Here is a 49,014-nt window from a genome sequence, read left to right on the forward strand (position 1 = left end):
ACGGTATTCGCACTCTTTACACATATGGCATGCGGTGCAACGTATGCACTCGTACCATTCATTGACCGTGATGCTTTGGGTGGTGTCGCAGGCATTATTGGTGCAGGAGGAAATGTTGGTGCAGTGGCAGCAGGTTTCCTACTCAAAGGGATGTTAGACATTCAAACGACCTTGATGGTACTCGGTGGTTTAGTGGTAATCGCTGCAAGTTGTGTGCTGATGATTCGCTTCTCAGTGGAACATAAAGAAAAAGAACAAAAATTGTTTGAAGAAGCGCTATTGGAGCGTAGTCGGATGGAACAAGCTTCCGCAACCATGAAACAAAACAGTGCAGCTTAATAGATAAATAATGATAAAAATTGAGGAGAATTGAGATGAAATTAGTGATGATTGGTCATGGCATGGTGGGTCACAAATTCATTGAATCTGTGTTGGAACATGCAAGTGATGACGTAGAAATGACCATTTTGGCAGAAGAGCCACGTTTGGCGTATGACCGTGTACATTTAACTGAGTATTTCACAGGTAAATCAGCAAAAGATTTAACCCTTTGCCGTTCAGATTTTGCGGATGCTTATGGTATTGATTTACGTCTAAGCACCAAAGCTACAGCGATTGATACCGCTAATAAAACCGTGACCACTAATCATGGTGATGTAATTAGCTATGACAAACTTGTTCTTGCCACAGGTTCTTATGCTTTTGTTCCACCTATTCAAGGCAATGATCGTGAAAATTGTTTTGTTTACCGTACTATTGACGATTTGGATGCAATTCGTGCTGCAAGTTTAAATGCAAAATCAGGTGTGGTGATTGGCGGTGGTTTACTTGGCTTAGAAGCTGCAAAAGCCTTACGTGATTTAGATTTAGAGACGCATGTCGTCGAGTTTGCACCACGTTTAATGGCGGTGCAAATTGATGATTTGGGCGGTAAAGTTTTACGTTCTAAAATTGAAAATTTAGGGGTGAACGTTCATACGCAAAAAGCAACATCATCTATTGAACAGGGGGTAAATGCCACCCATGTGATGAAATTTGGTGATGGTTCTGAACTTGAAACTGACATTGTTTTATTCTCAGCAGGGATTCGTCCCCGTGATGAATTGGCACGGATCAGTGGTTTAGCCATCGGTGAGCGTGGCGGTATTGTCATTAATGATTATTGTCAAACCTCTGATGCTGATATTTATGCAATCGGTGAATGTGCGCTGTGGCAAAATAAAATTTACGGTTTAGTTGCACCTGGTTATGACATGGCGCGTATTGCTGCAAAACATGTCATGGCGCAAAGCTGTACTGAGTTTGCAGGTGCAGACATGAGTACCAAGTTAAAACTGATGGGGGTAGATGTAGCCTCTGTGGGTGATGCACATGCGATGACACCAAATTCACTTAGCTATTTTTATGCTGATGAAGAATCCATGACCTATAAAAAGATCGTGGTGAATGCTGAAAAAACCAAACTGCTTGGTGCAGTTTTGGTGGGTTGCGCCAAAGAATATAATGACTTGTTGCAAATGATGTTAAACGGGTTGGCATTACCTGAAAATCCTGAAAGTTTAATCATGCCAGGTTATGCACAATCAGGTGCAAAATCAGGCGGTAGCGGTGTTGATCTACTGCCTGATAGTGCAACGATTTGCTCATGTAATAACGTGTCTAAAGCGGATATTTGTAGTGCTATTGCGGATGGTTCGACTTCTTTAGGTGCACTAAAAAAATGTACCAAAGCAGCAACGGCTTGTGGTGGTTGTGCGCCATTGGTCACACAGGTTCTAAAATCTGAGTTACAACGTCAAGGTGTAACCGTCAATAATCATCTCTGTGAACATTTTGCATACTCACGTCAAGAGTTGTATCACTTGGTACGTGTCAATGAAATTAAGACTTTTGATGATTTGATTCAACAACATGGGCATGGTTTGGGTTGCGATATTTGCAAACCAACGGCAGCCAATATTCTTGCATCGTGTTGGAATGACTTTGTCCTTAAATCGAGCCATGCAGGTTTGCAAGACAGTAATGACTATTATCTAGGGAATATCCAAAAAGATGGTTCGTATTCTGTTGTGCCACGTATGGCAGGCGGTGAAGTCACACCCGATGGCTTAATTGCGATCGGTCAAATTGCCAAAGAATATGGTTTATATACCAAACTGACAGGTGGACAACGGGTTGATATGTTTGGTGCGCAAGTGCATCAACTACCTGAAATTTGGCAAAAACTGATTGATGCAGGTTTTGAATCGGGTCATGCCTACGGTAAATCATTGCGTACCGTGAAATCCTGTGTGGGTAGTACGTGGTGTCGTTATGGGGTGGATGATTCTGTGGGTTTAGCCATTTTCCTAGAAAATCGTTATAAAGGTCTACGTTCTCCGCATAAATTAAAAATGGCAGTTTCAGGATGTACTCGTGAATGTGCCGAAGCGCAAAGTAAAGATGTGGGTGTGATTGCCACTGAAAAAGGTTGGAACTTATACGTGTGCGGTAATGGTGGGATGAAACCACGTCATGCAGAACTTTTAGCCTCTGATTTGGATACGCAAACTTTAATCAAATATATCGACCGTTTCTTTATGTTCTATATCCAAACGGCGGATCGTTTACAACGGACTTCGGTATGGCGTGACAATATGGAAGGTGGTTTAGATTACCTCAAAGATGTCGTTATTCACGATTCTTTAGGTTTAGCGGATGAACTCGAACGCCGTATGAGCCATGTCGTCGGTACTTATCAAGATGAATGGCGTACTGCAATTGAAGACCCTGAGGTGCGTAAACGCTTTGTGACCTTCGTCAATGCCAAAGCAGAACAACAGCAAGATCCACACATCCAATTTGCAGAAGTGCGTGGGCAAATTCGTCCAAAAACTGACGCAGAACGTGATGTAACTCGTATTCCTGTGGTTGAGGCTTAATTTATAAAAGTAAAAACTTTTAGTTAGTTTTAAGCCCTCTTTCTAATTTTCCCCAGACGGGGAAAGGATATAGAGCTTAAATAAAAGGATAATAAAATGACGATTTTAAAAGATATGAATGAATTAGATTGGGTCGATATTTGCGCTTTGGATGATATCACTGCGAATACAGGTGTAGGTGCTTTGATTGGCGAACAGCAAATTGCCATTTTTCGTGTTGCAAATGAAAAACGTGTCTATGCCCTAAGTAATCAAGACCCGTTCAGTAAAGCCTTTGTCATGGCTCGAGGCATTATTGGTGATCTACAAGGCGAGCGGGTGGTGGCGTCACCGATTTACAAACAGCATTTTAGCTTGGCGACAGGACGTTGCTTGGAAGATAAAGATCAAAAACTCTTGGTTTTCCCCAGCAAAATTGAAAATGGTCGTGTCATGATCAGTCCGACACCACAAAAAACTTATATTACCAACAATGTATCCTCACAAGAAAAAATGAAGTTGGTTTTAGTGGGGAATGGTTTGGCAGGGATGCGTTGTTTAGAAGATTTACTCGATATGGCACCTGATCGCTATGAAGTGACGGTGATCGGTGAAGAACCATGGGGTAACTATAACCGTATCATGTTATCACCTGTGTTATCGGGGGATAAAACCATTGATGACATTATGTTGCATCCTCATGCATGGTACAGCGATAAAAATATTCGCTTTATTGCAGGTGATCCTGCGGTCAAAATCGACCGTCCACGGAAACAGGTTTATACCGAAAAAGGCTTAATGGTCGATTACGACCGTCTGATTTTAGCGACAGGTTCTAAACCTTTTGTTCCACCGATTTCAGGTGCAGATTTAAAAGGTGTGATCAGTTTCCGTGATGTCTATGATGTCAATACCATGCTGGATTATTGCAAAGAGAAAAAAAATGCCGTGGTTATTGGAGGTGGATTATTAGGGCTAGAAGCTGCATACGGTCTAAAACAACGTGGTATGAATGTTACGGTATTGCATTTGATGGATCGCATTATGGAGCGTCAATTAGATGCTAAAGCAAGCCAAATGTTGCGTCATAGCATTGAAGCAAAAGGCATTCAGATTATTACCGAAGCCAATACTGAAGCTTTATTGGGTGAAAATGGGCACGTCGAACAAGTCCGTTTAAAAGATGGCACAGTATTAGAAGCCGATTTAGTGGTTTTTGCGGTGGGTATTCGTCCGAATATGGCGTTGGCACAAAGTGCAGGTTTACGCTGTAATCGTGGTGTATTGGTCAATGACACCATGCAAACCTATGACCCAAGTATTTATGCGGTTGGGGAATGTATTGAACATCGTAATCAAACTTTTGGCTTGGTTGAGCCACTTTGGGGACAGGCGTTTATTTGTGCATCACACTTGGCAGAGCATGGTAGTTTAACCTTTAAAGCGCCAACTGTGCCAACGCAGTTAAAAGTCAGTGGTTGTGATGTGTTCTCAGCAGGCAACTTTGAACCTAAAGATGATTTTGAAGACATTATTCTAAATGATGAAAAACGTCAGATTTATAAACGTATTATTATTCAAAAAGATAAAGTCATCGGTGCGGTGTTGTTCGGTGATACTGAAGACGGTGCATGGTATGCAGAACTGATTTCTGATCAAACACCAATTTCTTCGATTCGTAATAAATTGCTCTTTGGTAAGGATTTTGCTTTAAAGAAAGCAGGGTGATTCATTACTTATTAGCTAAATCCCTCCCAACCTCCCTTTAGAAAAGGGAGGAGTATCGTGTATCTACTTTTTTGTAGTGATGCAATTACTCCCTCCTTTATTAAAGGAGGGATGGGGAGGATTAAAGCTTATGTACAAAAAATTATTTTTGCATTGATCGCAGTGGACTGAACCAAAGATACCCAATTTAGGAGCATCGCAGAAAATGAATAGTATCCCTGTAATGGAACTGCATAGCTCCACAGAAAATATAATCAAAACAACAGATACAACTTGTCCTTATTGTGGCGTTGGATGTGGTGTCACCGCAACAGTACAGGAAACTGCTCTAGGACAAAAAGTATCAGTGGTTGGGGATCAAAAGCATCCATCGAATTACGGAAAACTGTGTATCAAAGGCAGTAATCTAGCCGACACGTTAGGTTTAGAAACTCGTGTCTTACATCCAATGTTAGGGCGTAAACTTCAACGTGAGGTAAGTTCATGGGATACCGCAACGGATTTAATTGCAGATAAAATTCAACATTATATTGATCAATATGGACGTGACAGTATTGCTTTCTATGTGTCAGGACAGTTGCTGACGGAAGACTATTATGTGGTCAATAAATTTGTCAAAGGCTATCTCGGCACAGCCAATATCGATACCAATTCAAGACTATGTATGTCATCTGCTGTAGCAGCACATAAACGTGCATTTGGGGAAGACCTCGTTCCTGCAAGTTATCGAGATTTTGAACATACCGATATGGTGGTGCTTGTAGGTTCAAATACAGCGTGGTGTCATCCTGTTCTATATCAACGAATTATGAAAGCCAAAGAAGAGCGAGATTTATTCGTTGTGGTGATTGATCCACGTTTTACAGCGACTTGTGAAGCTGCTGATTTACATTTACCGATTTTAATTGGTCAAGATGTGGCGCTTTTTAATGGTTTATTGCAATATCTTGTAGAAAATGGTTATGAAGATCATGAATTTATTGCAAATCATACACAAAGTTTAAATGCAGCTTTAGACAGTAGTTTAGCTGAAAAAAATATTGAAGATGTTGCTGTTAAAACAGGGATTTCCCTTGAAAAATTACAATTATTCTTTGAGAAATTTGCCCAAACTGAAAAGGTGATGACCTTATTTTCTATGGGTGTAAATCAGTCTTCTCGTGGGGTAGATAAAACCAATAGTATTATTAATTGTCATTTATTAACAGGGAAAATTGGTAAATTAGGCGCAGCACCTTTTTCCATGACAGGACAGCCCAATGCGATGGGAGGTCGTGAAGTCGGTGGCTTGGCGAATATGTTAGCGGCTCACTTGGAACTTGAAAATCCTGCGCATCAACAATTAGTACAAGAATTTTGGCAGAGTCCTTATATTGCCAAGCAAGCGGGGTTAAAAGCGGTCGACCTATTTGAAGCTGTTGAAAGCGGTAAAATTAAAGCCATTTGGATTATGGCGACCAATCCTGTGGTGAGTTTACCTGATGCAGATCAAGTCAAGCGTGCTTTGGAAAAATGTGAATTTGTGGTGGTGTCTGATATTTGCCAAGATACAGATACGACCCAATATGCAGATGTGCTATTGCCTGCACTTGGTTGGGGGGAAAAAGACGGTACAGTCACCAATTCAGAACGCCGTATTTCCCGTCAAAAAGCATTTTTAGATGCACCGATGCAAGCCAAAGCCGATTGGTGGGCAGTATCACAAGTAGCGAAAAAATTAGGTTTTAGTGGTTTTGATTTTGAAAATAGTCATGAGATTTTTATCGAACATGCCCAACTTTCTGCTTATCAAAATGCTGAAATTTCAAAGCGTTCGGAGATCAAACATTTCCGTTATTTTAATTTACAAGGATTGAAAGATCTTTCTTTTGAGGAATATAACCAACTTAAACCTGTTCAATGGCCCATAGTTCGACCTGATCAATCGAATGATGATTATGCACAATTATTTTCCAATGGTCAGTTTAGCCATGTCGATAATAGGGCAAAATTTATTGGCACTGTGGCGATTGATCCTGTGCATCAAACAGATTCTGAATATCCGCTGATTCTCAATACAGGAAGAATTCGGGATCAATGGCACACGATGACACGTACAGGTTTATCTGCCAATTTAAGTACGCATAAAGCCGAGCCTTTTTGTGAAATCCACCCTCAAGATGCCTTAAAGTTTGGGATTCAAGATGGGGAGTTGGTGGAGATTCAATCCGCATGGGGTAACTGTGTATTACGTGCAACTGTAAGTGATCATATTCGCCGTGGACAGGTTTTTGCACCGATTCATTGGAATGATCAATTCGCTTCCGATGCACGGATTGGTAAAGTGGTGAATCCTGTAGTAGATGCCATTTCAGGAGAACCTGAATTTAAACATACGCCTGTGATCATTCATCCATTTTATACGCAGTGGCAAGGCGTATTTTATGTCAGAGATAATTTTGCTCATTTAGTCAAAAATAGCATTGAAAATGTCGTGTGGTGGACAAAGATTCAGACGGCAAAAGCGGTACGTTATGAACTCGCAGATCGTCACCGTTTTAGTCAAACTACAGAACGTTTAAAAGAATTATTGCCTTTTGAAGATGAGAGTTTTGAATGGCTCAATCTTGAAGATCAAACAGCACATATTAGCCACACGGTGGTGTTGCAAAATGGACAATTGGTGGCAAGTTTATATATTGCACCGAAAGCACTTTTACCTGATCGGGATTGGGTGGCGAGCTTATTTAAACGTGAACGTTTAAGTGCGATGCATCGTAAGGCTTTACTTGCAGGACAAGCTATGTCGATGGGCAATAAGGAAGGTGCTTTGGTCTGTAGTTGTTTTAAAGTCGGCAAAAATCGCATTATTCAGACCATTAAAGAAAATAATATTTCCAATGAAAAACAAGTCACTGCCTGTTTAAAAGCAGGTGGCAACTGTGGTTCATGCTTACCTGAAATTAGTGGTTTGATTAAAGCGTGTCAAGCGGAGGCGACTGAATGAAAACAATTCTGAAAAATATCAGCATGGGAAAAGATTATCCACCAACGGAATTGGTCATTTTGGCAGGTGGTCAGGCACGGCGCATGAATGGCTTAAATAAATTATTGCAAAAATTTGATGATCAAATCCAACTGATTAAAATTCATCAACAGCTTAAAAGTAAAGTCACTCAGGTGTGGGTCAATAGTCATCGGGATGATGCTATTTATCAAAAATTGATTCCCAATATTCATTGTTATCAAGATGATGAGCAAGGTTTTCATGGTGCTTTGATGGGAATGAAAAGTGCATGGTCACATGTGCAAAGTGATTATGTGTTATTTGTCCCATGTGATGTGACATTTATTCCCAAACGTGTGCTTGAAAAACTGCATCAGGCTTTAGCACGTAATGCTTTGGCAGAAGTGGCGTATGTAGAAATCAATGGAACAGCACTCTATCCATTTTGTTTGGTAAAGCGCAGTGCTGTACAGGTAATCGCTATGCATCTTGCACAACAGCAGCGCAGTTTAAAACAGTGTTTTGCTGATTTGCACGCTCAAGTTGCAACTTTTAAAAATCACGCACTGTTTTTTCACAGCATTAATTCTTTGGATGAATTACAACAATATCGACTCTTGAAATCTCTTTAGATTTTAACCATCAGTATTTTATTTTCAGTAAAAACTCTCTTTTGCGTAATGTTGGAACACTTTTTGCAATTTTATTGTCAATAAAATGACGCAGTTTTTAAGTTTTAAAAATTGAACTTAAACAGTGCGAAAGAGTCTGTGTATGAACGCAATATCACATCGCAATATACAAAATGGCACAAGTCCCTTTGAGGATCAATTTGGTCGCCAAAAGCGCAAACTGAGAATTTCAGTGACAGATCGCTGTAATTTTAAATGTGTTTATTGCATGCCTGAACATCCACAGTGGATGAGAAAACAGGATTTACTCAGTTTCGAAGAACTCTATCAATTTTGTGATTTTATGGTACGCCGTGGTATTGAACATATTCGCATTACAGGGGGCGAGCCTTTAATGCGCCAAGGTGTGGTGCATTTTATTACCGAGTTACAACAGCTTAAAAAAAATGGACTCAAAAAAGTTTCGATGACGACCAATGCGCATTATTTAGCGCAATATGCTACGGCATTAAAACAAGCGGGACTTGATGATTTAAATATCAGTTTAGACAGTTTAGATGCAGAGCAATTTCTAAAACTGACCCAAAAGCAACTACAAGCTGTACTTGATGGCATTCAACAGGCTCAAGAGGTTGGATTACCGATTAAAATCAATGCTGTACTGATTAAAGGCATGAATGAAGATCAAATTCTACCTTTGGCGCATTGGTCAATCCAAAATCACTGTGTTGTCCGTTTTATCGAATTTATGCCCTTGGATGGTGATGCGCAATGGTCAAAAGCGCATGTCGTGACTGAACAAGAGATTTTAAATACATTGAAACAAGATTTTGAGGTCACAACCCAACAGGGAAAATCTTCAGAACCTGCTCGGCAATATTTAATTAATGGTCATCCGATAGGGATTATTTCCACGATTTCCAATTCTTTTTGTGGGACATGTGATCGTTTACGTTTAACTGCAAAAGGAGAGTTTTATAACTGCTTATTTGCACCGAAAGGCATGGATCTAAAAGCACAAATTCAAGGATTAAATACACAGCAGAGTGATGCAGAATTTAGGCTACATCACACTTTGTTGGAATATATTTGGCATAAAAAACAAGGTTTTGATGTGATTCAGCAGGAAGAATCAGCATTTAAAATATCTGCGAAAAATAGCGAATCTCGCAAAATTAGTATGTATATGATTGGAGGTTAAGATGACAGATCAATGCAGTAGTAGCAAAGCGATTACAGTTAAAGTGCAGTGTTTTGGAGCAATAGAACGACAACTACCACAGGATTTAAATCTGCAATTTTCATCTCAAGTGATGATTCGTGATGTACTCGCTGATGTGGTACGGATATATCCTGAATCTTCTGCGCTGTTGGAACGCTGTGCTTGTGCGGTAGGCGAGGACATTATTCCACGTCAAAGCCTATTGAATACAGATACAACCTTAGTTTTATTGTCCCCTGTTGCAGGAGGTTAAGTTGATGAATATTCAAGTTAAAACACCCATCAAAGATTTTAAACGGATTCAGGACGTACCTTTAAGTCTAGAGAGTTTCGATACGATTCAGGCTTTTCCTGAATGTGGTGGTATTGGCATATTTATTGGAACGGTACGCAATCATCATGAGGGCAAAGCGGTTCAGGCATTGAAATATACCTCCTATGCACCTGTGTCAGAAAAAATGATTCGTCAAATTGAACAAGAGATTCAAGACAAGTATAGCGTGTCTTATGTGCGGGTAATTCATCGGGTTGGGGCATTAGGGATTGGTGAAAAAGCCATTATTGCGATTGCCTATGCAGCACATCGCCGTGAAGCCTTTGCTGCCTGTGAGGAAGCGGTAGAACGAGTAAAACATGAAGTGCCTGTATGGAAAGAGGAGTTTTATGTGGATGGCACAAGTCAATATGTTGCAGGCTGTTGTATTCGTAAAGATTATGCTGATTCAGAACAGATGAAATCACATTCCCATCATCATTGTGAGCATGATTTTGAATATAGTCATCAACATATAGATAACACTGATATAGATTTTACTGAACAAGAATGGATGTAATTCCAAAGGTATTCTTTATCATTTAAAGCATGATTTTTAAAATTAGAAATAGAGGAATGTGCAATGAAAAATGTGGGCATGAAAGCAGATAGTTACCGTACCGCAGTGGCAACAGGGATTTTACATGCACCGTCACATTGCATCGAACTGTTACGCAATGGTAATACTGAAAAAGGCGATGCACTCAAAACAGCACGTATTGCAGGGATTTTGGGGGCGAAAAAAACCGATGAACTCATTCCTTTATGTCATCCCTTACCGATTTATCGAGCTGATGTCGACTATGAACTGTTTGAAAAGCATGTCGAAATTATTGCTACCGTAGAAACCATTGGTCCAACGGGTGTGGAAATGGAGGCTTTGACAGCAGTCAGTTTGGCAGGATTAACCCTTTACGATATGTTGAAGCCACATTGTGAACCTGAAGATTTATTACTCGATGGTATCCAATTACAAAAGAAAAAAGGTGGGAAGTCACATTTTACGCAAGTGTTAAAAGACAGTTTATCTGCATCGGTGATTGTGTTGTCCGATACTGTTGCCGCAGGTAAAAAGCCGGATACCGCAGGACAAAATGTTTTAGAAATTTTACAGGAAGCCAATTTTAGCAATATTGCCTATCAGGTCATTGCTGATTCACCTGAGCAACTTTTAGCGTTAATCGAACAACAAAAAAATCACTATCCCTTGATTTTAACTGTGGGTGGTACAGGGCTTGGACCGAAAGATCTGACAGTAGAAACCATTCAACCTTTATTAAAACGTGAAATTCCCGGTTTGATGGAAGCTTCTCGCAGTTTTGGGCAACGCCGTACACCCTATGCTGCGTTGAGTCGTGGCGTGGCAGGTTATATTGCAAATAGTTTGGTAATGACTTTGCCAGGGAGTCGTCAGGGTGCATTGGAATCCTTAACTGCGGTTTTACCTGCTTTAGTTCATCTATTTGATGTACAAAAGAATATTCCACATCAAGGGGGATATTTATAATGTCAGGATGTGGTGCAGAACACGGCTTAATTTCTGTTGATCAAGCTTTGAATTTAATTGTAGAAAAAACCCAAGCTTTATCAGTGGAAAGCATTCCACTACAACAAGCTTTAAATCGTTATTTGGCTGAAAATGTCTACTCTCCGATCAATTTACCCTTATTTTCACAAAGTGCGGTGGATGGTTATGCAATTTGTGCAAAGGATGAGATTGAAGCAGAAACCGTATTTGATCTGATTGGAGAAATTCGGGCAGGGCAAACAACCGATCTATTTTTGCAGCAAGGTCAAGCCATGCGAATTTTTACAGGTGCAAAAATTCCTGTAGGAACAACTACGATTGCACGGCAGGAAATCGTAGATTTACTTGATTCAAATCAAATTAAAATTACAGAACAATTAAAACAACATGCTGATCTGAGAGATGTTGGTGAAGAAATTGCCATTGGACAAAGTCTGGCCGAGCAAGGTCAACAACTTTCAGTTGGGGCAATTGCAGCTTTGAGTATGGCAGGCATTCAACAGGTACAAGTTTATCAATATCCTAAAATCGCTGTGGTGATTACAGGCGATGAAGTGGCTGAATCGATAGAGGACTTTGCATCAGGTCAAATTTTTGATGCCAATGCGCCGTTGATTCGAGCATGGTTTGCACAGCGTAACCAACAGGTCGATATTTTCCATGTGCAAGATACAGCGGAAGCTGTAAAGACCTTACTGCATGATTTAACTGAAAATTATCAACTGATTTTGACCACAGGCGGAATTTCTGTTGGTGATTATGATTTTATTCGTCCTGTGGCTTTAGATTTAGGCTTTGAACAGATCTTCTGGAAAATCAAACAGAAACCCGGCAAGCCTATGTTTTTTGCCGAACTATCCAAAGTTGATCAAACACATTGTTATTTGTTGGGTTTACCGGGCAATCCTGCTGCGGTCTATGTGGGTATGCAGATTTATACGGCAACATTATTAAATGCGTTACAAGGTCAAAAACAGCTCCCGCAATGGTTTCAGGCAAGGCTCAGTCATGATTTAAAAGCGGATACACGGGAGCGTTTTCTGAGAATGTCAGCCCATTTTGAACAGGCAAATTTAACAGTAAAAAGTTTAGGCAAACAACAATCTCACATGTTGAGTAATTTGATGCACGCCAATAGTCTCGTACGCATTCCAGCACATGAACAGATGCAAGCAGGGCAAATCGTGCAGGGTATTTTTATTTAATACAAATTTATTGATGATGAACAATAAAAGAGGAAATTCAATGATTAACAAAATGCTCTTAGCGAGTGGATTGATCTCTTTTGTGAGCTTCGGTCATGCTGAAACCGTTAAAGTCTATGCCGCTGCAAGTTTAACCAATGCACTGACGGATATTGTCCGGATCTATGAAAAACAACATCCTCAAACCGATATTATCCCTGTTTTTGGTGCATCTTCAGCGCTCGCTAAACAAATTGAAGCAGGTGCAAAAAGTGATGTATTTTTCTCTGCCGATGTGGACTGGATGACTTATTTAATCAAAAAGCAAATGATTCATGAGCAACAGGTCAAACCATTATTAAGCAATCAATTGGTGGTGATCAGTCCAGAAAATTTAAATATTTTATTTAAAGCACAACCAAATTTTAACTTTGCTCAAGCCTTTAAAGGGCGTTTATGTACAGGGCAAATGGAATCCGTGCCTGTTGGAAAATATGCCAAACAAAGTCTGATTAAACTCAATTGGTTGGACAATTTAAAGGGTCGTATTGTTGGAACTGACGATGTACGTTCAGCTTTGGCATTTGTAGAAAGAGGTGAGTGTGAAGTAGGAATCGTCTATAAAACCGATGCTTTAATCAGTCAAAAAGTTAAAATTATCGGGACATTTCCACAAAATAGTCATCATCCGATTATTTATCCAATGGCTTTGACCAAACAAGGTGAAAACAATGCTGATGCACAGCAATTTAATCAATTTGTGCATCGCAATCCGCAGGCAAAAGCAATTTTTGTGAAATATGGTTTTGTTGTAAATCCATAAATCAATAGAATTGATCGATGAGCCTATTTAGCCCCGAAGAACTCAGCGCACTATATCTGTCTGCGAAAGTTGCGCTGTTTGCAACCGCATTTAGTTTGCCTTTCGCTATTGGATTGGCATGGGTTCTGGCACGTTATGATTTTAAATTTAAAGTCATTGTCGAAGCTTTTTTACAACTCCCGATGGTTCTACCACCTGTGGTCTTGGGTTATCTCTTATTGATTCTATTTGGTAATCAAGGGTTTATTGGACAATATTTATCTGCGATAGGCTTTGAGTTAGCATTTAATTGGAAAGGGGCAGTACTGACTTCAATGATTGTTGGTTTTCCTTTACTTGTGCAACCAATTCGCTTGGCATTTCAACTTTCAGATCGGCACTTGGAAGAAGTTGCACAAACTTTAGGTGCAAGTTTCAGGCAAATATTTTTTAAAATATATTTACCTTTGGCATATCCGGGTATTTTAATGGGCTGTATTTTAGGTTTTAGTCGTAGTCTTGGAGAATTTGGTGCAACGATAACATTCATTGGTAATATTCCCGATGAAACCCGTACTATTCCCATCGCGATTTATTCATTTTTACAACAACCAGAGGGAGAAATCATGGCAATGCGTTTGGTTGTATTGTCATTGATTTTGGCATTTGGAGCTTTGATAAGCAATTTTTACTTGATGAGGAAATATCAGAGAACTGTAGAATAATAACAACCATCTCAGTTTATTCATTACTAAAATAAAAAACTAAAATAGCGATAGTGAAATTATTTATGGTGTTTAATACATAATTTATTTATATAAATCAAATACATGAATAATTTCGCATAATGTTGATGCGTGATTATGTTACTTGCACTGCACCTGCTAAAAATGCCTTTTTCCCGACCAGAAAAGGGCATTTTTGTTTATGACAATTGCAGTGCATTTAACATAGTCCGCATTATGGGAAAGCAAGCTACACAATAAAAAAGGGCGAATAAATCGCCCTATATTTAGTAATCAGGATCAACATAGATTATTAGTCTTTTTTTAGTATTTCTTCACGATATTTTAATACATCAGATGTCTTAATATCTTTAAGGTGTTTTCTAATAAGTGCATGAAGAACATCAGATTCTTTTATACGCATTTTGGTTTCAATCATCATATTTAATGTGATTTCTTGAAGCATTTCTTCCTCTTCATCTCGAATTCTTACAGTTGTGGACATTCATTTGCTCCAATGTGATTTGTAATTTATATCGTATTACATATTGGCAAGCAACATATAACATGTTATTTTCCTGTTAAATGTAACTTGTGACAAATTACAAAATGGAAAAACAACAGGCTTTAGCAAAGATAGAAGAGTTGATCACTTATTTTCACAGTGATCCTTTTTTGCGCTCAGAACGATTCGATGCTTGGTCAGAAGCATACGACTTGATGTACGACTTACATCAGGCACGTCACATTGATGCATTGGAGCTTTTAGAGCTGCAACAACGTCTATCGACATTTCCTGAATTACAAACACAAAAATCATTTGAATCTGTTGCCAAAGTTGTTTTTGACCGTGCTTGCCAATTGATCATTGGGGGGAATCCTGCATTTGAATCTGAAAAGGTTCTTTTTCATCTTGAGATGGTGATGCAGGAGTGGGGCTATAAGTCTGCTGTTGTCGCTGAATACTGCGATTCAGTCAAAGAAGAAAACGATGTTATGCGTGAAATGGGGATTGAATAATGTTGGCTAAAAAACAATCAATACCGCAAGTTTGCTCGTGGGGAATGGGATTTTTAGAGACCCCCATTAATAAGATGCCAGTAACCATTTCTCACTGGAGATATTTATGAAGTTTTTAATTTTAGCTTTAATTTTCATTGTTTTTATTGCGTGGCTTTTCTTTCCTAAGCCTCGATAAATAGAGCGCAGATTTCGCATAATGTATATTATGTTAAATGGGATATCAGAGATTGCACCCGATCAACAGCAAGTGTTGGCGCAACTTTTACTATAAATAAATCGCCGTTCGTTAATCAGAAGATCTTTATTCTCCACAAAAAATAATATGCCGCCTTTATTCATTGTGAATTTTAACTAGATTAGGGATTACTCTTAGTATCAGACTATAGTAGCTTAAACACAATTGGACCAATAAAAACCATCATGATGCCTGAAATAATCATTGCTAAACTAGCAATTACCCCCTCTTCAGCATGACGTTGTTTTGCCCTTGCAACACCCATTGCATGTGCACCATTACCTAAAGCAGTACCATTGGCGATTTTGTTATGACCACTACTACAGAGTTGCAGGATCAAATCACCAAACAACATACCAACCAAACCTGTAATGACTGTAAATAATGGAATTAAACTTACAGATGCATTAATTTTTTCAGTGAGAATGAGTGCAAAAGGAATAGAAATTGAACGAGCAAATAAACTATTTTTCACGATGCTATCTAATTGAAAAATTGAAGCTAAATACCAACTACTGAGCATACCTATGCTCATGGAAATACATGAACTCAGGATTAAAACTTTAAAATTTTTACAGATCATCTCTCGATAATGAAATACAGGCACTGCAAAAGAAATGGTAATTGGAGCTAACATCCATACTAAAAATTGCGTATAGTGATAATAATCTATGAAATTTTTATTGCTGAGATAAATGAGAATAATACATAAAATAGGAACTGTAATAATTGGAGAAAAATAAATTTTTTGTGTTTTTAGAAAAAATGTCTTAGCACAAAAATAACCAATAATTGTGATAATAAGAAAAAATATTGACCAAATATTCATTAACAACCTAAGATTTCATCAATAAACGGACAGTAAATATTGAGCTCAACATCACCAAACATGTACTAATAAAAACGACGATCAGAATTTTCACACCATCTTTGATTAATAGGTCTTGATATTGAATAATACCGACAACAGGTGGAATAAAAAATAACAAAAGCTCTGCCAGTAAAATATTTGCACCGTGTTCAACATATTCAACTTTCAAAAAATTTTTCTGTAGTAAAAACAGTAATAAAAAAAATCCTAATATACTACTCGAGATTTGAATATTAAAAATGGACTGCAATTGATCCGCTACTGCCCAAATCAAAAAAATAATGAAAATCTGAGAGGCATTTATTGAAAATTTTGCAAATAAATTTGAATCTAATCGCTTTTTTTTACTCATGATGCCGTAGACAACTGCTTAGCATTAAAGATACGAGTTGTCATGTATTCACTATAAACTGATAATTTTTCAAAAACATGTTCAGAATAAAACATATCATCAACTAGATGTGTTGCCTGATCCAGTGTCAATGTAACCAATGGCACTAAAATTTGAGCATTCATTTCTGCAAAATCAGCACATAGTTCTACGTATTGTACATCTTTATTTTTAAATAATAATTTACGCATATCTAAATCTAAAATATCTAATTTTTTATGCGTTGAAGAAATCATAAAAATACGTACACCAAATTGTATCTCTAAGCTTTTTAATTGATTTGAATGAGTTTTAATCTCTGAGAGAATAAAAATATTTTTGACTTTTTTATTACATAAAGCTGCAAATAGGTATTGATATAAAAATACAGTATTGTCCTGTTCTATATCACTAAACTGAATGGAGAAATTCAAATCCTGCAAAATTTCAGTATTTTTTGCTAATTCCATCTCACTAGTATCAAAATATTGATTGAAAATATTAGATACCGTTTTGGTTTTCGGTGTCGTATAAATTGTTTTCTGATTTAAATTAGACAAAATAAAAGGCGAAAATAAATAAGCAATGTCATAACTTTGTAAATGAATCGCACTTTGAATAATTGCAGTACAGTTAGCCTGTGCTTGTATTCTACATTGAGCAGCATGCAATAACCGTGTTGTAAGCTCATGTAAATCGAGATCTAGGCATTTTAAAATATCGTCAAAACATATTTCACTGTTAAAAACTTCACTGAGTTGTTGAAGTATTTCTGTTTTAAACATACATGATTCCAATGCATTTATTTTACGCTGTTATAGTATAGAAAGCTTATTCTCTTTCATCTATACACAAATTTTGGCTAATTTTTTATAACAGATTAATTTTTTGTTTCCTCCTTAAGCGTGTGTCAAACTCTCCCAAACCAATTGTAAATTAGGATTTACATTTATTTTACTTTTTAAAATGTGAATTTCTTGCCTTGAATAATAAGACTCGTTCCCAACTATTTTTAATTTTTTTTGTTTAATTTCATTATTTACAACATTTTTAGGCAGCCATGCTACACCTAAACCCTGTAAAACGAGTTCTTTTAAATCAAGTGCATTATCTGTTTCATATAAAATTTTATAATCAAGCATTTGAATTTTTTGATCTACATATTTCCTCAAATAGGCTTTAGAGCCATACATTAATAATGGAATATTCTCATCTTTTTCAAAATCATAATTTTGCTCAACTGTACATACAGGAATAATATCCATTTCTCCTAATCTACAATGCGCAATTAAGTCCTCATCCAAGGAATTTAATAAAGTAGTATCAGCATAGCAAATTAAAAAATGACAACCGCCCTCTTTTAGATTTTTTAGTCCCTCACCCACGTTATTAGTAATAATTTCAAGATGGAAATCCTTTAATTTTTCAGGTAAAAATTTCACGACTTGCGAAAAATAGTTCGACATTAAAGAATGTGAAACTGAAAATTTAATAATTTTATCTTGTGTATTCAGTTTATTCAGTAAGCCCAATGTCAGATCAAGTTGATCTTTAATATTTTTCGCAGTAGATAAAAGCACTTGTCCAACTTCATTAAATTCGATATTTTTCCCATTTCTAATCAGAATTTCTTGCCCTAAATCCATCTCAATTTGTTGGATTCTTCTTGTAAATGCGGACTGTGTGACAAAACGGATTTCTGCAGCTTTAGAAATAGACTTCATCTTATCAAGTGCCAAAATATCTTCAATCCATCGAATATCTAAACTCATTGGGCATTCTTCCTCTGATTAAAACATCTACATTGTATGCAAAAAATGCATGCATTTTACATTTTTTGCATTGGTCAGGCTGATTTTTTACTTTTATGCTTTTATTAAATCTTCATTGGACAATATTCATGTCTCAGCACCGTTTAGAATCAGATTTATTAGGTCAAAAAGAAATTCCTGCTCAAGCTTATTATGGCGTACAAACATTAAGAGCTCTTGAAAACTTTAATTTAAGTGCAACAAAATTATATCACTTTCCTTTATTTATCAAGGCACTTGCGATGGTGAAATTGGCTTGTGCAGAAGCGAACCATCGTACTGATCTACTATCTAGTGAAAAGTTAAAAGCGATTCAATTTGCATGCAATGAATTAATACAAGACAACTACCATGATCAATTTCAAATTGATATGTTACAAGGTGGTGCGGGTACTTCGACCAATATGAATGCGAATGAAGTTATTGCAAATATTGCTTTAGAGTTTATGGGGCATGCAAAAGGTGAATACAAAAATTTACATCCAAATAATGATGTCAACATGTCTCAATCCACCAATGATGTATATCCGACTTCAATTAAACTAGGCTTATTACTCAGTTTAGAAAAATTAACTCAGCCATTCAATGAGTTAATCGAAAGTTTTGCGCAAAAAGGCATTGAATTTGCCAATGTTGTTAAAATGGGACGCACTCAGTTGCAAGATGCTGTACCGATGACTTTAGGACAAGAGTTTTCAGGTTTTTCAGTCACGTTAAAGAAAGACATCGAAAAAATATTAGATATTTCTTCTGAAACGCTGTGTTATGTCAACCTTGGTGGTACTGCGATTGGGACAGGGATCAATGCTTCTGAACAGTATAAAAAAGAGGCACTAGCAGCACTATCAGATATTACGCAAAGACCGATGATGACTGCGCCACACTTGATCGAAGCCAGCTCTGATATGGGTGATTTTGTATTATTGTCAGGTTTACTGAAACGTACTGCAACTAAATTATCAAAGATTGCCAATGACTTACGCTTACTTTCAAGCGGTCCTCGTACAGGTATTAATGAGATCAATTTAGAACCTCGCCAACCAGGCAGCTCGATTATGCCAGGCAAAGTGAACCCTGTTATTCCTGAAGCAGTAAACATCGCATGTTATCAAATCATTGCGAATGATTTAGCGATTACTTTAGCAGCAGAATCAGGGCAATTACAACTCAATGCTATGGAACCTTTGATTGCACTTAAATTATTTGAGTCGATTGATCTGTTAGAAAAAACAGTCAAAATGTTTAAAAATTACTGTATTGATAGCGTAACTGCGAATGCATCACACTGCAAAAATTTAGTCGATAATTCAATCGGTATTATCACTGCACTGAATCCATACCTTGGTTATGAAACAACAACACGTATTGCCAAAGCTGCCAATGAAACAGGTAAAAGTATTCTCAGTATTATCGAAGATGAAAACTTACTGAGTAAACAATCTTTGGATGATATTTTTTCCATTAAAAATTTAGTCAATTTCTAAACAGTATAGAATAATTTATGGATAGGGAAATGTAATCGCATTTCCCTATTTTACTTAAATATTGATTTAATTATAAATTTATAAAAAACCAACCTCTTTAAATAAGTTTTGATACGCTTCAGCTTTCAGATCTAAAGCCAATGGATAAGCCCGAGACGATGAAGGCATTCGATATAAAGTAATAGCTCGCTGATCAAAAGTCGTCTGTACGGCATGCCCCATCTGCGGTTTGTTAGTTCCCTCAGGCATGGACAACATCAAGGTATCAGTGGCTTTGTCCCCTGTGGTCATGATATTTGTGCATTCAGGCATTTGATCCAACAATAATTTTAAATCAGTCGGTGTTTCAATCTGTAGGAATTTATCTGAAGCATTACCTTTTAAACGGATGACCTGATACGCCGTGTCAAAAATCGCAATGCCCTTTTCATTTAAAAAATCACGTATTTTTTGTTCTTTGAAGTTCTTATTAGGTAAATCCAAAAAATAGTCTTTATCCTGAAAAAAGATCAAACCAAAAATCCGCCACATGTCATTGTGGTAATTCGGATAATAGAAATCCATTTTCCAGCGCGTTTTTGGTGGTGGAAAACTACCGAGCATTAAAAGCTTGGCATTTTTAGGTAAAAATGGTTGTAATGGATGAGTTTCGATGATGGATTCAGTCATTGATCAAATATTCATGATTTAATATTTACCCATAAATCATAACATTCAATCCAAAGTTTGGAATGAAATTAGAACTGTATCCAAGTCTTGTTTTCCAATCTATTTTAAAATTATTAAATGCATTTGGTTTGGATTTGATTGTTACAAGAAAATAAGTTTCAATAAAACAAAGGAAACATGACGTTTCCTTTTGCTAAAACATTAATCTAAATTTTTTAGTCGAAAATATTGATGTTTTCTTTTTGATTGATGCTTCCAATTTTTCCCGCCATAGCAAGAAAATGGAGCATAACCAGCCGTCCAAGAATCCATCAATGGTCGACCGCGTTTACATCTGAGTTTAAGAAAATAATATCTATACTCAATCTCATGCAAGAAAAAATTACTTTTTTCTTGTTTTACACTGTATTTGCGGTCTATTCTGTCTTGACGATTAGGAAAAAATTCATCGTCATAATCACCAGTTAGCCCTTTTTTAACAACTTTTACATATTGCGGTTTAAGATGTTTAAGTTTATCCATATTGCTCTCATTAGGTAGTTAAAACCTAATAGAGTGTTTTTGCAAAATAATTCATTATTTTCTCATTGTTGGATTTTCAATTATTCTAACATCAAAATTTATTCAAAATATATTGAGAAATTTGATGCGCCCAAAGCTGATAAATCTCTTTACTTGGATGGAAACCATCTTCAGCCATATCAAGGTTGAGTGCTTTGAAATGTGCCAAATCAAACTGAATGAATTCAAAACTTGATTTTTGAGCCACAAAATTTGCTAATTTCTGATTCATCGCCGTGGAATATTGCCCAAATAACCATGCCAAAGGATTCGGCAACGCAGGAAATAAATGCATGGGCGGGACACCTGTGACAAGGACTAAATCAGGCGAAAATTTATGTTCTATTTCATGATAAAAAGCCTGTTGTTGCCCAATCCATTTTTGCGGTGAAATCAACTTGGTGACATCATTGACACCCACTGAAGTGATGACAACATCAAAGTGCTGATTGTTTAATAATTTTGTTCGTTCCAATACCTGTAAAGTCGTATCCCCCGTTTTGGCTTCAAGTTGGTAGGTAATAGCAAAGTCATTTTTTAACTCAAACAATAATGCGCCTAATAAGGCATTTTCTTGTTGCTCTACGCCTACACCTGCCGCAGCCGAATCACCTAAAATCAAAATGGATAAAGCTTCGCCCTGTCCAATCACACCTTGGCGATCACCCAAGGCTTCGGCTAAACGTGGGGTATTTTTCTTGACTTGGTAGCCTTGTAATATTAATGAAGGAAGCAAGCCGAATGTGAGCAATTTAAGTCGTAACATGAAATTTTCAGAAATAGAATTATTCAAGGCGTGTTATTGTTAATTATACGGTTAAAGCTTAGAATAATCAGGTATTTTATATTGACTAAATTATAATCCTATCATCTTTTCGCAATGTTCAAGGGGTATGTCTTGGCTAAAAAACTTGAGCATCAGATGCAGGAAAATGAAGTCAACACATTTATTCATTCACTTGAAAAATTGATTGAACTTAAACCATGCATAGAAAAATTAAAAAAATTTATTCACCATACCAATGCAATACCGAGCATCCATTTACAAGTGAATGATATTTTAAAAAATATCGAAAAAATTCAGACACAGCCTTTTCTTTTACTACAGTTACAACGTCTAGCTGAAACTGAAAAATTATCTTCAGATCCGTTCAAGCATCAGCAGCAGCAGTTTAAAGAAATTTTGGCGGATTATGATCTCCAAGTAAGTACAGCATCAAAACTCAGTATAGATCCTCATTTTAAAATGGATCGCTATAATTCTGCGATTGCAAAATATCAACAATGGTTATTGGATCTACTTTTTCTGTTGTATTGTTTTAATTTCAACAAATCAGCATTAACAACGTATTTTATTGAATCTTATGTTATTTTTATGCATGATATTTATCAGGCACATGTGACTACCAAGATTTCATTGCGTGATCAGGCTTCTATAAATGGCATAGTATTGGCAGAAATTCCACGTAATACGATGGTCAATGTTTATGGCAATACGATCAATGACTATTGGTTAAAAGTTTCTGTTGATCTTGATGGCATAGAAACTGAAGGTTATGTACAAGCGATATATTTAAAGAAAAAATAATCAAGCAAATAAAAAGGAAAGCTTTAAAACTCTCCTTTTATTCAATTTTTGGACATTGAAAAGATTAATTTTCTAAATCATTAACCTAATTTATTCACAATTTTCAGTGGCAATACTTTCATTGCAAGTCCTAATGGCAACCATGGCCATTGCGGAACATAGGCTTTCACAGGTTGTTTTTCAATGGCTTTGACCAATAAATGCGAGCCTGTTTCCACATCCACTTCAAATGGTAATTTTTTCGCACCTTCATTAATTTCAGTACGGATATAACCCGGGAAAATCGTTGAAACTTTGATTTTGGTATCAATCAGTTCCGCACGAATGCCTTCTGCCAATGCAGCCACACCTGCTTTACTTGCACCATACGCCGTTAAGTGTTTTGGCATACCACGAATGGCACTCATGGATGAGATCACCACGAGATGACCAAACTTTTGTTCACGGAATATTTCGACAGCCGCTTCGCATTGCGCCAAAGCAGAAATGAAGTTGGTTTCAACCGTTGCTCGGTTAATTTCAAATTTACCATTGCCAATACGACGTCCATCACCCACACCTGCATTGACAATAATTCGATCAATCGAGCCAAAGTCTTGTTTAAATTCACGAAAGACTTGAAATACTTGATCGTAAGCAGTTACATCCAATGTTTTTGCAATGACTTTTACGCCGTATTTTGATTCAAGTTCTTGTTTCAGCATTTCAAGACGCTCTAAACGTCTTGCACAAATCGCTAAGTTATAGCCTTTTTGGGCAAATTCTCGTGCCATGCCTGCACCGATCCCCGAACTTGCACCTGTAATCAAAATCGTTTTTGCCATATTGTATTCCTTAATTTTCTAAAAATTTTAATAAATCTATATCAAATAATTCAGTAGATTGAATATTTAAATCTTATCCACTCTGCGGAGTCATACATCTAAAATTTTAATTAGGCGAATAGCCTTCGGCTCGACCTACTTTTCTTTCGGGAAAAGTAGGCAAAACCATTGTCATCCGCAAAACTCGTCAAATACCATCTGTTGATATTAGCAATCGCAGAAACATTATTCATCGAATCTAGTCTTGCCTCAAACAGTTGCGGACGACATCTCCGAGTATCAAAAAACTATCTAGAATCCAAATTTTTTAAATACTGTGAATTTGAATCAATTATAAAAAATGCTATATCAAATCCACGTTAGAAGTTGCGGATCTGCTGCTTTAATAAAATGGTGTTCATTTAAACTGAGTAATTGTGGTTCATTTCCCACCAAACGCAACGTGGTTAAACTTGCATTGGCAATCGCCCAATTTAACGCAAAGGTTTTATTTGGACTGAGTTCCAACAATTTCCCCGCTGCAACCGAGATCACACCACCCGAAGTAAACACCACTGCATAGCGAGGCTTCGTCTTTGCCAATTCATCACAGAGATTTTGTAACGCCGTTTCAACACGATTTTTAAAGTTTGGCCAAGACTCGTCATATTCATGATGATGATCTCCCCCTGTCCAACGTCCAATTGCCCCTTCAAAAATTTTGGCTAAATAGGCTCTTGGACTTTCTTCTTTGGCAACGTCTTCACGCAGTAAATGCGGTTCATTAAAGCGTGGATCATACTGTGCAAATACTTGCTGATGATTAAACTCATTCCAAGCACTGTCTGTCACGATTTGAACTTCAGGAAAACATTCCGCCAAAGCAAAATTGGCCGTTTGTTGATGGCGTTGCATCGAACCCGCAACAACATAAGGCGCTTCTTTCAAAATTTTTTCGAAATACTGTCCTAAAATTTTTCCCTGTAACTCACCATTGGGAGAGAGTTTGTCATAACTTGCTGCACCAAAAGACGCTTGTCCATGACGAACCAAATAAATCGTGGTCATTTTGCTAAAATTTCCTTCATTTTTGTCATATATTTATGTGCAATTTCATTGGCTTCAATTTTCTGCATACCAATCAATTTTAATGCACGAATATGTAAGGCATGAATCACGATCCAAAAATCTTTAAAGGCAGGATTATTGGTCTGTTTGTGGTAATAACGATAGTAAATTTGTTGGGCAATGACCGCCAAACGGAAAATGCCGAAAACTTCGTAAAACGTCCAATTCTCAGGTTGTAAGCCTGTTTTTTCCAAGTAATATTCCACCACTTCTTTACGGGTAAACATACCTTTTAAATGGGTTGGTTGACGACGGGTCGATTTAAAAATTTGATTGTCGGTATCTTCGACCCAATATGCCAATGCTGAACCCAAATCCATCAATGGATCACCAATGGTCGCCATTTCCCAATCCAATACACCGATGACTTGGGTTGGATTTTTTGGATCGAGAATCACATTATCAAAGCGCCAATCATTATGAATCACACAACTTGTGGAGTCCGCAGGAATATTTTCATTCAGCCATTTACGGACAAATTTAAAACTTGGTACATTGATGGTATGGGCTTTCTCGTAACGATTGTCCCAACCTTCCACTTGACGACGACAATAACCATCACCTTTGCCAAGCTGTTCCAACTTGGTGCCTTGAAACGGAACTTGATGTAATTCGATCAATTTATCTAAAACATTGATGCACAATTCACGGACTTGCTCTTCTTGAAAATTGAGCTCATACGGCAGTTTGGCACGTGGGATAATCCCTTCAATGCGTTTCATGACATAAAAATCGCAACCAATCACCGATTCATCCTGACATAGCGCAACCATTTCAGGCAATACAGGATAATACGGTGCAAGCCAATTTTGCACGTTAAATTCTCGTGCCATGTCATGAGCAGATTTGGCTTTGGTACCTTTGGGTGGACGCCGTAAAATTAAATCAGCATTGGCATATTTTAAGCGATAAGTCCAATTTGAAGCACCACCTGAATATTGCGTGACTTCGACAGGTCCTGAAATTTCTGAACCATTTTCAATCAGCCAATTACCGACTGCCCGAATATCGAGTTCTTCACCTTCACGTACATTTCCACCAATATCAATCACTGACATGCGTTTTCCCTGATTTTTGATTTTCAATTGTGTATTTCCCCATGTCCATCATTACATAGGGAAATGACTTTTCAAATAATTAAAGTTTACTTTTGACGTGCACCACCATAACCACGTTTTTTCAGCTCCAATTTTGCGATCATGCCTTTATGCACTTCATCAGGTCCATCCGCCAAACGTAAAGCACGCGCCTGCGCAAAGAATCCTGTCAGTGGTGTATCTCTTGACACGCCTGCACCACCATGAATTTGTATTGCCATATCGACCACTTTTTCAAGTACAGATGGCGCAACGACTTTAATCGCAGAGATTTCGGTTAAAGCTGCCATATTGCCTAAAGTATCCATTTTATACGCTGCATACAAGGTCAACAGCCGTGCTTGATCAATGGCAACCCGAGCTTCAGCAACACGTTCAAGATTGCCACCAAGTTTAAGAATTTCTTTACCAAAGGCTTGGCGACTCATGCCACGATCAATCATCAATTCTAAGGATTTTTCAGCAGCACCAATACAACGCATACAATGATGAATTCGCCCCGGTCCTAAACGCCCTTGCGCAATGGCAAAACCTTGCCCTGCACCGCCAATAAAATTGGACACAGGTACACGAACATTATCAAAGCTGACTTCACCGTGACCGTGTGGTGCATCATAATCACCAAATACAGGCAGCATCCGTTCAATGGTCACGCCTTTTGTATCAACAGGAACGAGAACCATCGAATGTTGATGATGACGGTCTTTGCTTTCATCAGGGGTATGTGCCATAAAAATAATGATTTTTGCATTGGGATCACCCAAACCTGAAGACCACCATTTACGTCCATTCAAGACAATTTCATCACCATCGACCACCGCCGTTGCTTGCATATTGGTGGCATCGGATGAGGCAACCTCAGGTTCAGTCATACAAAAGACGGAACGGATTTTTCCATCCAATAAAGGTTTCAACCATTGTTCTTTTTGCGCTTCTGAACCATAACGCCAAAGCACTTCCATATTGCCGCTGTCAGGCGCATTACAGTTAAATACGGTTGGTGCAATTAAACTGCGCCCTGAAAGTTCAGCAATATGGGCATATTCCTGTACCGATAAACCTTGACCCAATTCAGCATCAGGCAGGAACATATTCCAAAGACCTGCTTGTTTTGCTTTATCTTTTAAAATTTCAAGTTGAGTCGGCCATTGCCATTTTGTCCAATCGCCACCTTGGTTTAAATGATGAACCGCATGCCAAAATTCTGTTTCTACAGGTTCAATTTCATTTTGAATAAAAGCTTGGGTACGTTTTACAAAATCCTGCGCACGTACTGAAAGTTCAAACATTTTTATATCCTTGAAAATGTGTGTGGTGCTTTACAACAGCATACGATCAACTTTACTATGAATAAAATGATTTTATTAAATACTGCTCTATGAATACTATTCATAATAAAACTGACTTGGATTTATCGGTTTTCCACCGTATTGATATTAATTTATATCCACTTTTTATTGCGATTTATGAACAAAGCAGTATTACCCAAGCCGCACAAATCCTATGTGTCAGTCAATCTGCGGTCAGTCATGCACTGCAACGTTTACGCTTACTGTTAAAAGATGACCTTTTTATCCGTCATCAACAAAAAATGCGCCCAACCCCTTTTGCAGAGCAGATTTATCCGCAAATCGTGCACGCATTGGCACTGCTGCAACAACTCTCCAATACGCAGCAAGACTTTAATCCAAGCATGGTAAAAACCTTAAAAATTGCCATACATGATGAAATCGAACCGCTGATATTTCCAAGACTTTTCCAACATTTCCAAACTTTAAATTTGGATATTCAATTTCTCAGCACGAAACTTGACCGTAAAAATATTCAAGCTGAACTTGCGACACAACAAATTGATTTTGCAATTGATCTGCAACAAAATTATGGCAATAACATTGAGTTTCAAACCCTGATTCAAGATAAATTTGTGGTCTGTAGCCAACAAAAAATGATGAATAAACAACACTATTTTTCAGCAAAACATATAGGTGTTTCATCAAGGCGTACAGGTATTTTATTGGAAGATTCTTTTATTCAACAACACAATGTTTCACGGCAAATTTTACTGCGTTGTCAGCACTATTCTACGGCTTTACAAATTTTAGCCCGTGATCAAGATGCAGTGTTGACCATTCCACAAGAAGTTCTGAGTCATTTGTCGGTTGCACAAAATATTGAAGTTTTTGATCACCCTTTGAATTTGCCTTTGATCAATATTGGAATGTTTTGGTCTAAAGATTTATTGAAGAATTCGAGGCATGTGTTTTTGCGTGAGCAATTTATTTCTATTTTTGCTTAGGCTATTTTGATCGGTATAAATGGATCTGATTATGGAGAAAGTTGCTCAAAATCAAATGATTTGAAAATTAACAAAAAAATTTCCATTCATCATAATTTCCCACCGTAATCGAATCAATCACGGCATGATCAGGCAGTTCTAAAACAGTGTCATATAACTCGTCATTGGGTGAAGCCAACCAAAGTACCATGCCAAAATTTTGATTTAAAATCAAAGCGCCATTTGCCATAACGAGATCTAAACTGATCTCTTTCAACTGCTGCAAGGTCATGCCTGCATAGACCTGCCCCGCATATTTTCCTTGATATTCAGTTTCAGCCGTTATCCCAATGATCACGCCATCACGAGATGCCACGCTCAGTACACCCTGTAAATGAAAATACTCAATGCTTTGATTTGAAAATATATTTTCCTTATGTTCACATCCCATCATCAGCAATTCATCTCGATATACTTCAATATTTGCACCGAGTTGGATCTGTGCAATCGCTTGATAAGGAATAATATCTGCTGTTAAATCAACCATTTCCTCTGCCCTGTCTTAAGATGTTCTGATTCATTTTAGATATTATTTAGATTAAATATAGTCATTGCTAAAAGTTGCATTGGACATTTCTATAGAAAATTTAAGCCCTTGCATCTGTTTTAGAAATTTAGCTTCAGGATTTTGCAATTTTCCACCATTTTCAATGGTGAATTCTTTGAGTTGACGCAATCGTTGTAAAGGCAATAAACAGTCAAAATTCCCCATTTCACTTAAATAAATCGTTTCAAGCTGTGGTAATTCAGCCAAGTTCTGCATCACCTGCTTTGCATTTTTACAACGGCTCAGCTCAATATCCTGTAGATTTTTTAGGTGTTTCAACCAACTGATGTCTTGTAAACTTTTGATATTCACCAAATATAAAGCGATTAGATTCGGAAAATTGCGCAGTGTTACCCATTCACACGGCGCACTTTTTTCAAGCGCTAAAGTCTTGATTTGGTTATTTTGTGGGAATTGGAATCCCTCCACCGTAAAATTTTCAAGAAAAAGACAATTCAGCTGTGGATGATCAAATAAATGCTCAAATCGAGGGCTGTATCGTGTAAAAAGTTCCTGTAATTGGGGCAGTCGTTGCCAATCAATCGGCTCTCGTCCTGTAAATTTGCAATGCTTAATTTCAAGTCTGCATGCCTTTTGAAATTGGTATAAAAATGCACTGTTTTTAATACTCAAATTGGCTAAATGCACAATCTCCATATCGTTAAATATTTCAATAAAGTCATTGCTTTGTGAATTAAAAATATCACAGTGCTGCCCATCGAGAATCAAATTTTTAATTTGATGATTCTGTATATATTGCTGTACTTCTTTGGGGGGATCAGATTGTTGCAATACCAAAAAACGCGCTGCCCTTTCAGGTGCTGTACTGCCGATATACATGCAATGCCCTTATATGATTTAAATGAAATATGATTTTAGAATACAACCCATAACATAGAAAAAGAGAGTTATTTTTCTATTATATTGCCAATTTTATATTTGAATGCAATAAAAAGCCTGAGCAAAATGCCACTTGCTCAGGCTGATCACAACATAATCAATTCAGCTCTTTTTAATAAGCGAGCTGAATCAACATCCTAAAAAATCCTGCGATCACAGCAAGTGTTAGAAAACCACCTAGCCATAAAATGATAAACCATTGAGTTTGAGATAATTTCAATGTCGTCACCTCTATTTCTATGTTCGATATGCCAATGAAGTATCTAAATTGCTTAGGCTATTTACACCACCTAAGCAAACCGATTGCACTAAACTTAATGATAACCTTCATCACCCACACGGACTTTGTCACGGAATACCCAATATGACAGCCCTGTATAAATCAAGATGATTGGAATCAAAATCAATGCACCAATTAAAGCAAATAATTGACTGCTTTGTGGTGCTGCTGCATCCCAAATCGTAATGGATGGCGGAATGATATATGGCCATAGACTGATCATAAAGCCTGTATAAGCAAGGAAAACCAAAGCCAAAGTATAGATAAATGGGCTCAATTCAGCACGATTCTTACATGCACGTAGAACGAGCCATGTAAATATCACCACCAAAATTGGTACAGGGCTAAAATACATCAACTGCGGTTGGCTAAACCAACGTGCTGCAATTTCAGGATGCGCCATCGGTGTATAGATACTCACTGCCCCAAAGATTACAAATAAAGCAATAATCATTTTCGGCATCAGTTTATACATACGATCTTGCAAGTCATGGTCGGTTTTAAAGATTAACCAACCACATCCCAAAGCGGCATAAAGTACAACCACCCCAATCCCTGTAAATACAGTAAATGGAGTCAGCCAATCTAGCCCTCCACCCGCATACATGTGATTTTCAACTTTAATGCCTTGGATATACGCACCCAAGATCATGCCTTGGAAAAAACTCGCAAGAATAGAACCACCAATAAAAGCTTTATCCCACAAATGCTTGGTACGATTGGCTTTAAAGCGGAATTCAAAAGCCACGCCACGGAAGATTAAAGCGATGACCATGAAAATAATCGGTAAATATAAAGCGGATAATACAGTGGCATAGACCATCGGGAATGCCGCATATAATGCAGCACCACCAAGTACCATCCACGTTTCATTCCCATCCCACACAGGTGCGACAGTATTCATCATCACATCACGTTCGTGTTGATCTTTGAAGAATGGAAATAAAATCCCGATTCCCAAATCAAAACCATCCAACACCACGTAGATAAATACGCCAATGGCAATAATAACAATCCAAATCAGAGATAAATCAATCATTATTTACGCTCCTGTTCATTGCTATTTTGAGTATTTGCATCAACATCTAGGCTTTCTTCCACTGTACTGAGTGGACGTTTAGAAGCAAGAATCACCGCTTCTTCGCTATGTACTATGCCCTCAGGGCTTGCATGGATAAACTCAGGACCTTTATGCATCAGTTTCAGCATGTAATAAATCCCGATTCCGAATACCACGCAGTACACCACCACGAAAATAATCAAAGTTAAACCAACTTGTTCAGCAGATACTGGCGACAAGGCATCTTTAGTGCGCATTACGCCATAAACCACCCATGGTTGACGACCGACTTCAGTGGTAAACCAACCTGCAAGTAAGGCAATGAAACCTGAAGGTCCCATCACAAAGGCAAAACGGTGTAACCATTTATTTTCATACAGCTTGCCACCTTTGCGTAATACCAATGCAAATAGTGCCAAGAGAATCATCAATACGCCTAATCCGACCATGATGCGGAAACTCCAAAACACCACCAATGAGTTTGGACGATCTTCTTTGGCAAATTCCTTTAAACCGTTCACCTCTCCATCCATACTGTGGGTCATGATCAAGCTGCCCAAGTTTGGAATACCAATCGCATATTTCGTCTCTTCTGCTTCCATATCAGGAATACCGAATAAATATAACGGCATACCTTCGCCTTTATTGGTTTCCCAATGCCCTTCAATGGCAGCCAATTTGGCAGGTTGATGTTTCAAAGTATTTAAACCGTGATTATCACCAATGATCACTTGTAAAGGTGCAAGGATGAGAATCATCCACATTGCCATGGAAAATGACTTTTTCACCAAAGCATCACGGCGACCCTTGAGCAAATGCCATCCTGCTGTTGATGCAACTAAAAGTGCTGAAACAAGGAATGCTGCTGCAGCCATGTGGGCTAAACGATATGGAAATGATGGGTTGAATACGATTGCAAACCAATCTTGCGGCACGATGATGCCATTTTCAATGCTAAAGCCTTGCGGGGTTTGCATCCAACTGTTAGAGGACAAAATCCAAAACATCGAAATACAAGTTCCGACTGCTACCATGGCTGTGGCAAAGAAATGCGCTCGAGGTCCTACACGCCCCCAACCAAACAGCATGATACCGAGGAAGCCTGCCTCTAAGAAAAAGGCGCTTAAAACTTCATAAGTCAGCAATGGACCTGTCACAGAACCTGCTACACGGGAAAATTCACTCCAATTGGTACCGAACTGATAACTCATTACCACACCGGATACCACGCCCATACCAAAAGCCACGGCGAAGATTTTGACCCAAAACTTAAATAAGTCTTGATATACAGGGTCTTTGGTTTTTAGCCAACGCCATTCCAACACAGCAAGAAAGCTCGCTAAACCAATGGAAATTGCAGGGAAAATAATATGAAAAGACACAGTGAAAGCAAACTGAATGCGTGCCAATTCAAGTGCTGTAAGTCCTAACATAACACCACCTCAACCTTTTCAAGCCATTCATTCTTTAATACGGCATTGTGCAGTTTTTGTTTTACGCCTTTAGCATAAACACAATGCGGTACAACCGTCTGTTGATTTATGATTGCAGTTTTTTTAACCAACTCGGTCAATTTACAACCCAACAAACAAAACAATAGGCGGAACAAATCTCTTCCCCGATTTATTGGGAATAATTGCATTTGCATAATAAATCTCTACATAAAATTCGAAAATTGAGCTGTTGTTTTTATCGCTGAAATATATGGATAAAACACAACAATTCACGACATAAAATTATGCAAAGAGGCTTGGTGGGGCTCGACCTTGCGGCAGGAGATACAGTCGCTGTAAAGCGAAGTAAACATGTTGATGGGTTTTGCTATAGGCAATCAAACGGACTTGTATACGATCCAAAATCTCTTTGACCCCCAACTCAGGAGGTAATACCAAATTGCCATAGACCACACAATACTGACACTGATGGTTACTATCGTGATGGTGACTGTTTTGATGATGAGTCAGTTGGTGTACATCTTGCCAATCGTCTTGAATCTGATCGAGATGTAAAAAATGATGGATGAAACTGTTGTCACGCGCATCTGTATGCTGACGCTGAGAATGTAACAATGAACGGGTAATATGCTCACAGACCGGAGCAATTTGATATTGCTCAGGGAGTAACGGTTGTAAAAAAACCGCAAGCTGTAACAATACTGTTGCAAATGCAAGCAACAGCCCACTACGTCTTAGCACAATTGATTGCCCATTATTGGATCAAAGGTAAGAGTGAAGATTCACTTAAAATTTAAATCATCATGAGACAAACCATAATGGCTTTCGCATTGATTAAAAACCAAGCGCATCACTCAACTTTACATTTCTACTATAGTCTATATTTCAATATTTTTAAAGCATCTTTATTCACTTTACAGCAATACTTATATATTTTTATGCTAAGGAATTGTGCTAGCTTTTATTTAAAGTAATGTTTATATTCTGGATAAAAGAGCACAACAAATATCGTCATAACAAAAATAGCCCAAAATAAGATATTTGACCATTTAATAATCAATAACCGTCTTTCATTTAGTTGAAAACTTTCCATATTAAAAGCGCTTTTATACCAAGATCCTGTATCAATACGTGCACTCGGATTTTTAATCTGTAATTGTTGTAAAAAAGCACTATACATTTGATATTTATTTTTGAGAAAAAACACTTTCTTGAACGTAAAATCCAACTCAAACATTCGAGGATAATCTTGTAATTCCTTCTTATGTGTTAATGTATAGCGTATTTCCATATGATGTGTTTTTCCTACTGAGACCATATGAACAGAATCAATATCACAATAATGGATCTGCTCAGTTGAACCATCTGTAAAAAGAATCGCGACAGTATCAGGGTAAATCTGAAAGTTTTGGATGATTACTTTGGATTGAGATGTATATATCGTTCGATGAAGTAGAATAAAAATAGGCAATATCAATATAACACTGCCCAATATTCGCCAATATTTTTCAATAAAAGCATCATCAAAACCAATCAATATGCTCAATGATACAACCGTATAAACAATAAAAACTAAGATCAGATATTTAATGATGCTACTCATCACATAAGCAGGCTTACCTTTCAGTGGCAATGGAAACTGCTGTTTGTATTGTGTTTTAAACATGTGATCCATACGTTCTTGCTTTTCTACAGCAACCTGTTCCATCCATTGTTGTCTTAAATGATGCAAATAAATCTTATTGGGATCAAATTTTTTCTTTTTTGCTCGTTGTCTATATTTGGTCATATTTTATATTTCACTTAATTCATCATACAAAATTTGCATATTTTATCTTTAAAATCCAATGTCACTCTTACATGGTTTGAGTGTATGAAAGCCCCTTTTAAAATGCAAATGTGATGCACTTGAATATTGATAATCCGAAGCGTATAGTGACATTAATTTAGTTACCCTAGTTAACTATTATGCCACAACAACAAACCTTGCGTGCTTTGATTTTAAAATGTGCCCGTATGCTCAGTGATGCAATTAACCAAATTCTAGAACCTCTAGGGCTCAATTATTCACTGTGGCAAGTGATTTATGTGATTCATTTAAAAAAACATTGTACTTCACTGGATATTGCTGAATATCTCAATGTCTCCAAACCCTCGATCACCAAACGTGTGCAAATCTTGCAACAGATGAATCTACTGACACAATTGGAGACTGAAGATAAGCGTCAAAAAATGCTTGCCCTTTCTGAGCAAGGTTTGCAGCTTTATCAAAGCTGTTCTATACGCATAGATGCCTTTGAACAGCAACTTTTAACGGATGTTTCACCGCAACAACAGCATGATGCAAAATCCACCATGGAATCGGTTATGCAACAACTTCAACTGATGAAATCAGGTGTGATATGAACAGTAAAGTCCCTTTATGGACACGAAATTTTATCTTAGTCAGTGCAATCAATTTCCAATTGGTCCTTATTTTCTACCTTTTGGTGGTGGTCATTGTTGGTTATGTGGTTGCAGAACTTGGTGCGAGTACCGCACAAGCAGGCTTAGTCTCAGGGTTATTCATTGTTGGTACACTGATCGGACGCTTATTGGTGGGTAAGTTCTTAGCACGTTTTGGACGTAAAACTACACTGATTGTTGGTTTAACAGGATTTTTAATCTTTTCAGGCTTTTATTTTATTAAGTTTGATGTGGCAATGCTTCTCGTCGTACGCTTTATGCATGGCTTTATGATGGGTATGGCATCCACTGTCTTGGGCACAATCATCGCTCAAATCCTTCCTCCAACACGACGTGGTGAGGGTATTGGCTACTACAGCATGAGCAGTACTTTGGGTACGGCGATTGGTCCATTTTTAGCGATCTGGATGATGTTACATATTGGTTATCATGCTATTTTTATTTTGTCATCCATCATTGCAATGCTTTGTTTAATCGTAGCATTTTTTGTGAAAATCCCCGACTTACCACAGCAAGAAAAATCTATTCAAACCACAGTAACTGTTGAAAAAAGTAGTTGGCTATCACAATTTGTTGAGAAAAAAGCCCTGCCAATTTCTTTCATTATGTTGTTGACTTCGGTTTGTTATTCTGGGGTTTTATCTTTTGTGAATTTCTATGCCAAAGAAATTGATCTCGTTGAAACTGCTTCAGTCTTCTTTCTCATGTATGCGATTGCAATTTTAATTTCTCGTCCATTTACAGGTCCTTTAATGGATCGTAAAGGTGAAAATATTATTATGTATCCTGCATTTTTAATTATGGCAATTGCTTTATTCTTATTAAGCCAAGTACAAAATTCATGGATGTTATTGTTATGCGCAGCATTACTTGGTTTGGGCTATGGCAATATCCAATCTGTTTGTCAAACCGTAGCTGTTAAAAGTGCCAGTATCGAACGGATGGGTTTTGCAACTTCAACCTTTTTTATCTTTTTGGATGCTGGTTTAGGTTTTGGTCCTTATTTCTTAGGTTTGGCTTTAAACTCAATTAGTTATTCGACACTTTATATGTATAGTGCTGTTGCAGCTTTATTATGTATCTTCATTTATTATGTTTTACATGGCAAATATGTCAAAGCTAAAGCATTGGCTTAACTCATATCAATAAAGAAAAAGAGAACTCAAAGGTTCTCTTTTTTATATTCATCAGCAATATAAGTTTAAAACTCAGGTACAGTACTTTGTATATGTGCTGAACTTAAACCATAAGTGCTGAAAACCTGAGTTTCAGATTTTGTCGCAGATTTCTTTTCGATGAACAGTTTAAAGCTTTTGTCAGAGGTTAAGCTTTTCATTTGGATATAAGGCAAGTCCGTAGCCGTGACCACATTGCTATAACGTGCCAATGCTTCATCGAAACCAATATCACCACGTTTCACACGATGACGTGCCAATCGCTCAGCATTGGTTTTGACCTGTTTACGACTATAGGTTGCATAACCTGCAATTTTAGCTTCAGGCACTTCTCGAATAGATGTGATATGCAAATAATCCGTTAAACGCTCTAACCACTTTTGAATATTTATTTTTTCCAAATCTGCCCGAGTTTCTGCAAAAAGACGAATTTTTTCACCTAAAAAGCCAATGCCTTTTTCGACATTAAAACGATATTGAGGAAAAGAAAGTCCAATATTGACTTTGTTATCCGCATCTTTAATTTCAGCAAATGCGATATGCAACTGCGTATAGATACGTGACCATAATTCATAAGGTGAAAAATCATCATTTTTCATCAAAGTCACTTCAATATAATATTTCATTCAAATGACCTCATCGAATATCTGTAACATACGCAAGCCCTTTTTTACCCAAGTAAAAAGAGGATACGCCTGCATCTTCAATCTTTTCTTCTAAATCTCTCGCTTGTTCTTTAGAAATATTCAGATTGATCGTTAATTTACCACTCGCTTTATGAAGAAGTTGTTTAATCTCCCCCTCACCTTTTATAAACTTAGAATTAATGTATGGATTACCCCAAACGATTTTTTGTTGCCCCGTAGTAAATCTTTCCATTAAATTCTTAGGAGTAAATCCATTATGAGAAATGCCTGTCAAACCACCTCTAGATGCTCTTATAATAGATGTATCATACATTTCAGATAATCTATCTAATTTCAAATATAGAGCAGAACAATACAAAGGTAACACACCCACTTTATTTGCAGATTCTTTTAAAGCAAAATTAGGATAACGACTAGATAAAATTTCAGCTATTTTCGTAATTTCATCTGTTGTTGAAACTTTTATCTTTTTCACCTCTTCCAATCTTTGCAAAATACTTAATGGATCTAGAATTGGAGGAACTTCTGATTCAGTATTTGTATGTTGAATAAATTGAATCAATTCATCCAAATTCATCCATAACACACTCCAAAATTCTTTTGCATAATTTACACTTAGCCAAGGATCACTTAACTTAATCATTCCTGTAAAAGAATTCTGATCTGTACTTCCTGAAATATTTCTCAAATAAACAACTTCTTGACTTAAAACATATTCATCATGAATATCACTATCCTGTAAAGTATCCTCAATACTTTTAAAATAATAATCATCACGACTTCTAGCATCATACAATTTTCGCTGATCTCCAATAAGTCTATTCAATATCCCCATTACAGTATTCTTGGTAATATTTCTAGACTTATAGTTTTCAGCTTTTTTATCGCCTAATGCTGTCATTGAGCCAATAAAATTACGCTTAACTGTATTATCTTCACCATCTAAAAAAGAGTTACGCCATGAAGATTCATATTCAATAATAATCTGCATCACTCACCTCATTATTGCGCTTCAAAATAAACCGCATAATCTGTTTGAGGTTCTAGGTTAGCTTGATCAGGATATCGCTTAATCCGCATCATTTTTTGGCTATCGTTATAATCAACTTCCAAAGTATCAACACACATATAGCCTTTGGCTTGTTTGATGACTAATTCTTGAAGCATGTTTAAAGTTTCATTTACGAGAATATCTATTGCCGTGTTATCCAATAAAATCCCGACTTCACCCTCATTAAAAATCGTACCTTTGCGCACATAATTTTTATGGAAAATTGCTTTCGGATCTTTGATTGGATCTAAACTTTTAATAAAGTTTTGTACGGTTTCAGCAATCTTTTCACCTTCACCTTCTTTAATCAGCATAGATGCACGATCAAATTTTTTATCAAGTGAAATGAATTGCAGTTGTTCGATACTGATTGAACCATAAGCTTCGTATTCAGTATCACCAAATGTGGTTTTAGAGAAAATTGAGTTCTCACCACGCTTATATGTTTTTGTACCATCGGCTTGCGTAATTTCCTCACTTGAACTCGCATTTGAAAGCTGTTCGAAATTACCATTACCCAATTGATCAATAAAATCCGTAATTAATAAAGGACTTGTACGTTTACATTGACTTGATGGCACAACATAACCACGAATTAAGCCTGTAATCGAAGCAACAACATCTATCAAGTTTTTATCTTTTGCATAATGTAAGTCAAATGACTGATCACGGAATAAATGATGACGAATACAGTTTTGGCTGATGTATAACGGTGTTTCATCAAAATTAATATCTGATGCTTCTTTACGATATTTATAACCTGTTTCTTCTTTAATTTTACCCGATAAATTACTGAATCCACGTAACTTAGGTAAAGTATGGTTATCAACCGTCTTACCATCATTTCCTGTCAATGATGTCGGACCATTCCAATTCACAACCCCATAACCATACGCTGTAATTTTAAAGTCTACACTTTTCACGCCTGTTACTTTAGCCATGTTATTTCCCCTCTTGTTTTGTTGTTGAATAATTAATCTTAGCGATATGTAATAATTGTCCTTTATCTTTTTCACTCTTGTATAATAGTTTTACTACTGTACAGGTAGCTTAGAAAATAAGAGTTTTTCTTATTACATACACTGCCGTATAGGCAGCTTAAAATTTGGTATAACCTTGTTCCATTTAGTAAGACTATACACGCCCTAAAATAAAAACACCATAAGAGTTTTATTTATATATTAAAACTCATATATTTTCATTCTATACCATGAATAAGATGCACCAATCACTAGCGCACCTATACTTAAAAATGTTATATATTAGACATTTACAAAAAATTCATCATTAAAAACTTTAATTTATCCAATGAGATTGAGCCAATTGGCTGTTGATCTGTGACTGCGTAATAGATTGCTTCAGGATGTCGAACTCCTGTTCCACCTACCTTATTAAGATCATCTTCGATATAACTTAAATACAGTGGGAAATCGGCATCTCGTGCATAATTCTCCAATACAGCACAACGAGCTTGTTGTTTTTTCTCAGGAATCCCTTTGACTGGATGTGTCGAATCGACATTACCATGCTTCTGCGCAATAAAAGTAATCAATCCTAAATCTCTGATAATATTTAAAGATTCTGTCAGATTGTCATATTCAGTTTTATCATCCAAAGGTGGTGTATAAGCATATTCATTTTCAAAAATAGGTTGTTTAAAATCATTCAAATTTAAAACAGCCAATTGCACAAAACGACTGTCACCACGTAATGAATTTTTACTGATCTTAGACTTTCTCTCAGCCGTTTTAGACTTCATGACTTTAGTCGGTTCAGTGACTTTTTTATTCAATAAATCAATGCTTTTCTTTAAAGCCTTGTCCATATCCTGAATAACCGCAGACTTATCACTCAACTGTTTTTGGTGTGCGTAAAATTCACGATAAAGCGTATATAACTCAGCAATTTTAAAGACTTTTCCATTTAAACGATCTTGCAAAAAGTCATACCATGCTTTTGTGGTTTGTAAGCTATTCAATTGATTTAAAAAGTAAGCCAATGAACCTTTGCAACTACCATTTTTAACATTTTCAGTAATCGCAACCTGTAAAATATTCACTGCATCATTTTCACCAAAACGATCTAAACGCCCCATACGCTGCAGCATGTTTTCAGGCGAAGTCATTTCACTCAACATATGTTGACTGGTGATATTTAATGAGGCTTGAACAATAGGACCACTTCTTAAAACAGCATATTTTTGTGAACCATTCTTTTTAAAGGAATCAAAGACTTCATCAAACCATTGCTTTTTATCACTACGCTTATATTTGGAGTGAAATAACACACTATTTTCATGATCTTTCTGATAAATAAAGCCAAGTTGTGCCGTTTGTGCAGTATTGGAAATAATAAAAGTTTGATCCGAATAAGTTTGATAAAATGGATTACCTTCAATCACAGATTCATCATACTCAATAAAATCAATTTGATACTGACTTTGGTTAAAAGATAACATTTCAATCACATCATCTTCGTGTACATTTAAAATATTTTCCAAATAATAGTAATGTGGTGTTGCAGAAACCAATAATGTATTTTTCTCATAACGTTTACGCATATTCTTATTGGCGATGAGTTCTGCAAATAAAAGATTAAAAATCTCCATGCCAATATATTCATGATATTCATCAAAAACCACATGTGCATCCATGAAAGGCAATAAACTATTGACATTGGTATGTGTCACAATCGAACCTAAAATTTGGTCGATTGTGGTAACAACGACATCACCCGAAAATGGTTTTGGTTCGTTGAGCGTCTTACCGTTTTCATGAATATATTTAAATTCACCTGTCAAAATTTCAACTTTTGCATCAGGTAAATAATCCTGTGTTAATTCTTCAAAAATCCCTTGGCACACTTGCACACGTGGACATACCCAAATAATTTTCTTGGCATCTTTCAGTCTTGCCCATTCCAAAGCAATTTTGGTTTTACCACAACCCGCAGGACCTGCAAGTACAGCAATATCACGTAAATCTGCAAGCTCTTGCGCAACTTGATTCTGCTTTTGTGTTCTTTCACTATCAGGGAATTTCGTTGCTACATTTTTCAAATGTTCTGCTAAATCAGATAAAATTTCCTGATCTTCCAACAATTCATCCAAACGTTTTTCAGCAATAAAATCCACCAAATCTTGCGCTGTTTGCTTAGATACAATTCGATCAGCACTGATCACACAAGCACGTAATAAATTATGCTGTGCATTAGTTTGAATTTTACCTGTCAATACATCCGTTGAATCTGTACTTGCATAAGATTTAAAATCGGGAAAGCTTCGACTTTTGAACATATATTCAAAATTTTCAATCAATCCTGTGCAGTCCTCGTCACTCCAAGGTAAATGTTGTTCTATTAACTCTACTGAATTGAAGTGTTTAGCAATTCCATTCATACGTTTAATAACGTTAGTACTATTTTTTATCAGCACTGCAAATTGTTCCGCACCAATATTCTTAATTAAATATTCATATGCCTTATAACTGCCTGTAAAATCATCATTTTGACGATATGGCTTTGCGTGATGCCAATACAAAACATGTTGAATACTTTCTTTCTGACGATTATTTAAATTTTTACATTGTTGCTCTAAAAGATTAAATATCAACAATGAAATTTCATTATGACGTGGATGTTTATCGAAACTAAATTTACCTTTTTCGATATGTTGCCCATCTTCAATATCATCCGGCTGTTTCGCTTTTTTTACCCAATCCTGAAAATGAGGATCTAGCTTTCCCAAATCATGTAAACAACCTGCTAAAAATGCCACTTTGGAAAGATTTTCATATTCTTCATTATCCACCACTTTTTTAAACAGTAGCTGTGCTAAATAGCCAATTGCAAATGAATGCTCAGCCAAAGGTTGTAATTGTGTATTTGCGTAAAATTCGTCTTTCTTTGCTTTCATTGTCATCACATCCATAAATACTTCTTTTTGGGTACTATTCACAGGAACAATCCCCTCTGAATTAAACTTATTTCTATTCCCCACGACCCACAGCAACTCGCTTCTACGTCGTCCACGTATCCAATGACAACTCACCGCAGTGCTTTTAGTCACGGTTTTACGAAGCAGCTTTTTCACCGCAATCAAACCATCTTCCGTGATTACGGTTTGCCACGTGTTATCCCCGATCCGATCTGCAAAAGCATCGAGTACACGGCGAGTACGAGGAATGGCTTTCTTTTCGCACTGGGAAATAAAGGTCACGATCATAATGCATCCCCATCTACATCATGATTTTTACAAGCTTGCGCTTTCACTTGATCAAACATGAAATCAAGGCAGCGATGTTCGGTAAATTTCTGCAAAACTTGCTGACGAAACTCTTGCTCGGTCATTTTTTCTTTGGCGCAAATAAAAGCATAGGGCAGAACCACAGCATCCTTGATTAAATCCGCCACATCAAAGACCAAAGCCCCACGACGAGTTTTACCATGCATCACCGCAAAACCATGTGGAATCCCCAAAACCCAAAGTGTGGTAGCAGCTAAGCCGTAGGCTAAATAATTGCCATGATTGAGGAAGTCATTGGCTAAATCCCCTTGTTCAGGATTACGGCTAAAATCTTTCGAGCCTGTACGTGTTGCTGCGATTTTATAGAGTTGTTTAGTGGTTGCAGCTTCGGCAAGTAATAAGTCACCGACTTTATTTAAATTTGGAATTTTCTTTTCAAAGCCATTTAATGCATTTTGAATATCCAGATCATCCAGAAAAAAACCTTCAGTTTTTAAGTCCCGATCTTTGTCCCAAATTTTTCGGATAAATTCGATCCGTGCAAGCTGGAACTGTTTAGCAACTTCTAAACGCTTCTGATCATCAAACCAGAACTGCATCCACCCCTGCATGTATTCAGTAGGTCTATACTCACTCTGCGGTGTCATCCATTCTATTTCACAACCCATAAACAATGGCGTTCCGCCACCACCACAAAAACCGACCAATACGCCTGCACTCGCAAGCATACGCATGGCTGCCTGAGTGATGGACGTACCTGTACCAAGCATCACCACTGTGGTATTGGCTATAGGAATATTCCAGTATTGATTTTCATTTTTCGCTTCGGTCAGATACAGTACCCGACCATCTTTTTGCATGACACGGGCGTGCTCAAGATAGTAAATATTGGCACGTTTAGAATGTAATATCGCCTTTAAATCGCTGGGGTTCAGTTGTTCCATATTTATAATAATATGTTATTCAAGTTGTAATTAATTTAGCAGAATAAATTTTAAACTCTAGTCTTATTTTTAAGCAAAACGACATTTTATGACGCTTATTTTTTATTATAAAGCAACACTTTATAGACATTATATATAATATTAAGCAATAAAAAACGAGCTATTTACAAGCTCGTTTTAATAAGTCATTTAGATTCTATTGAAACACTTTAAAACGCACTGCATCATCTATATAGGTTTTTTCAGCCGCAGGAGCTTCAACCGAACCAAAAACTAACTGTGCACGTAGTTGCCATGTTGTTGGAATTTCCCATTCCGCATGCACTTGCTCATCCACAATTGGATTATAATGTTGTAGTGAAGCACCTAAACCTTCTGTATTTAATGCTGTCCATGTTGCAAACTGTGCAATTGCTGTTGAATGTTCTGCCCAAATCGGAAAATTATCTGCATAAGATGAAAATTGATCTTGCAAGCTTTTTACCACATCCAAATCTTCAAAAAATAAAACTGTGCCAAATCCTGCTTTAAAGCGATCAATACGAGCATTGGTTTTTGCAGCACCTGCTTCATCTTTAGCATAGGCTTGTAGTTTTGCTTTGACTAACTCCCAAAATTTTTCATGTTCGGCATTAAACAAAATCACTGCACGAGAAGACTGTGAGTTAAATGATGATGGGCTTTGCTTGATCGCTGTTTGAATCAAATCAGTCAGTTGCGCTGTGCTAAGCTTTACATCACATCCAATAGCATAAATTGTACGTCTATTTTGAATTAAATCTAAAAACTGATTCGACATTTTTGAAATTCCTTTGCTATTTCCTCGGGGAAATACGAGACCAAACGCTACAAATCATTAGAAAAATTAAACAATCTATATTACAGTCATTTTCATCATTCTAAGACTTCATTAGAACAAAAATACCTTAAATTCATCTCTATGCTTATAAAAAATAAGCATATTAATAGCATTTAAAATATAAAACCGCATAAAAAAATGCCAATAAAGTCATTCGATTTATTGGCATTTCAACACTGATGTAGAATTGAGCATCTACCTAAAATAAGCAAATATGCTCAATTAAAATTTAGCGTTTAAAACATTGGCTTTTACTTGATCTTTCCACAAATCACGTAAAGTTGGTAAATAGAATTTTTCACCAAGCTCGACCAATTCAGTATCAATCAAAGCATGAATTTCATGCATAAATAAATAATCCAACTCAACTGTTACAAGTTGCTTTTGTACTTTTGCAAATTCTTTACGTTTGGCTTGGGCTTTTTTCACCAATTGATCTGCATAGTTTTTATCTTTAAATTGACCAATGGCATTTAAACGCAATTCGATCACGCCCCAACCACTGAGTAAAAGTTTAAATGTGGCAAAATCTTGAGTGGTTGATTCCCATGTCATTTTTTCTAAATCTTCATCTGACGGAAGCACAGGTAAAAGTAGTTCCATAACACTTGGGAAAATCTTTTTAAAATTCAAAATAAATTTAACAGGATGTTCACCCGGATAATCCTTAAATTGAACATTTTTTTGAACATCCGTCAAATATATATCTAGCATAACCAATCATCAGCAATAAAATTCTAGTGCGTATTGTACGCACTTCATTTATAGATAGAAACTATTGCTGATGATTTCTGTACAGATTGTGATTAGTTATACCACTTACTTCGCATTCGGATGCACCATTTTTTCAGGTTGTACCACTTCATCAAATTGTTCAGCAGTCACCAATCCAAGTTCAACTGCAACTTCTTTTAAAGTTTTACCTTGTTTATAAGCAGTTTTTGCAACTTTGGCTGCATTTTCATAGCCAATGACAGGATTGAGTGCTGTAACCAACATCAAAGAGTTATGCAAGAAATAGTCTATTTTTTCACGATTTGGTTCAATTCCGACTGCACAATGTTCATCAAAACTATTACATGCATCGCCCAATAACTGGATGGATTGAATTAAATTAAATGCAATCACAGGCATATATACATTCAACTCAAAGTTCCCTGCCGCACCTGCGAAGTTAATTGTGGTGTCATTGCCCATCACTTGTGCAACCACCATCGTCATCGCTTCACATTGAGTTGGATTGACTTTGCCTGGCATGATGCTTGAGCCTGGTTCATTTTCAGGAATGTGTATTTCCCCAAAACCACAGCGTGGACCACTCGCTAACCAACGAATATCATTGGCGATTTTATTTAAACTTGCTGCCAAAGTTTTAAGTGAACCTGAAGCAAATACCGCAGCATCTCGTCCAGCCAAAGCTTCAAATTTATTTGGGTTGCTAATAAATGCCAAACCTGTTAATTGTGCCAATTGCGCTGCTGCTTTTTCCGCATAATCAGGATGTGCATTTAAACCTGTGCCCACCGCTGTACCACCAAGTGGTAACTCATATAACCAAACTAAAGCTTGTTCTAAACGTTTGATTCCATTATCCAATTGTTGTACATAACCACTAAATTCTTGCCCTAAAGTCAACGGCGTTGCATCTTGTAAATGGGTGCGTCCAATTTTTACAATATCTTGAAATTCTTGTGATTTTAAATTTAACGTATTACGCAGACGTTTGACCGCAGGAATCAATAACTCATTGATATGTAAAGCTGCTGCAACATGAATCGCTGTTGGAAACGAGTCATTGGTTGATTGTGCACGATTGACATGATCATTCGGATGAACAGGCTTTTGTGAACCCAAAGCATTGCCCAATTTTTGATTGGCAATATTAGCAATGACTTCATTACAGTTCATGTTACTTTGCGTACCCGAACCTGTTTGCCATACCACCAATGGAAATTGGCTGTCCCATTGCCCAGAAATTACTTCATCTGCGGCATCCACGATATAGTTCGCAAGCTCATCTGGTATTTGTTTCAATTCAGCATTGGTGATTGCTGCGGCTTTTTTCACTAAACCCATTGCACGAATCATAGGGCGAGGTAAATGTTCATGACCGATTTTAAAATTTTGCACACTACGTTGTGTTTGAGCACCCCATAGCGCCTCACTTGGAACTTCTACATCACCCATAGTGTCATGTTCAATACGTGTCTGCATACTAACCTCTTGTAAAACCTAAATAATGAGCATCGATCGACAAAGTGTTCAATGTCTTGATCTATTTATGCTAATCAATAATTTTAAATATGTAAACAATAATCATTATCAAATATAATTTTATACAAACATTTCTCATAACGTCTAACCTAACCATTATTTAAAGTATTTTGATAAAATTTCCATTCATCTTGAATCATTTTTTGCAATGAACGCTTTGCAGCCCATTTTAAAATATTTTCTGCTTTTGTGCTGTTTGAACCGAGTTGCGCAAGTTCTTCATATTTATACACCGCTTCAATGGTTGTAATTTCAGCAGCAGTAACGTCCTTCACGATACCAATCAAATTACGGATCGAACTTTGTTCACCTGAAATATCAAAGGCTTCACATATATTAAATTGGTTCTGTAGCCAAAATAAACTGGCTTGAATTGCTTCACACACATCTAAAACATGTACAAAACTACGTTCAACTGTCCCATCTTCAGTATCTGCTTGGTTTTGTAACTCAATGACATCTCGCTGAGCTGCAGCGACTTGTAATAACATTGGAACAATATTTTTAGGTAAAGGATTTACAAACTCACCCAATACGCCGTGTTCAAATGCACCAACGATATTCCCCAAACGTAAAATTGCAATACGCCATTCATTGTCTGTTTTATAAGTATCCTGAATGATTTCTTCAATCATTTGTTGTGACTTTATATAGGGATTTGGATAAGTATAATTAAAATCAACTTGTTCATGCAGCTCTAAACTTGATTTTCCATACACAGCTAAACTGGATAAATGCACCAAACTTCTCACGCCTGTCCGTTGCATAGAACGTAATAAACTCATGATACAACTGACATTATCATTATAATATTCAAGTGGTTTGAGTTTAGATTCTTCAAGTGATTTAAAACCTGCGGTATGGATCACAGCATCAATGGAATATTGTTCAAACACTTTATTTAAAGCTGGCGTATTACGAACATCAATTTTTACAAATGGAATATACATGCCTGCAATATATTCAAGCCGTTCTAAAGTTTGTAAATTTGCATTGGCTAAGTTATCCACAATGACGACCTCTTGCCCTTGAGCAAGCAAGCTAATCACCACATGCGAGCCTATAAAGCCTAAACCACCAGTCACTAAAATCATTGTATAGATACTCCTTATAATAATCATGTACTTAAAACTTATTGGTGTAATTTTGGTGTTGCCACGTATTTATCCACAGCCTTTAAGAACAAAACAACTAACATGAGATTTCCCTAAATCAGCTTAATTTTAAGACATCTCTTTTACTATTTTACAACTTCTTAATATTCTATATGTTGCAGTTATAGCTATTAACTGTATCTTGTTGATGTCAAAAATTAGAATCAATTATTTAACACAAAATGTGGGACATTGGGAAAAAATAAGATCAAAGTATTCAATTTAAAATATTTGCATATACCTATAACGTCCTCCAGATAATGAAGTCAAAAAAACTAGTAATGGATGAAAGGTTTTTTTATCAGGTAAAAAGACTTATATATGTATTCAAGTATTAATTTAAAATAACAAAAAAATACAAGAACTTAAATTAATTTGAATTACATTTAATAATCTTTATTTTATTACTCAGTTTAAGAGAAAATTATGTCTAGAACGAAGTTTAAAAAAAAGCTCCTTATTGGAGGACTTATTGCATTAGGCTTAGTAACTTTAGCAAATGCAAATACTAATGATATTCCAACAGTAAAAAAAGTTGATATCAATAAATATGCAGGTCAGTGGCATGAAATTGCAAGAAAACCTTTATATTTTCAAAAAGTATGTGACTACAATGTCACAGCAAATTATTCATTAAATGATAAAGGAAATGTGGTAGTTGATAATAAATGTTTCAGTAAAGATGGTAAATTAAATCAATCAATTGGCGAAGCTTTTGTTAAAAATCCACCTCAAAATAGTAAGCTTAAAGTAACATTTTTACCTAAACTAGTTCGTTGGCTTCCTGTCGGTCGTGGCGATTATTGGATTTTGAAACTGGATGAAAATTATCAAACTGCTTTAGTGGGAAGTCCTAATAAAAAATATTTATGGGTTTTAAGTCGTGATCCAAACATTGATCAACAAATATTAAATGAATATCTAGATTATGCTAAAACACTGGGTTTTGATTTATCAGATATTATTTACACTAAACATAAGTAATCTATATTTTTATAAATTTTACTGATTAGTAGTCCCTTGGTAATAAGTGAATAATCTTATATTCACTTATTTAAGCTGCCTATACGGCAGTGAACAGATGACTGTTGTTTTGTTAGTACTTTCTTCATTTCTAAGCTGCCTATACGGCAGTGAACCGCCTGAGTTCCACCTGTTTTATTTCGAACATTTTCTAAGCTGCCTATACGGCAGTGAACACAAACACAACAGCAGCACCGATAACGTGGGGCTTTCTAAGCTGCCTATACGGCAGTGAACTTGTTTTAGCATCGTCACCGACTCTTGTTGCATTTCTAAGCTGCCTATACGGCAGTGAACAGGGGTTGCGGGGCTTCTCGTGGTTCGCTATATTTCTAAGCTGCCTATACGGCAGTGAACGATTATTTTATAGTTTGCCCGCTGATGTTTTATTTCTAAGCTGCCTATACGGCAGTGAACTAGCAGTATTAGAATTTCCATTTTTACCTTTTTTTCTAAGCTGCCTATACGGCAGTGAACAGGGGTTGCGGGGCTTCTCGTGGTTCGCTATATTTCTAAGCTGCCTATACGGCAGTGAACTCCCAAATATCACCATGATTCCGATTGATTCATTTCTAAGCTGCCTATACGGCAGTGAACGATGGCGCTAAACAAGCAAACGAGAAGTTAAGCTTTCTAAGCTGCCTATACGGCAGTGAACAACGTACTTATGCTTTTGAATTGCAAACAACATTTCTAAGCTGCCTATACGGCAGTGAACTGTGCATGACATCGCAAATAGCGCGCCCAGTTTTTCTAAGCTGCCTATACGGCAGTGAACACAGTCGCAAGCAATAAAAGCGCAGCAAATATGTTTCTAAGCTGCCTATACGGCAGTGAACAAATCGTGCTTTTTCCAAGACACAGGCTTGATTTTCTAAGCTGCCTATACGGCAGTGAACTCACGCATTTAACTATTGAAAATACAGGGTATTTTCTAAGCTG

General features: G+C 36.9%; 48 protein-coding genes and 1 CRISPR repeat array (1 of these 49 cut by a window edge). Of the genes, 19 read left to right on the forward strand and 29 right to left on the reverse strand.

What is annotated here, in order from left to right; all coding sequences use genetic code 11:
- From AVJ19_RS03945 to modB, 12 genes are all read left to right on the forward strand, one after another.
- On the forward strand, positions 1 to 339 hold the 3' end of the coding sequence (locus AVJ19_RS03945; protein ID WP_171334154.1) for an MFS transporter. 1,044 nt of this gene lie to the left of the window's left edge; 339 of the gene's 1,383 nt are visible here — the last part of the coding sequence; its start codon lies off the left edge, out of view; its stop codon occupies positions 337 to 339.
- 35 nt (positions 340 to 374) lie between these two features.
- Positions 375 to 2,921: a nitrite reductase large subunit NirB gene (gene nirB / locus AVJ19_RS03950; RefSeq protein WP_111858495.1), complete on the forward strand. Its 2,547-nt coding sequence runs from the start codon at positions 375 to 377 to the stop codon at positions 2,919 to 2,921.
- Between the two features lie 96 nt (positions 2,922 to 3,017).
- A complete protein-coding gene (gene nirD / locus AVJ19_RS03955) occupies positions 3,018 to 4,628 on the forward strand; it encodes a nitrite reductase small subunit NirD (protein ID WP_111858496.1) in 1,611 nt (536 codons plus the stop codon).
- A 205-nt stretch (positions 4,629 to 4,833) separates the two neighbouring features.
- Complete coding sequence (locus AVJ19_RS03960; RefSeq protein WP_111858497.1) at positions 4,834 to 7,614, forward strand: nitrate reductase; 2,781 nt, start codon at positions 4,834 to 4,836, stop codon at positions 7,612 to 7,614.
- Positions 7,611 to 8,246, forward strand: a complete 636-nt coding sequence (mobA, locus tag AVJ19_RS03965; RefSeq protein ID WP_111858498.1) for a molybdenum cofactor guanylyltransferase — start codon at positions 7,611 to 7,613, stop codon at positions 8,244 to 8,246. The genes AVJ19_RS03960 and mobA overlap by 4 nt, the downstream gene beginning before the upstream one ends.
- Before the next feature lie 142 nt (positions 8,247 to 8,388).
- Entirely contained in the window at positions 8,389 to 9,447 is a 1,059-nt protein-coding gene (moaA, locus tag AVJ19_RS03970; RefSeq protein ID WP_111858499.1) for a GTP 3',8-cyclase MoaA, read from the forward strand.
- Between the two features lies 1 nt (position 9,448).
- Complete coding sequence (locus AVJ19_RS03975) at positions 9,449 to 9,721, forward strand: MoaD/ThiS family protein (protein ID WP_111858500.1); 273 nt, start codon at positions 9,449 to 9,451, stop codon at positions 9,719 to 9,721.
- Between the two features lie 4 nt (positions 9,722 to 9,725).
- Positions 9,726 to 10,301, forward strand: a complete 576-nt coding sequence (locus AVJ19_RS03980) for a molybdenum cofactor biosynthesis protein MoaE (RefSeq protein WP_111858501.1) — start codon at positions 9,726 to 9,728, stop codon at positions 10,299 to 10,301.
- Between the two features lie 63 nt (positions 10,302 to 10,364).
- Entirely contained in the window at positions 10,365 to 11,288 is a 924-nt protein-coding gene (gene moaCB / locus AVJ19_RS03985) for a bifunctional molybdenum cofactor biosynthesis protein MoaC/MoaB (protein ID WP_111858502.1), read from the forward strand.
- Positions 11,288 to 12,514 (forward strand): molybdopterin molybdotransferase MoeA, encoded by a 1,227-nt coding sequence (locus tag AVJ19_RS03990; RefSeq protein ID WP_111858503.1) that lies wholly within the window; start codon positions 11,288 to 11,290, stop codon positions 12,512 to 12,514. Before moaCB ends, AVJ19_RS03990 begins: the two co-directional genes overlap by 1 nt.
- Before the next feature lie 40 nt (positions 12,515 to 12,554).
- Positions 12,555 to 13,316, forward strand: a complete 762-nt coding sequence (gene modA, locus AVJ19_RS03995) for a molybdate ABC transporter substrate-binding protein (protein ID WP_228203283.1) — start codon at positions 12,555 to 12,557, stop codon at positions 13,314 to 13,316.
- Between the two features lie 17 nt (positions 13,317 to 13,333).
- Positions 13,334 to 14,020 carry a molybdate ABC transporter permease subunit gene (gene modB, locus AVJ19_RS04000; RefSeq protein ID WP_111858504.1) on the forward strand — a complete coding sequence of 229 codons (687 nt, stop codon included), beginning with the start codon at positions 13,334 to 13,336 and terminating at the stop codon, positions 14,018 to 14,020.
- A 313-nt stretch (positions 14,021 to 14,333) separates the two neighbouring features.
- Here modB and AVJ19_RS04005 read toward each other — a convergent pair whose 3' ends face one another.
- A complete protein-coding gene (locus AVJ19_RS04005; RefSeq protein ID WP_111858505.1) occupies positions 14,334 to 14,525 on the reverse strand; it encodes a hypothetical protein in 192 nt (63 codons plus the stop codon).
- A 266-nt stretch (positions 14,526 to 14,791) separates the two neighbouring features.
- Here AVJ19_RS04005 and AVJ19_RS04010 point away from each other — a divergent pair, with 266 nt between their 5' ends.
- Positions 14,792 to 15,040, forward strand: a complete 249-nt coding sequence (locus AVJ19_RS04010; protein ID WP_111858543.1) for a hypothetical protein — start codon at positions 14,792 to 14,794, stop codon at positions 15,038 to 15,040.
- Positions 15,041 to 15,423: 383 nt separating this feature from the next.
- Here AVJ19_RS04010 and AVJ19_RS04015 read toward each other — a convergent pair whose 3' ends face one another.
- From AVJ19_RS04015 to AVJ19_RS04030, 4 genes are all read right to left on the reverse strand, one after another.
- The gene (locus AVJ19_RS04015) at positions 15,424 to 16,107 is read right to left on the reverse strand and encodes an LrgB family protein (protein WP_111858506.1); all 684 of its coding nucleotides are present in this window, start codon (positions 16,105 to 16,107) and stop codon (positions 15,424 to 15,426) included.
- 7 nt (positions 16,108 to 16,114) lie between these two features.
- Positions 16,115 to 16,501: a CidA/LrgA family protein gene (locus AVJ19_RS04020; RefSeq protein WP_111858507.1), complete on the reverse strand. Its 387-nt coding sequence runs from the start codon at positions 16,499 to 16,501 to the stop codon at positions 16,115 to 16,117.
- Positions 16,498 to 17,304 (reverse strand): hypothetical protein, encoded by an 807-nt coding sequence (locus tag AVJ19_RS04025; protein ID WP_111858508.1) that lies wholly within the window; start codon positions 17,302 to 17,304, stop codon positions 16,498 to 16,500. Before AVJ19_RS04025 ends, AVJ19_RS04020 begins: the two co-directional genes overlap by 4 nt.
- 114 nt (positions 17,305 to 17,418) lie before the next feature.
- Positions 17,419 to 18,291 (reverse strand): LysR substrate-binding domain-containing protein, encoded by an 873-nt coding sequence (locus AVJ19_RS04030; RefSeq protein WP_111858509.1) that lies wholly within the window; start codon positions 18,289 to 18,291, stop codon positions 17,419 to 17,421.
- 128 nt (positions 18,292 to 18,419) lie between these two features.
- Here AVJ19_RS04030 and AVJ19_RS04035 point away from each other — a divergent pair, with 128 nt between their 5' ends.
- Positions 18,420 to 19,814, forward strand: coding sequence for an aspartate ammonia-lyase (locus tag AVJ19_RS04035; protein WP_111858510.1), 1,395 nt, complete (start codon positions 18,420 to 18,422; stop codon positions 19,812 to 19,814).
- 78 nt (positions 19,815 to 19,892) lie between these two features.
- Here AVJ19_RS04035 and AVJ19_RS04040 read toward each other — a convergent pair whose 3' ends face one another.
- From AVJ19_RS04040 to AVJ19_RS04050, 3 genes are all read right to left on the reverse strand, one after another.
- Positions 19,893 to 20,483, reverse strand: coding sequence for a uracil-DNA glycosylase family protein (locus AVJ19_RS04040; RefSeq protein ID WP_111858511.1), 591 nt, complete (start codon positions 20,481 to 20,483; stop codon positions 19,893 to 19,895).
- 201 nt (positions 20,484 to 20,684) lie between these two features.
- Positions 20,685 to 21,005 carry a hypothetical protein gene (locus AVJ19_RS04045; protein WP_111858512.1) on the reverse strand — a complete coding sequence of 107 codons (321 nt, stop codon included), beginning with the start codon at positions 21,003 to 21,005 and terminating at the stop codon, positions 20,685 to 20,687.
- Positions 21,006 to 21,096: 91 nt separating this feature from the next.
- Positions 21,097 to 21,810 (reverse strand): SGNH/GDSL hydrolase family protein, encoded by a 714-nt coding sequence (locus AVJ19_RS04050; protein WP_111858513.1) that lies wholly within the window; start codon positions 21,808 to 21,810, stop codon positions 21,097 to 21,099.
- Positions 21,811 to 21,942: 132 nt separating this feature from the next.
- Between AVJ19_RS04050 and AVJ19_RS04055 the strand changes: the two genes are divergently transcribed.
- On the forward strand, positions 21,943 to 22,632 hold the full coding sequence (locus AVJ19_RS04055; RefSeq protein WP_111858514.1) for an SH3 domain-containing protein: 690 nt from the start codon (positions 21,943 to 21,945) through the stop codon (positions 22,630 to 22,632).
- Positions 22,633 to 22,712: 80 nt separating this feature from the next.
- Here the strand turns inward: AVJ19_RS04055 and AVJ19_RS04060 are convergent, their stop codons facing one another.
- The 4 genes from AVJ19_RS04060 to AVJ19_RS04075 all read right to left on the reverse strand — a co-directional run bounded on the left by AVJ19_RS04060 (position 22,713) and on the right by AVJ19_RS04075 (position 26,949).
- Complete coding sequence (locus AVJ19_RS04060) at positions 22,713 to 23,456, reverse strand: SDR family oxidoreductase (protein WP_111858515.1); 744 nt, start codon at positions 23,454 to 23,456, stop codon at positions 22,713 to 22,715.
- A 348-nt stretch (positions 23,457 to 23,804) separates the two neighbouring features.
- Positions 23,805 to 24,503: a histidine phosphatase family protein gene (locus AVJ19_RS04065; protein WP_111858516.1), complete on the reverse strand. Its 699-nt coding sequence runs from the start codon at positions 24,501 to 24,503 to the stop codon at positions 23,805 to 23,807.
- Positions 24,500 to 25,621: a phosphotransferase family protein gene (locus AVJ19_RS04070; RefSeq protein WP_111858517.1), complete on the reverse strand. Its 1,122-nt coding sequence runs from the start codon at positions 25,619 to 25,621 to the stop codon at positions 24,500 to 24,502. Before AVJ19_RS04070 ends, AVJ19_RS04065 begins: the two co-directional genes overlap by 4 nt.
- Before the next feature lie 86 nt (positions 25,622 to 25,707).
- On the reverse strand, positions 25,708 to 26,949 hold the full coding sequence (locus AVJ19_RS04075) for an acyl-CoA dehydrogenase family protein (RefSeq protein ID WP_111858518.1): 1,242 nt from the start codon (positions 26,947 to 26,949) through the stop codon (positions 25,708 to 25,710).
- Between the two features lie 89 nt (positions 26,950 to 27,038).
- Between AVJ19_RS04075 and AVJ19_RS04080 the strand changes: the two genes are divergently transcribed.
- The gene (locus tag AVJ19_RS04080) at positions 27,039 to 27,956 is read left to right on the forward strand and encodes a LysR family transcriptional regulator (RefSeq protein WP_111858519.1); all 918 of its coding nucleotides are present in this window, start codon (positions 27,039 to 27,041) and stop codon (positions 27,954 to 27,956) included.
- A 67-nt stretch (positions 27,957 to 28,023) separates the two neighbouring features.
- Here AVJ19_RS04080 and AVJ19_RS04085 read toward each other — a convergent pair whose 3' ends face one another.
- From AVJ19_RS04085 to AVJ19_RS04120, 8 genes are all read right to left on the reverse strand, one after another.
- Complete coding sequence (locus AVJ19_RS04085) at positions 28,024 to 28,482, reverse strand: hypothetical protein (protein ID WP_111858520.1); 459 nt, start codon at positions 28,480 to 28,482, stop codon at positions 28,024 to 28,026.
- A 51-nt stretch (positions 28,483 to 28,533) separates the two neighbouring features.
- Positions 28,534 to 29,382 carry a hypothetical protein gene (locus AVJ19_RS04090; RefSeq protein WP_111858521.1) on the reverse strand — a complete coding sequence of 283 codons (849 nt, stop codon included), beginning with the start codon at positions 29,380 to 29,382 and terminating at the stop codon, positions 28,534 to 28,536.
- 172 nt (positions 29,383 to 29,554) lie between these two features.
- Positions 29,555 to 29,662 (reverse strand): DUF2474 family protein, encoded by a 108-nt coding sequence (locus tag AVJ19_RS04095; protein WP_111858522.1) that lies wholly within the window; start codon positions 29,660 to 29,662, stop codon positions 29,555 to 29,557.
- A 94-nt stretch (positions 29,663 to 29,756) separates the two neighbouring features.
- Positions 29,757 to 30,761, reverse strand: coding sequence for a cytochrome d ubiquinol oxidase subunit II (cydB, locus tag AVJ19_RS04100; RefSeq protein ID WP_087553448.1), 1,005 nt, complete (start codon positions 30,759 to 30,761; stop codon positions 29,757 to 29,759).
- On the reverse strand, positions 30,761 to 32,215 hold the full coding sequence (locus tag AVJ19_RS04105) for a cytochrome ubiquinol oxidase subunit I (protein WP_111858523.1): 1,455 nt from the start codon (positions 32,213 to 32,215) through the stop codon (positions 30,761 to 30,763). The genes cydB and AVJ19_RS04105 overlap by 1 nt, the downstream gene beginning before the upstream one ends.
- Entirely contained in the window at positions 32,209 to 32,430 is a 222-nt protein-coding gene (locus AVJ19_RS04110) for a hypothetical protein (RefSeq protein ID WP_111858524.1), read from the reverse strand. Before AVJ19_RS04110 ends, AVJ19_RS04105 begins: the two co-directional genes overlap by 7 nt.
- 88 nt (positions 32,431 to 32,518) lie before the next feature.
- Positions 32,519 to 32,977 (reverse strand): DUF2946 domain-containing protein, encoded by a 459-nt coding sequence (locus AVJ19_RS04115; protein WP_111858525.1) that lies wholly within the window; start codon positions 32,975 to 32,977, stop codon positions 32,519 to 32,521.
- A 220-nt stretch (positions 32,978 to 33,197) separates the two neighbouring features.
- Positions 33,198 to 34,025, reverse strand: a complete 828-nt coding sequence (locus tag AVJ19_RS04120) for a hypothetical protein (protein WP_111858526.1) — start codon at positions 34,023 to 34,025, stop codon at positions 33,198 to 33,200.
- A gap of 179 nt (positions 34,026 to 34,204) precedes the next feature.
- On the opposite strand from AVJ19_RS04120, the gene AVJ19_RS04125 reads away from it, so the two are divergent.
- On the forward strand, positions 34,205 to 34,642 hold the full coding sequence (locus AVJ19_RS04125) for a MarR family winged helix-turn-helix transcriptional regulator (RefSeq protein ID WP_111858527.1): 438 nt from the start codon (positions 34,205 to 34,207) through the stop codon (positions 34,640 to 34,642).
- A complete protein-coding gene (locus tag AVJ19_RS04130) occupies positions 34,639 to 35,838 on the forward strand; it encodes an MFS transporter (protein WP_111858528.1) in 1,200 nt (399 codons plus the stop codon). The genes AVJ19_RS04125 and AVJ19_RS04130 overlap by 4 nt, the downstream gene beginning before the upstream one ends.
- Before the next feature lie 65 nt (positions 35,839 to 35,903).
- Here the strand turns inward: AVJ19_RS04130 and cas6f are convergent, their stop codons facing one another.
- From cas6f to AVJ19_RS04175, 9 genes are all read right to left on the reverse strand, one after another.
- The gene (gene cas6f, locus AVJ19_RS04135; protein WP_111858529.1) at positions 35,904 to 36,503 is read right to left on the reverse strand and encodes a type I-F CRISPR-associated endoribonuclease Cas6/Csy4; all 600 of its coding nucleotides are present in this window, start codon (positions 36,501 to 36,503) and stop codon (positions 35,904 to 35,906) included.
- 10 nt (positions 36,504 to 36,513) lie between these two features.
- Entirely contained in the window at positions 36,514 to 37,515 is a 1,002-nt protein-coding gene (gene cas5fv, locus AVJ19_RS04140; RefSeq protein WP_111858530.1) for a type I-Fv CRISPR-associated protein Cas5fv, read from the reverse strand.
- A gap of 11 nt (positions 37,516 to 37,526) precedes the next feature.
- Positions 37,527 to 38,516, reverse strand: a complete 990-nt coding sequence (gene cas7fv, locus AVJ19_RS04145) for a type I-Fv CRISPR-associated protein Cas7fv (RefSeq protein ID WP_111858531.1) — start codon at positions 38,514 to 38,516, stop codon at positions 37,527 to 37,529.
- A 329-nt stretch (positions 38,517 to 38,845) separates the two neighbouring features.
- Positions 38,846 to 41,797 (reverse strand): CRISPR-associated endonuclease Cas3'', encoded by a 2,952-nt coding sequence (locus tag AVJ19_RS04150; RefSeq protein WP_111858532.1) that lies wholly within the window; start codon positions 41,795 to 41,797, stop codon positions 38,846 to 38,848.
- Entirely contained in the window at positions 41,794 to 42,762 is a 969-nt protein-coding gene (gene cas1f / locus AVJ19_RS04155; protein ID WP_111858533.1) for a type I-F CRISPR-associated endonuclease Cas1f, read from the reverse strand. The genes AVJ19_RS04150 and cas1f overlap by 4 nt, the downstream gene beginning before the upstream one ends.
- A 196-nt stretch (positions 42,763 to 42,958) precedes the next feature.
- Complete coding sequence (locus AVJ19_RS04160) at positions 42,959 to 43,561, reverse strand: nitroreductase family protein (RefSeq protein ID WP_111858534.1); 603 nt, start codon at positions 43,559 to 43,561, stop codon at positions 42,959 to 42,961.
- Positions 43,562 to 43,843: 282 nt separating this feature from the next.
- A complete protein-coding gene (locus AVJ19_RS04165; RefSeq protein ID WP_111858535.1) occupies positions 43,844 to 44,335 on the reverse strand; it encodes a hypothetical protein in 492 nt (163 codons plus the stop codon).
- Between the two features lie 105 nt (positions 44,336 to 44,440).
- Positions 44,441 to 45,835: a class II fumarate hydratase gene (gene fumC, locus AVJ19_RS04170; RefSeq protein WP_111858536.1), complete on the reverse strand. Its 1,395-nt coding sequence runs from the start codon at positions 45,833 to 45,835 to the stop codon at positions 44,441 to 44,443.
- 149 nt (positions 45,836 to 45,984) lie between these two features.
- On the reverse strand, positions 45,985 to 46,989 hold the full coding sequence (locus AVJ19_RS04175) for an SDR family NAD(P)-dependent oxidoreductase (RefSeq protein ID WP_111858537.1): 1,005 nt from the start codon (positions 46,987 to 46,989) through the stop codon (positions 45,985 to 45,987).
- A 486-nt stretch (positions 46,990 to 47,475) separates the two neighbouring features.
- Here AVJ19_RS04175 and AVJ19_RS04180 point away from each other — a divergent pair, with 486 nt between their 5' ends.
- Entirely contained in the window at positions 47,476 to 48,033 is a 558-nt protein-coding gene (locus AVJ19_RS04180; RefSeq protein ID WP_111858538.1) for a lipocalin family protein, read from the forward strand.
- Between the two features lie 67 nt (positions 48,034 to 48,100).
- Positions 48,101 to 48,971: direct repeats of the CRISPR family, unit length 28 nt; unit sequence TTTCTAAGCTGCCTATACGGCAGTGAAC.
- Positions 48,972 to 49,014: the final 43 nt, after the last annotated feature.

The sequence above is a fragment of the Acinetobacter sp. CFCC 10889 genome, assembly GCF_003268395.1.
GTDB lineage: Bacteria > Pseudomonadota > Gammaproteobacteria > Pseudomonadales > Moraxellaceae > Acinetobacter.

Coding starts and splice junctions, on each gene's coding strand:
- AVJ19_RS04105 (WP_111858523.1), bottom strand. CDS start 32,215: ATGTTAGGACTTACAGCACTTGAATTGGCACGCATTCAGTTTGCTTTC.
- AVJ19_RS03975 (WP_111858500.1), top strand. CDS start 9,449: ATGACAGATCAATGCAGTAGTAGCAAAGCGATTACAGTTAAAGTGCAG.
- AVJ19_RS04160 (WP_111858534.1), bottom strand. CDS start 43,561: ATGTCGAATCAGTTTTTAGATTTAATTCAAAATAGACGTACAATTTAT.
- nirD (WP_111858496.1), top strand. CDS start 3,018: ATGACGATTTTAAAAGATATGAATGAATTAGATTGGGTCGATATTTGC.
- mobA (WP_111858498.1), top strand. CDS start 7,611: ATGAAAACAATTCTGAAAAATATCAGCATGGGAAAAGATTATCCACCA.
- AVJ19_RS04125 (WP_111858527.1), top strand. CDS start 34,205: ATGCCACAACAACAAACCTTGCGTGCTTTGATTTTAAAATGTGCCCGT.
- modA (WP_228203283.1), top strand. CDS start 12,555: ATGATTAACAAAATGCTCTTAGCGAGTGGATTGATCTCTTTTGTGAGC.
- AVJ19_RS04035 (WP_111858510.1), top strand. CDS start 18,420: ATGTCTCAGCACCGTTTAGAATCAGATTTATTAGGTCAAAAAGAAATT.
- AVJ19_RS04180 (WP_111858538.1), top strand. CDS start 47,476: ATGTCTAGAACGAAGTTTAAAAAAAAGCTCCTTATTGGAGGACTTATT.
- moaCB (WP_111858502.1), top strand. CDS start 10,365: ATGAAAAATGTGGGCATGAAAGCAGATAGTTACCGTACCGCAGTGGCA.
- AVJ19_RS04060 (WP_111858515.1), bottom strand. CDS start 23,456: ATGGCAAAAACGATTTTGATTACAGGTGCAAGTTCGGGGATCGGTGCA.
- modB (WP_111858504.1), top strand. CDS start 13,334: ATGAGCCTATTTAGCCCCGAAGAACTCAGCGCACTATATCTGTCTGCG.
- AVJ19_RS04165 (WP_111858535.1), bottom strand. CDS start 44,335: ATGCTAGATATATATTTGACGGATGTTCAAAAAAATGTTCAATTTAAG.
- AVJ19_RS04085 (WP_111858520.1), bottom strand. CDS start 28,482: ATGGTTGATTTAACAGCAGATATTATTCCTTATCAAGCGATTGCACAG.
- cas5fv (WP_111858530.1), bottom strand. CDS start 37,515: ATGCAGATTATTATTGAATATGAATCTTCATGGCGTAACTCTTTTTTA.
- AVJ19_RS04050 (WP_111858513.1), bottom strand. CDS start 21,810: ATGTTACGACTTAAATTGCTCACATTCGGCTTGCTTCCTTCATTAATA.
- AVJ19_RS04080 (WP_111858519.1), top strand. CDS start 27,039: ATGAATACTATTCATAATAAAACTGACTTGGATTTATCGGTTTTCCAC.
- AVJ19_RS04045 (WP_111858512.1), bottom strand. CDS start 21,005: ATGGATAAACTTAAACATCTTAAACCGCAATATGTAAAAGTTGTTAAA.
- AVJ19_RS03980 (WP_111858501.1), top strand. CDS start 9,726: ATGAATATTCAAGTTAAAACACCCATCAAAGATTTTAAACGGATTCAG.
- AVJ19_RS04065 (WP_111858516.1), bottom strand. CDS start 24,503: ATGACCACGATTTATTTGGTTCGTCATGGACAAGCGTCTTTTGGTGCA.
- AVJ19_RS04130 (WP_111858528.1), top strand. CDS start 34,639: ATGAACAGTAAAGTCCCTTTATGGACACGAAATTTTATCTTAGTCAGT.
- AVJ19_RS04120 (WP_111858526.1), bottom strand. CDS start 34,025: ATGACCAAATATAGACAACGAGCAAAAAAGAAAAAATTTGATCCCAAT.
- AVJ19_RS04090 (WP_111858521.1), bottom strand. CDS start 29,382: ATGTATATCGGCAGTACAGCACCTGAAAGGGCAGCGCGTTTTTTGGTA.
- AVJ19_RS04150 (WP_111858532.1), bottom strand. CDS start 41,797: ATGATCGTGACCTTTATTTCCCAGTGCGAAAAGAAAGCCATTCCTCGT.
- cas1f (WP_111858533.1), bottom strand. CDS start 42,762: ATGGAACAACTGAACCCCAGCGATTTAAAGGCGATATTACATTCTAAA.
- AVJ19_RS04175 (WP_111858537.1), bottom strand. CDS start 46,989: ATGATTTTAGTGACTGGTGGTTTAGGCTTTATAGGCTCGCATGTGGTG.
- AVJ19_RS03990 (WP_111858503.1), top strand. CDS start 11,288: ATGTCAGGATGTGGTGCAGAACACGGCTTAATTTCTGTTGATCAAGCT.
- AVJ19_RS04030 (WP_111858509.1), bottom strand. CDS start 18,291: ATGAGTTTAGATATTCGATGGATTGAAGATATTTTGGCACTTGATAAG.
- AVJ19_RS03960 (WP_111858497.1), top strand. CDS start 4,834: ATGAATAGTATCCCTGTAATGGAACTGCATAGCTCCACAGAAAATATA.
- cas7fv (WP_111858531.1), bottom strand. CDS start 38,516: ATGGCTAAAGTAACAGGCGTGAAAAGTGTAGACTTTAAAATTACAGCG.
- AVJ19_RS04025 (WP_111858508.1), bottom strand. CDS start 17,304: ATGTTTAAAACAGAAATACTTCAACAACTCAGTGAAGTTTTTAACAGT.
- AVJ19_RS04070 (WP_111858517.1), bottom strand. CDS start 25,621: ATGTCAGTGATTGATATTGGTGGAAATGTACGTGAAGGTGAAGAACTC.
- AVJ19_RS04110 (WP_111858524.1), bottom strand. CDS start 32,430: ATGCAAATGCAATTATTCCCAATAAATCGGGGAAGAGATTTGTTCCGC.
- AVJ19_RS04075 (WP_111858518.1), bottom strand. CDS start 26,949: ATGTTTGAACTTTCAGTACGTGCGCAGGATTTTGTAAAACGTACCCAA.
- cas6f (WP_111858529.1), bottom strand. CDS start 36,503: ATGAAATATTATATTGAAGTGACTTTGATGAAAAATGATGATTTTTCA.
- AVJ19_RS04020 (WP_111858507.1), bottom strand. CDS start 16,501: ATGAGTAAAAAAAAGCGATTAGATTCAAATTTATTTGCAAAATTTTCA.
- AVJ19_RS04015 (WP_111858506.1), bottom strand. CDS start 16,107: ATGAATATTTGGTCAATATTTTTTCTTATTATCACAATTATTGGTTAT.
- AVJ19_RS04005 (WP_111858505.1), bottom strand. CDS start 14,525: ATGTCCACAACTGTAAGAATTCGAGATGAAGAGGAAGAAATGCTTCAA.
- fumC (WP_111858536.1), bottom strand. CDS start 45,835: ATGCAGACACGTATTGAACATGACACTATGGGTGATGTAGAAGTTCCA.
- cydB (WP_087553448.1), bottom strand. CDS start 30,761: ATGATTGATTTATCTCTGATTTGGATTGTTATTATTGCCATTGGCGTA.
- moaA (WP_111858499.1), top strand. CDS start 8,389: ATGAACGCAATATCACATCGCAATATACAAAATGGCACAAGTCCCTTT.
- nirB (WP_111858495.1), top strand. CDS start 375: ATGAAATTAGTGATGATTGGTCATGGCATGGTGGGTCACAAATTCATT.
- AVJ19_RS04040 (WP_111858511.1), bottom strand. CDS start 20,483: ATGACTGAATCCATCATCGAAACTCATCCATTACAACCATTTTTACCT.